Consider the following 57,671-nt stretch of genomic DNA (forward strand, 5'->3'; position numbering starts at 1 on the left):
TCGTTGAAGTAGGAATGAAACATGGAAGTTTATAACTTTTTATAAGTTTTCAGTAACGGTATGGGAAATGGAGAATTTGAAAGTTTGTATTTTTGCTGTATTTCTCATTTTTGGATTTATAATTGCATCTGAGAGCGGAACGTTTTGGTTCGTTTTGTATTTGCTTGCGGCCGGAATTATTTTTGGAGCATACAAGCTGATCAGATGGTTGATTCGATACATGAAAGATCCAATTCACATTTATATATACGATAATTCAAAGAGAAAATAACAAACGAGCGTCTGCCAAAAAAAGGTAGACGCTTCTTTTTATGTGTGGGAGACAGAATATGGCAGGAAAAAATGATATTGTAGCGGGGATCCGGCTGGAAGGTGAGCGGCAGTTTCGAAGCAGCGTAACCAGCATAAATAAAAGTGTCACTTCTTTGAAATCAGAATTGAACCTTATCAAAGCACAATATGATGGCAATCAGAACAGCATGGAGGCTTTGACCAAGAAAGGCGAGGTTTTAAATAAGATCCTGGAGCAGCAGAAACAGAAAGTGGAAGCTACGAAGCAGGGGCTGGAAAACGCCACCAGGGCTTATGAGAGCGGCGGAAAAAAGATTCAGGAAATGGAAAAGGCCTGTAGTGCCCAGGAAGAGAAGCTGGAAGAGTTGAATAAAACCTACCAGCAGGCCAGGCAGAAGCTGGAAGAGCTGGAGAAGGCCAACGGTTCCTCAAGTGATGCCGTAAAAGAGCAGCAGGAAGCGGTCAAAAAGCTGGAAGAAGAACTGAATGACCAAAATACAGCAGTCACAAAAGCTAAAACCGAACTGAGTCGGTGTCAGACAGAATACCAGAAGACGGGAAACAAAGTTGAGGATTGGAAAACAAAACTGAATACCGCAGAGGCTCAGGTCATCAAAGCAAACAATGCGGTAGCCGAAAATGCCCGCTACATGGATGAAGCCGCGGCATCGGCGGACAAGTGTGCAAAAAGCATTGATGAGTACGGGAAAGCTGTAAAAGGACCAGCAATGGCGACGATAGACAAGAAGGATGCGTGGTTCGCCGCCGGAGCAGCGAAAGCAGCGGATGTGGCAGTAAATGCGCTGGGACAAGTTGTGGATAAAGCAGCGCAGGCCATTCAATACGCTGCCAACGTAGGCAGTTCATTCGAAGCAGGAATGAGTGAGGTAGCTGCCATTTCAGGGGCAACCGGGACACAGCTGCAGGCATTGACACAAAAAGCAAAAGAACTCGGAAATTCAACAAAATTCTCCGCGACGGAAGCGGCATCTGCGTTTACAAATATGTCCCTGGCAGGCTGGACGGTGGAACAGTCCATATCTGGAATCGATGGCGTTTTGCAATTGGCAGCAGCTTCCGGAATGGGGCTGGCTGATGCGTCCCAGGCGGTGACAGATAATATTTCTGCGTTCAACCTGCAGGCGTCAGATGCTTCCAAGATCGCCGATATGATGGCATTCGCACAGGCGAACAGTTCCACAACAGCGGCAGAACTGGCACAATCTTATAAGAACTGTGCGGCAAATATGCACTCAGCTGGGCAAGATATCGAAACAACTACTTCCATTTTGGAAATACTTGCGAATAATGGCCTCCGCGGAGCAGAAGCCGGAACTGCTGTGGCTGCTATGATGCGTGATATGACCTCAAAGATGGAGGACGGTTCAATTGCTATCGGCGATGCAAATGTCAAAGTCATGGACAGCAATGGTAACTTCCGTGATATGACGGATGTCCTCAAAGATGTGGAAAAAGCTACAAAAGGCATGGGAGATGCCGAAAAACAGGCGGCATTGCTTTCTACTTTCACGTCTGACAGTATCAAAGGTCTGAACATGATCTTGAATACCGGAGCAGATACAACGGCGGAGTATGAGGAAAAACTCCGAAGTTGTTCCGGGGCTGCAGAGGACATGGCGGATGTCATGCAGGACAATCTGAAAGGTAAAATGACGGAGTTGGAATCCGCAACGGAAGGCCTTGGAATTGCGGCATATGAATACGTCAGTGGTCCCTTGACAAATGCCGTTGAAGGATTGACTACAGTTATATCCGGAATAACAGATTCAATCACACCTCAACAGACGACGCTAAGAAAATTTCTAAACGATGTTGAAAAAACCACAGACGAGGTTTCAAAATTAACGAAAAATTCATCAAAGACCGTTGATACAGCGAAGATAGATGTATCGGGTCTGGAAGATTATAAAAGCAAACTTTTGGAACTGAACGGGGTAGAAAATAAAAATGAATATCAGAAATATCAATTAAAAAGTATTGTAGAAGAACTTTCGGCAAGCATTCCAGAGTTAAAAGAACGTTTTAATGAAGAAAAAAATTCATTAGATTTGACAAATCAGCAAATCGAGGATTTGATAAGCAATCAGGAACGCCTGGTTATGCAAAACGCAGCAATGGAGGCGAGAGAAGAAGCTTATAAAGCCCTGTTTGATGCACAGCTAAATGTGGTCAAAGCTGAGAATGCGGCGACGGCCGCACAGGAAGAATATGACGAAGCACTAAAAAAAGGAAACTATGATGCAACATGGTATGAAAAACTCACTGGTGCTTACGGAAAAAACCTGAGAACCGCAGGAAATAATCTCATGAGTGCCAAAGATACTCAAGAAGCTGCAAATAAAGTGCTGGAAGATGCCAAAGGGAACATCGAAGATTTAATTCCGTCTTTGAATGAACTAACAAAAGAATATGGATTCTATTTTAACGAAAACGGAGAAATCGTAGAAGTCCAGGAAGAAACAAATAAAAAAATATTGACTGGCGCAAAGGGCTTTGACCGTTTAGGAAGCAGCATTGGAGAAAATGCCGATGTGCTGAATAGTTGGATTCCGAAAGCAGTAGAAGTAAAAGAAAACACGGAAGAGCTCGGGGATACAGCAACAGATTCAGCTGAGAAGCAAAAAGAAGCCCAGCAGAAAGCCGCTGATGCCGCAAAGGAAGCCGCCGAAGCCCAGCGGACAGCCGCACAGGAAATCCTTGATGCCTACAATTCTACGAGAGAGAGCATCGAATCAAGCCTGCAGAACAAGATCAGCCTGTTTGATCTCTTCGAGAAGGACGACGGCGGGGCGGATGTCACCACCGAGGCGATGAACAAGAACCTCAACAGCCAGATCGAGGCTATTAAGAAATACAAGGAGAATCTCCAGAAGCTCCGGGAAATGACAGATGAGGAAGGAAAGAGTCTGGTATCGCCGGAATTTATCCAGTACATCGAAAGCATGGGAATGGAAGGAGCAAATGCCCTAGAACACATGGTCTGGACGTGGGAGAATCAGGGGGAGTATGGAGCAGAGCAGGTCAAGGGAATTTCGGATAATTACATGGAAGCAATGGACCTGACTGGTGAAATCGGAAAAACCGCAGCAGCAAACACAATCGCATACAAAGCAGGAATGAAAGAGTTTGCTTCATCCGCAGAAGATTTCTCAGACCTGCGGGATGCGTTCGACTATGCAGTGCAGTACGGCGGAGAAGCCTGGGAAAAGCTGACGGAAGACACAAAAACGGCCTGGAATGAGGTAGTAGATACTGCGGTTGCCTGCGGCGTACAGATTCCGGAAGGCCTGGCGGACAGTATTTCATCTGGAGCCACATCACCGGAACAGGCAATAGCAATGATGAACGAAGCAATCAAAGGTCAGTTCGAGGGCCTGGCGGAAATCGCAGAGAGTTGTGGTATTAAAGGAGTAGACGAATTGCGTAAAGGAATCGAAGCCGGCGGACAGGATGCGGTAGATGCTTATTCGGATCTGATCGAACTCTTAGCGGCAAACAACATAGATCTGGAGATAGCCGGAAAAGAAGGCGGAGCCGCACTCGGAAAAGGAACCGCTTCCGGAATCCAGGGTGAATCCGACAACACGAAATCCACCGCTCAACAGGTCGTGGAAACCGCACAAAAAGCAATCAACGATAATGCCGGAGCGTACAGCACTGCCGGAAAAATGTTGATCACCGCAATGGCAGCCGGCATGACGTTCTTTTCCTACCAGGTCAGCAATGCTGCTGGATCAGCTGCCGGAAACGGAGCCAGTGCGGCTGCAGGATATGAAGAAAATTTCCGGGCGGCCGGTAATCAGCTGGCCATCGGACTGGCTCGTGGAATTGCACAGGGAAAAAGCCAGGCAATCAATGAAGCTGTCAGTATGGCCGTTGAAGCTCTCAATGCGGTAAAAAGGGCTATGGGTATTCACTCGCCATCAAAAGTGTTTGAAAAAGAGGTTGGCGCCCAGGTTGCAAAAGGTATGGCGTGGGGCATCAAATCAAACGCAGTTCTTGCGAAAAACGCTTCCACCAAAATGTCACAGGACGTTTTAAATTCTGCCACGGCTTGGCTGGATAAGTACAAAGAACGCCAGTTCACTTCTCTTGACGATGAAAAATATTTCTGGCAAAAAGTAGCTGCAAACACGAAAAAAGGAACTGCGGCATATAAAAAAGCCCAGCAGGAAATTGCCGGAATCAACAAAAAGATTCTGAATATGCAGACAGCGGCAAACAAAACAGCCGGCAGCGTGTCCAGGACAAAGACACAGGGAAGTGGAAGCAATCAAAAAACTGTCAATAAGACGGATTCAGAGTATTATTCAGAAATTTACAGTGCCGCAAACAAACATCTGTCAAACATGAAAGTCTACTACAATATCAGCATACAGGAAGAAGAAAAATACTGGGCAGCAGTGCTGAAAAAGGTAAAAAAAGGCACACAAGCCTATACGGATGCATATGAGCAGTGGAAAAACGCAAAGAAAAGTGGAAAGAGCGCGAATACTGCGGCAGCAGAAGAGAAGAAAGATTACGCCCTGGGCGGCGGGGCCTTGGATACATATAAACAGTACTTCAAAGTATCTGAGCGAGCCGAGGTAGATTACTGGAACACGGTGCGGAAAAAGTTCAAACGCGGAACAAAAGAACGGGAAGAGGCGGACAAAAAATACTTCCAGGCAAGAAAAACGCTGAACGAATCACTGAAGAATCTGGAAGACGATTACCTGGACAAAGTTACGGATATCAATTCGAAGTTGAAGGATGATATACAGGACGTTACGGATGATCTGAAGGATTCTATTGCTGATGTAACGAAAGAAACGCAGGAAAAAATAGATGAACTGAACAAGACATATGCTGATTCCGTGAAGAGCCGACAGGAAACCATCTACAATTCCATGAGGCTGACCGATAAATTTCAGTCAGAGTCAGAAAGCGGAAAAACACTTCTTTACAATCTGAAAACACAGGTAGTCGGCTATGACGACTGGAAGGAACAGCTGCAGAAACTCCGTGACAAAGGCATAGACAAAGACCTCATCAAAGAGTTAGAAGACATGGGACCGGAAGCTTCCGCAATGCTTCATGTACTGAATAACGATCTTCCAGAAGGCATGGAAGGCAAAGGCATGACGGATGCCGAGCTGAACGAATACGTTGCGCTCTGGCGGAAAAAGCATGAAATTTCCAAGAACGAAGCTGAAAAAGAGAATGAGGATCTGAAAAAGCAGACGGAAAAAGGTATCGCAGATGCCAAAGCCGCCGGTGATGCCCAGATTGCACAGCTGAATAAGAACAGCGAACAGAAAATTGCTGTTCTCAAGGCAAACGCAAAGAAGGAAATTCAAACCGCTACAGAAGAGTATCTGAACGGCGTAAACGAACTGGAAAAGCCAATGAACACATCTCTTGAAAATCTGGCGAACAAAGCCGGAAAAATCGGCGAGAACACGGTCACGAAGTATGTGCAGGGATTATACACGAAGGTTTCCGGTAAGAATGCAAAATCATCCCTTTTGAACACTACAACAACGATCGCTACGAATCTGTCCACATTGTCAAAAGACGGCGAAAAGATTGGCAAAGACACTCTCGACGGAATTTTGAACGCCATGAACGATTCAAAGAAGATCAAGAAATATACGACCGCAATGGTTAAAAAGATCGTTTCTGAAACGAAGAAAGCGGCAAAGATCAAATCCCCGTCACGACTGTTCGAGGATGAAGTCGGGGAATTCATTCCGGCAGGAGTCGGGGTCGGAATCGAGAAGAACACGGAAGCGGCAGTGAAACCGGCACAGGAGATGATCCGTGAACTGGTGGAAAGCACTACTGGAAAGAGCATGGGAAACATCACACTAGAACAGTACCTGCGGCAAATTGATGCCGGGGCGGCAAAAGCAGTCAGCACGGCGGCTGAGGTGCAAGCACAGGTTCCGGGAATAAATGTAAACGTAGACACCGGGAACACATACAATCTTCTGAGTCAGCTGATCAGTGAGATGCAAAAAGTTGTAGCAAACACTTCCGGATCTACGCAGATTGTGCTTGACACCGGCAAACTGGTGGGCGAGGTGGCTAAACCGATATCACAGGAACTGGCCTTACAGTCCCGGGCACAGAATAGGGGAAGATTCTAAGGAGGCAAAAAAATGCAGATCAACGGAATAGACATTTCCAGGTGGCATGCCAGGCAATGGGCTGTGACAATCGGGAATCATGCGATCACAAACAGCAGTGAATGGGACCGGGGTTCTCCGGATCCATTCCTGATCGGCGGCACGGTTGGGTTCAAAACCATCAAAGTAACATTACTGATCAAGGATTCCACCAGGGAGGTTATGACCATGGATCGTTCCAATATCGTGGCTGCCCTGCTGGAACCGGCGGATATCACTTTGGACGGATTCACACACAAATTCAGAGTAGTATTGTCCAAGGATGCCAGTTTTGAAGAGACGGTAAACTACCGTCAGGACCGCTGGCACAAACTGACCTTGGAGCTCCAGGGATATGAGTATGGACCGGAGCTTTCAGCGACCGGGGCAAATGCTCTGTCAATCAATAATCCAGGCAATATCATTACCCCGGCTACTCTGGAAATCAACCCGGTTATCGGTTCAGCATCGATTACCGTGTCGGGCTTCTGCCGGGATCCGGACAGTAAAAATGATTATCCTGTCACAATCAGAAATCTGGTGGCAGGAAAAAAAGTTGTGATCGATGGGGAAAGCGGCCTGGTGACACAGGATGGCACTTTGAAAGCCGGAGATACGGATTTTTGGGAAGCCCCGGTATTATTTCCGGGAGTAAATACGATTACCTGTAATAATTCAAACATGACAATGACCGTGAAATTCAAGCCGCGGTTTATGTAAGAAAGGAGAAAAATTATGACAAACAGAGATATGATTGCAAATTATAACGGTCTGGATTACATTCAGAGTCTGGAAAATGCACATTACAAACGGACGGGGGAGAAACTTTTTAAAGGCCGGGTGAAAATCACCTATGCCATTAAGAAGAATATGAGAGGATTTCTGGAGAAATTGAAACCCTACAACGATGCCAGAGATGAGGTTTTTACAGAATACCGTGACCAGGATGCTGAGGAAAAAGCAGCTGAGAATCTGAAAAAGAAAATGGTTACAAGTCCTGAAGGAACAGCGGAATATGAACAGGAAATGAAGGATTACAACAAGAAAGCCGGAAACCTTTCAATCATCATGAAGCCCGGAAAAAAACAGGCGGAATACGAAGCAAAAATCCAGGAGTTACTGGATATTGATGTGGCAGACGTAAATATCCACACAATTGCCCTGGAGCAGCTGGATGGCATTGAACTGGACAGTAACCAGCTGGGGCTGCTCCTGTTCATGATCGAGGAATAAACGAAGGAGGTTTTCCTTCATGCTGAAAATATTTAACCAGTCCCACGAGGCTGTGGGATATATAAAAAAATGCCGGGATTGCAAGATTGAGAGCGTTCTTTCTACTGCGGAAAAGACGCTCTCTTTTACATATCTGGGAAAAGCCGGAAAGATCGATTATGAGTATTATATCCAGACCTCTGATGATGAATATGTGGTGAAAGCTATTCGGATCACATCAGACGGTTATCCGGAATATACCGCTACACTGAACACGGAGGAGCTGGAGGCCAAGACCTGGGAAACCTTCCTGGCGAAAGATTCCAGCCTGCGGGATACTGCAAATCTGGCACTGGCTGGAACCGGATGGCGTGTGGCAGAGTGTACCGTAGGCAAGAAAAGGAGCATGGGTTTACAGAACGTCACAAGTAAAGTTGTATTGCAGAAAATCTGCACAGTGTTCATGTGCGAGATGCAAGTTGACAGCAAGGCGAAGACGGTTTCTTTTAAAGAGAAATTTGGCGAGGACAAAGGCGTCTATTTCCTTCAGGGATTAAACCTCCGTAAACTGACATTGTCTGGTGATACCTACGATTTTTACACCCGCATTATTCCAGTCGGAAAAGACGGATTAAAGATCACTGCGGTGAATGGCGGAAAGGAATATATCGACAATTTCCAGTATTCGAAGAAGATTATCCCGTACATCTGGCAGGACGCCAGCTACGAGGATGCTACCGCGCTGATGGAAGATGCAACCGAAAAGCTGAAAGACCTGTCAATCCCGAAGAAATCCTATACGGCAGACGTCCGCGATCTGGCGTACCGGAGTGCTGAGTACAGCATTTTAGAGTACAATTTAGGCGACACAATCACGCTGATTGACCGCAAGACCGGAATACGTGACACGCAGCGGATTACAAAAATTGTAGAATATCCGGGCGATCCAGATAAAAACACATGCGATATTGCGAATACACGGGAAACGTTCGATGAGATCCAGTCCCGACTGAAAGAGGCGGCAAGCATTATAGAAGCTGTGAAAAATCTGGATGGAAGCATTAACGGAAATACGGTTGATAAAGTAACGACAGATCAGATTCTGGGATTCAAAGAGGGTGTGGAGTCTGGAATCCAGACAAGCAACACCATTTCCGGGATCAAGACTGATATCAAGGAAGTAACGGCAGACATCGGAACTATTCGGAGTACCTATCTGAAAACGACTGATGCAGATATCAAATTTGCTACTATCGAAAATCTGAACGCCACAACCGCAACAGTTCATGATTTGAACGCCGATTATGCCAAATTCAAAACTGCCACCGCCAACGAGTTTTCCACCCAGACCGCCCAGATCAAAAAACTTTCTGGAGATTTCGCATCCTTCAAAACCGGCGACTTTGAGAGCCTCAAAGCCAAGCAAGCCGATTTCGAAACTGCCACGGCAAAAAACTTCACCGCCACCTCTGCCCGAATTGACGCAGTAACCGGTGATCTGGCAAGCTACAAGAATGTTGTGGCTGAGAACTTTTCAGCAGCAAACGGCAAAATCGAGAACCTGGAAACCACCACTCTCAAAGCCGCAGATGCGAAGCTGACATACGCAACAATCGAATCGCTGAACGCTCTCAAGGGTGATATTACTGATCTCAACGTGGGGAGTCTTACAGCCCGAGTAGCAACAATCGAGGGAGCCTATATCAGCAAGACTGAAACGAAACAGCTTCTTGCCGGATATGCAGACATTAGCCTGGCAAATGTGAAAGCCGGAACAATTGATTCCGCACTGATCAGGGATGGTGCGATCACAGACGCCAAGATTGCGTCGGTATCAGCGAATAAGCTGACCGCCGGAACCATCGATGCAAGTAAGATCAATGTTACAAATATAAACGCGGACAACCTCACTGTCGGAACCATCAACGGGCAGCGGATTGGTGATAAATCTATTGATCTGACAAAGCTGTCAAAAGAAGTTCCAACGAAGGAGTATCTGGACAATATTCAAAATGGATTGCAGAGCCAGATTGATTCAGCCATTCAGACATATACGTCCGATACCATCCCGACACTCAAGAACTCCCCTGCGGTATCATGGACAGATAATTCCATCAGAGCAAAGCACGTCGGTGATATCTGCTACGTGACCAATGCCGGCGGAAATGCAGATGGGTATTGCTACCGGTTCACAAACACTGGGACAAGTGCAGCACCGGTCTATGAGTGGGTTCTCATTAAGGATTCCGATGTGAACAAAGCATTGCAGGAACTGGTTACGGTGAACGGAGACTTGACCGGACTGAAAACATTCCAGAGCGAAACATCATCCTGGAGGACTTCTATGGATTCGGAGTTGAGTTCGGTCAAAACCCGCACAACCACGATTGAGACCACCTACAGCACAAAAGAAGAGACAAAGACAGCGGCTGATTCAGCGAAGAGTAGTGCGATTGCAAGTGCAAAAGGGTATACCGATACTGCGAAAACTGCGGCTATTGCAAGTTCAAAGTCCTATACAGACACCGCCACAAAGGATATGGCTACCAGTACCGCCGTGGCAAATGCGAAGAAAGAAGCAATAGATACTGCGGCGAAGGATGCGACAAACAAAGCAGATGCGGCAAAGAGTTCTGCGATATCGGCGGCGGCTACAGATGCCACTACCAAGGCAAATACCGCAAAGTCCGAAGCGATTTCCACTGCGGCATCTGACGCAACGTCGAAAGCTAACGCAGCGAAAAGTGCGGCTATTTCAGCGGCTTCATCTGACGCCACGAAGAAAGCCAATACTGCTAAATCTGAAGCTATTTCAGCGGCGGCTTCCGATGCTACAACAAAGGCGAATGCGGCATTGAATAGTGCGAAGGGGTATGCGGATGATGCGGTGGATAATATCGCAGTTGGCGGAAGGAATCTTCTTGTAAAAACTAATCAAGGTGCAACATACTGGTCGAATAGCCATGCAAACGGAGAATATTCTTGTGAATCAATCAATTGGCTTGGTGTTAATGCTGTAAAAATGGGTTGCGATAAGAGAGCAACCAGCTGGAAGATGTTCACTTACCGCATTACAGTTGGACAGTTCAATAAATTGAAACCGGGTGGCTCTTATGTTCTATCATACGATACGGATGGAGGTTCATCTGCTAATTTTATGGATCTGATGAACTCAGATACTAGCGGACCTATAGTAAAAACCTTTACTCAGACAGCTATAAAAACAAACTACGGATATCATTACACAATTAAAATTGTTTTGAAAGATACTCTGGTATGGGGCAACCAAGTTGTGTATCTTGAAAACAATTTATATCCTGGCATATCCGTCATTATAGCAAATATTAAACTTGAAGAAGGTAATAAGGCAACTCCATGGACTCCTGCACCCGAAGACATTGACGCCGCCATCAACACCAAAGTCAGTACGACCGTATTCAACGAAGTCAAGCAGACCGTGGATACCAACTCAGCGACCATCACGAAGCTGTCTGAGACTGTCAGCAAAAAAGCGGACGGTTCAAGCGTAACCACCCTGTCGAACACAGTCAACAGCATTAAGCAGACCGCAGATGCGAATACTGCTTCAATCAGTTCGCTTACCACCACGGTCAGCAAAAAGGCAGACGGAAGTACGGTTGATACAATCAGCAAGACACTGAACACCGTGAAGCAGACAGCAGATGCGAACAGTGCGAGCATTTCGGGATTGCAAACCACGGTCAGCAAAAAAGCGGACGGAAGTACAGTAGAGACACTGACAAACCGGGTATCAACCGCCGAACAGAATCTGGACGGGTTCAAAACGACTGTCAGCAAGACATACGTTACCAGTCAGGCCTACAATGAGAAAGTGGGTAGTCTTGAATCCGGCATCAGTGCGGCGAAGTCTACAGCGAATACAGCAAAAAGTACAGCTGATGCAGCGACCAAAACAGCGAATACCGCCAAGTCAACCGCTGACACCGCAAGCAAGACAGCCAGTGCGGCGAAGAGTACCGCTGAGGGAGCAGTCAGCACAGCCGATACTGCGAAAAGTACAGCAGATTCCGCAAGCAAGACGGCAAGCAGTGCAAAGTCCACAGCTGATTCCGCAGTGAACACCGCCAATACCGCGAAGAGTACGGCAGATGCGGCGAAGAGTAGTGTGGATAGTCTGGAGATTGGTGGAAGGAATCTAGCGAGATGGACGTCATCAGAATGGTCTGACTGGATAAGACCGGGTACCGGAGAAAACCAAAATAGAACTTTTACAAGAATAACAGTTCCGGGTGATACACAAGTAGGCGATGTATTCACAACCACAATCGAATTCGAATGGAGCGATTTCGCTTCACAATCGGGTCATACGTTTTCAATGTGGTTCCAAGGGTCACAAGATGGTGGATGGCGCCTCGCAAATCCATTTGCTAATAATCTTGGTATCATAGAAACTTCAAGTGGGAAAAAAGTTTTTCGGGTCACAAATAAGTGGAGAGGGGACGCAACAGTTTATGGGTTTGGTATACGTGCTAATTATTCAGACGGTAATGGTAAATACCGATACAGATTTATAAAAGCTGAACGAGGCAACAAAGCAACTGACTGGACACCTGCACCGGAAGACGCTGTAGATCATCAGTACACACAATATTACCGTTCGACGTCCACCATGACTCCGACCGGCGGCACATGGCAGAACACAGTTCCCGAACTGACGGAAAACACCTGCATCTGGACACGGCAGGCTATTGTCCACGTAGGCGGTGACATTGAATATTCAAACCCTGTGATGGATTCTGTCACGAAAAAAGTCGTCAGCATGGATGCGGAAGTCACCAAGACCGCCGAAGGGCTGACCAGTACTGCGAACAAGGTAACCACCCTTACGAACGACCTTGCAGGTATGACGACCCGACTTGGAACGGCAGAAAGCAAAATCACCCAGAACGCCGATAGCATCAGTGCGAAGGTGTCAACTACGGATTTCAACACGTTCAAGACAAACAATACCACGGCTATCAACGATGCAAAGAGTTCTGCAATATCCACAGCGGCTTCTGATGCAACAAAGAAAGCCGACAATGCCAAATCGGCGGCTATTTCCACTGCGGCATCTGACGCTACCACCAAAGCCAATAATGCTTTGAGTTCCGCCAAGACCTACTCCGATGGTCAAATCAAAACCGTCAATGCGGCAATCACCCAGACCAATACCGAAATTTCAGCAATGAAAGGGCAGATTGCGTTGAAGGTGGAACAGACGGATATCAACAAGGCGATTGATGGAGTGATCGTTGGTGGGAGGAATCTAGCTACAAAAACCAACCGAGGCACTACAAATTGGTGGTGGTCCATGCAAAAAGGTGATTATACTGCAACCGAAGTGGTAGAAAATGGAGTAAGATGCTGTAAATTAACGCGAGGTTCAACTGCTCAATCTGGATGGAGCATTATCTCATATAGTGGTATTGGACGTAACAAATGGGAACCGAACACTACTTATACTGTTTCCGTAGAAGTAAAAGCTTCCAACATTGGTGATATTTTCCCTAAATTTCTTTGTGGTGATGGGACAAATGGTATTATACAATACTGTAAATCTATAAAAAGTAAAACCGTAACAAACGCTTGGACAAAACTTATTTGGATTGTCCAGTCATCTAATGAGTTGCCAACACGAACCGACCAAAACACATACTTTGTTGGTATGCACAGTTCCCCAGGAGCCTGGTACCAATTCAGAAATTTAAAAATCGAAAAAGGCAATAAACCCACCGACTGGACGCCGGCTCCCGAGGATGACGAAGAGCGCTTATCTAGCTTGGAATCCTGGAAATCCGAGGCATCACTGAAGATCACAAAAGACGGCATCATTGGCACGGTAGGTTCCTACTACGCAACCGGAGCGGATGTTATAAATCTGACCGGAAGAGTAACCGCCGCCGAGTCCACAATCAAACAGCAGTCCGACAGCATTGCATTGACGGTAAAAAAAGATGGCGTAATTTCGGCAATCAACCAGACAAGTGAATCTGTGAAGATTTCTGCAAACAAGATTTCTCTCACAGCGGCAGGACTGGTGAATATCATTAACAAAGGAACCACAAAGATTGAAGCGTCGAAGCTGAATCTGAGTGCGACCGATGTGGTGAATATCATCAACAAAGGAACTACAAAGATTGAAGCGTCGAAGCTGAACCTGTCCGGTTATGTGACAATCAGCTCCCTTTCCAGTTCCGGAACCACCACAATTGACGCGTCAAACATCAAAACCGGTAAGATTTCTACGGACCGGCTAGATGTGAATGGTATATTTGCAAAAGAAGTAAGTGCGACAAAGCTTCATGTGACTGGAAATAGCAAGATCGACGGAAACCTTGTAACATCCGGCATCAACGCATCAAACATCACTACCGGAACCATATCGGCAGACCGGTTGGATGTGAATGGGATTTTTGCGAAGGATGTGACGGCAACCGGTACAATTACGGGTGTGACGTTGGCAGGTAGTAGCATTACAACAAAAACCGGTAATAAAGGAAGCGTCAATATAGCCGGAGATACCATATCGGCAAAATACAGCTATGCGAGCAACAAAACGCAAGAAATGGGTCTTTGTGCTGATGGCTTGTCATTCGGCGAAACGGTCAAAAATGGCAATTCAGCATCGACATACAGTTATGTGAGCATTGACCAGAACGGGCTGTACATACAAGACATCGTTCACTTGTCACGTTCCGCCGCACAGGCTACATTTTCGTGCAGTGTCGTAGCACCGGGACTGGGTGTGCATGGTTCTGCGGACATCAGTAATGATCTGAGGGTGTACGGAGCAGCCACGATCGATACAGGACTTACAGTCAAAAATGCGGGGCTGGAATTGTATGCTGCAAAACCGTTTATTGATTTTCATTTCGGCGATTCGAGTGCAGATTACACATCGAGAATTATCGAACTGGAATCCGGAAAGTTGAATATCAATGGCGTTGTTTGCAATAGAGGCGCTATTTGGGGGACAAATATTGCGATTGACGGTCCTGGAACATTTACAAAAGGCATCACTTCAAAATCCGAATCCGTCTTTCATACCGGTTCCTATGCAGACCCATATCCCGGTAAATCCTGCACAATCAAATCCTGGGGGACTGTGGCGTCCTTACGGTTTGCGGCAAAGGGTGTGAGCAACACCTGGCTCGGCGCCGCAAAGCCGGACGGAGCGGCATACGATACAATTAACACAGATGCCGGGGCTTTGGTTCCTGGCTGGCGTGTCCGGACAGCAGACGGTGCCTGGGTGGGTGCTTCTTATGCACAGGATCCTGGATTTAGGATCTATTATTGTAATGCTTCCAGACTTGCAGGTAGTTCAAATGGCACAGACGCCATTTACACGTTCGGTTCATCGGGTACATTCTACGCAAAATCGGTATCCCAGACCTCCGACGAGCGAGAAAAGAATATCATATCTGGCATCACGGAAAAGTATGAGAATCTTTTTATGCGTCTGAAACCGGTATTATTCAACTGGAAAACCGGCACTGACGGCATTCACATGGGATTCGGAGCACAGACTACCTTGGATCTGGCTGAAAAGTGCGGTATCAGTGCGAATGAACTGGCTGCCGTACACCGGAGTGAGACAGAGGAACCGTGGTCGATGAGTTACACGGAGATCGTTCCGCTTGCGGTGCAAATGGTACAGAAAGCTATCACCTCTATTGATTCCACCAGAAAGGAGGTGAGCACCCTTGGACAGAATATGACCGCCCGGATGGAATCCCTGCAGTATCAGCTTGCACAGGCTTTTGACCGGATTGCGGCGTTAGAGAAAGAGAGCAAATCACTCCGGCAGGCACTGAGCTGACAGGAGCCTTGCCGGAACACCACTAATTTGAACAGTCAAAAAATCATGGTCCCGGAACATACCGGGACCACATACAAAAAAAGGAGAATACACTATGTTAAGTGAAATCAAAAAGAACGTAACCCTTACCGCAACTTCCACCATCGACGGCGCGGAAGTCGAAAACTATCAGGCAACTATCAACAGCGACAACCCGGATGACATGAACCTTTCAAGCTGGCAGGCGGATAAGGCCCTGTACAAGGCAAACCGTGTTCAGTGCCGGAAAGATGCCGCTGCGTTTGAGGATGCTGCCTATGCTGTGCAGGATGCCATGATCGCAGAGAAAGAGAAGCAGGCGTGATGCTGAAAGGAGAGCGACGTGGAAGGAATATCTAGAGAAGAACATGAAGAGTTCCGCCGCCGGATGGAAGAAGAGGACAAACGTCAGAACCGGCGGATTGAGCTGGTGGAAAAATCCATTCATCAGATTGGTGACATCGCTATGTCAGTAGAAAAAATGGCTGTGAGCCTGCAGAGCATGGTGAAAGAGCAGGAACAGCAGGGGAAACGGCTGGAAGCACTGGAATCCCGTGATGGGGAGATGTGGCGGAAGGCTGTAGGTTATGCAGTCACGGCACTGGTCGGAGCGGTGCTGGGATTCATGTTGAAACAGGTTGGGCTTTGAAACAACAATACATATCTGGTGGAATAGAATATAGCAATAGCTGTTCCACCAGGACAGAAAGAGAGGTAGAAAAATGGATCTGAGTTTTTTGACTGATTATTACATTCCGGTAGTGCTGGTGGCCTGCCTGATCGTGGGCTACTGCATCAAACATATTACCTGGTTGGAAAAAGTATCAAATGAATACATTCCTGCCATTCTGGCGATTCTGGGAGCCGCTCTGGCGTGCATTTCAACCGCATCTGGTGGAAATTCTATCACGCTGGAAACGATTGTCTACGGGGCGTTCACAGGACTGGCAAGCACCGGTTTGCACCAGGCGTTCAAGCAGATTATCGATAAAAACAATTCATAAAAATGAGGGGGCGAGTGATCGTCCTCTTTGTTTTTTGACGGAACCATTCCGCCGGAAAGGAGAAACAAATGAGATTATCTGACACAATAGATCTGATGAACAGCCCGGATTACCGGGACCGCATGAAAGCAGAGTACCTGCAGACGAAGATCCGTCGTGATGCACTGCATGAGATGTGCGTGAAATACGAGGCCGGCACGCTCAAATTCGAGCCAACCTGTTCCCTAGATTTACTGAAAAAACAGGAAACGATCATGAGTCAGTATCTGTACCTGCTGGAAATCCGGGCATCTCTGGAAGGAATCTGCCTGGAGGAAGGAGACGAAAAATGAGCGAGTTACACATCAAACAGAATTACCTCACGAACAATCGTTGCTATCAGACAGGGGCCATCTGTGAGAAAGTCGGTATCCAGATTCACACAATTGGCACGGGCCAGGGGACTGCACAGAGCGTGGCAGATTACTGGAATCAGGAAAAGGTAGCGGCATGTGTACACTACATCTGTGATGCAGATGTTTCCGGCAATGCGCTGCAGCTCCTCCCGGAAGAACTGCGTTCTTGGGCAGATGCCGGCTGGGGGAACAATAACCTGATTTCGATTGAGATTTGCGAGTCAGATTATATTTCCTACACCAGTGGAGCAAATTATGACGTCAATAATGAAGAAAAATTTAAAGCAGATATCCTGCGCGGCTACAACACTGCAATCCTGCTCTGCGCGAAGATCTGTAAGGAACGCGGATGGGATCCGCTTGCGAAGCTCGGCAACGGAATGCATCTGATCTCTTCTCACAACGAAGGACGCCTGGCTGGCTTGTCCTCCGCGCACGTTGACCCTGATCACGTTTGGAGCCGCTTCAATTTGACGATGGACGGCTTCCGGAAAGCCGTAAAAGCGGCGATGAACTCCGAGGGCGGCCCGTATTACGTCCGGAAGGCATGGGGTAGAGCAGACACCCAGATTGGAAGCTACACATACATCGACAATGCAAAGAAAGCCTGCCGGGCCGGCTACCACGTCTATGACGTCAACGGTAAGCTGATCTACAGCGCACCGGTCTTCCAGAAAGGCATCCGCTACCGCATGCAGACAGACCTTGCCCTGCGGACGGAACCGAAAGCATCTGCACCGCTGGTTCAGTACGACACCATCCCCGCGGCGAAGAGAAAGTACTTCAAGTGCGGCGGCTCCGGCGAAGCACTGATCCGGAAAGGTACCGTGGACAAGTGCCAGGGAGAGAAGCAGATCAGCGGACGGGGCGTGTATATGAAGCTCAATTGGGGCTGGATTCTGGCCCAGTACAAGTGTAGAAACAGGGTCTTAAAGGTATAAAAAATGATAGTTTTGTACAAACATCTAAACCAGAAAAACCCCGGAAAAGCTCCGGGGTGCTACCACAATCCAAATTTTAAAAATGCCAGAAACGGCGAAAATATAAGGAAAAACAGGATTTTTATGTACCATAGGTTACTGCTATCCGGTCCCCCGTACTGACTCATGATGATCTGAGCCAGTTTGGCATTTGGCTCTTTGATGTTGACTGGATGCTGCAGTCGTTTTTCATAATTCCACATAAATTATTTCAACCTCCCTTCCCAGGGCCAGGGGGTATTGACCCATTCCCAGCATTCGCTGGATGCGTCATCGGCGGTGTCGATGGTAATAGGTCCGTAAAGAACAGCATATTCTTTTAAGGCTTTATTTCTCATGGCAATATGGTCTTCACAATAAGCAAGCGCTTCTCTGTCTGTCGGGTGAGTGTCCAGATAAAGGAGCATATCAGAGACAACAAAGCTGACCTGATTGATATAAGCAAGAAGCTGTTCCTGATTCATATTTCTGAGATCCAGAGAATATTTTGGCGGAACTGGCCGGTTTTGCGGAGGCGTGCAATAATTTGGACGGCCGGGGCAGGTCTGCGTTCTGTTTCCGTAAGCATTGCAGCTGGTTCTGTTCACAGGCAGGCACCTCCTTTTCCGCAGAATGGCAGGCAGAGCTCCGGGAATACAGTTCCAAGAGAGAGGGCAGTGGCAGGGTCATAAGCTTTGTGGAACGTCTGCCATGGAACATAAGCCATGGCAAGAGGAAGAGAATCAACCCCGGAATGATCCGGATGATCGGACTTCTGACAGCAATCTATATGATCTGACATAAAAACTCCTTTCGAAAACGGGTTTACTTTTAATATATGAATGCATGGAAATTCTGTGAAAAATCACTTGCATTTTGCAGATGTATAAGATATAATCAAAACTTGTAAGGGGCATTAGCGCAGCTGGGAGCGCGTCTGAATGGCATTCAGGAGGTCACGGGTTCGAATCCCGTATGCTCCATTTTTTTGTGCATAAAATTCTTCTTTTTCAGCTATCAATCTTGCGTACTGCTTCCGGAGGAACCTCTTCCTGACAGACCCATTTGCCATTGATTTTCAGCTTGCTTATGATCGTGGGATTTTTCAAATCTTTCACCTCCTGATTCACCATATGTGATTGATCAATGAACGGTTACCAGTATAAAAATTGCATTTGCTTCCAGTAACAAAGGAGAAAACGAGATGAATTATTCAGGATATGAACTTTTATGGCTGTTTTTTGTGTATTCTTTTCTTGGGTGGCTGATCGAAACGGCAGTGGCATCCGGAAAGCACCGGAAGTTTATCAACCGCGGCGTTTTTACCGGACCGGTCTGTTTTGTCTACGGATTTTCTGCCGTATTTATGACGCTGGCATTTTGGGAACTGAAAGACAATCCGTTGTTTCTGTTCCTTGGCTGTATGATCGTGGCGACAGTTGTGGAATGGTTTACGGGAAAAGCACTGGAACGGATGAATCACCGGAAATGGTGGGATTATTCCGGAAAACGATGGAATTTTGACGGTTACATCTGTCTTCCATATTCCCTGCTCTGGGGAATACTCGGAGTGTTCTGTATTTATTATGGAAATGAGTTTTTCACAATCCTTTATAAACTGCTGCCTAAGCTGATCGCCGGGATTCTGGTATGGACAGCTCTTGGTATTGGAATCCTGGACGCTGTGGTCTCTTATGCGGCTTTTTTTCATAATCAGAAAAAGATGCCAGACAAGGTACAGGATTTTGACCGGGAGCTGAGGCGTTGGACCAGAAGACTGGGAGAGTGGATCTTTGATCATATGGAGATCCGAATCGAGAAGGCTTATCCGGCAGTGGGACAGGAGAATAGCTGCGAAGAAGAGGAAGAGGGCTTTGCGGATGGCTGTGGTTTTTATAAACTTTTCTGGCTCTTTTTCATAAGCGCCTTTCTGGGCGATCTGGTGGAAACGGTCTTTTGCCGTTATTCCATGGGACGCTGGATGAGCCGAAGCAGTCTGGTCTGGGGACCCTTCAGTATTGTGTGGGGGCTTGCGATCGCGGGAGCAACGGCACTTCTTTACCGTGATCAGCAGAGACCGGACCGTCATCTGTTTTTGGCAGGCACTTTTTTGGGCGGAGCGTACGAATATATCTGCAGTGTTTTCACTCAGCTGGTCTTCGGAAAAATATTCTGGGATTACAGCAAGCTTCCTTTTAACCTGGGAGGAAGGATCAATCTGTTGTTCTGCTTCTTCTGGGGGATCGCGGCTGTGGTCTGGATCAAGTTTTTCTATCCGAAGATTTCCGCAGTGATCGGAAAAATACCGCCGACGATCGGAAAGATCCTCACCTGGATCCTGGTGGTCTTTATGGCAGTCAATATGGTGGTTTCCGCTATGGCCCTGGTCCGTTATAACAGCAGAGAGGATGGAAAGCAGGCAAAGTATAAATGGGAAAAAGTCATGGATGAAAACTTTGGTAACGCACGGATGGAAAGGATCTATCCGAGTGCAAAAAAAAGATGAACAGACTTTGACCTTTACAGGGAAATGTGCTATGATACTCGGGATGATGCGGAGATAAGCTCCGCCGGACGGCAATTTCCGAGACGGGAGAGTTTCCCGTTGTGAAAAAAGAGGTAGTTTATGGCTTCAAAAAGAAAGAAAAAGAAACAAAATGTTTTACAACGGTTTTTCAGTGGGATTTTTCCGGACAGGAAAAGCTGGAGTGGAGAACCGTATTATGATTATAATCTGTTGGCCTGTGTGATCCTGCTGGTTTCTTTTGGTCTGGTCATGCTGTACAGTACCAGTGCCTATACGGCGAAAGTGAACTATGGATCCGATATGACGTTCTTTGCAAAGCAGGCAGGGCTCAGTGCAGCCTGTATTCTGGGAATGCTGTTCATTTCCAGAGTGGATTATCATTGGATCGCTAACTGGGGAGCCTGGCTTTATCTCATTTCTAATATTCTTCTGATCCTGACGAGATTTGTAGGGCGAAATGTAAAAGGTGCTACCAGGTGGATCCGGATCGGACCGGTTCAGTTCCAGACCGCAGAGATCGCCAAGCTGGCAATCATTCTTTTTCTTCCGTCCGTTATCGTAAAGCTCGGACGGAATATAAAGGGCTGGAAAGCACCGGCAATGCTGGTTTTCCTTGGGGCGATCACATCCGTGCTCACATGGAAGTTTACCAATAACCTGAGTTCTGCCATGATCATTGCCGGAATGACATTGGTCCTGGTCATTGTCGCACATCCCTGGGGGACAAAAATTGCTCTTTTTGGCGGTATCGCGGCAGTGCCGGCTGTTTTGATCATCCGTAGTGTGGCAGTTCAGATCGCTCAGAGCAGTGACAGCTTCCGGTGGCAGCGTATCCGAGCCTGGCTGAATCCGGAAAGTGAGAGCTCGGGCACGGGTTATCAGATCATGCAGGGACTCTATGCTCTGGGCTCCGGCGGTCTCTTCGGAAAAGGACTTGGAAACAGTGCCCAGAAGCTGGGAGCCGTACCAGAGGCTCAGAATGATATGATCTTTACAATCGTCTGTGAAGAACTGGGGGTCTTTGGAGCCGCTCTTTTGACGATGCTTTTTGTCTTCTTGCTTTATCGTTTGTTTTTCATTGCCCAGAATGCACCGGATCTGTTAGGCTCACTGATCGTGACAGGGATCTTTGCCCAGGTTGCGTTACAGGTGATCTTAAATATTGCCGTTGTGCTTAATGTGATCCCGGCTACGGGAATCACGCTTCCGTTTATCAGTTATGGAGGAACATCCATCGTATTCCTGATGATGGAGATGGGGATTGCCTTGAGTGTGGCGGATAAGATACGGTTAAAAGACGAATATACCATATGATGATGATACTAGGGTCAAAAGGTCATGCGTTTCATGCTTGCATGAAAAAGCATGACTTCTTGACCCGCAAAACACCGAAAAGTAGCCATTTTTCGTAGAAAAATGAGCGGATTTGAGGTGTTTCAGGATTGCGAGAGCATGAAATGCGGAGCAATCTGTGTATCATTGGGGTCAAAATACCTTTTGACCTCAACATCACCATATAAAAGAAAAGTCTGTGAGGAAAAAGCCTTCACAGACTTTTTCTGTGCAGACATTGAAAAAATGGTTCTATACAAAACGGGAAAATCGTTATATAATTAAACGATGTCAGTATGACATAACTTTATGTAAGTTAAAAACAAAGCCTTCACAGGCTTTTTCAGAAAAGATAAAGGAGATTGAAAAATGAGTAAAGTCAGAACACGTTTCGCACCAAGCCCCACAGGAAGAATGCATGTGGGAAATTTAAGAACCGCATTATATGCGTATCTGATTGCAAAGCATGAAGGAGGCGATTTCCTTCTTCGTATTGAGGATACGGATCAGGAGCGTTATGTGGAAGGTGCTGTAGATATCATTTACCATACGCTTGCAGAGACCGGGCTGATCCATGACGAGGGACCGGATAAAGATGGCGGCTGTGGCCCCTATGTACAGAGCGAGCGCCAGGCAGCCGGCATTTATATGAAATATGCCAAAGAGCTGGTAAAGAAAGGCAAGGCATACTACTGCTTTTGTGACAAGGAACGTCTGGAGTCTTTAAAACAGGAGGTTGCCGGAAAAGAGATCATTGTTTACGATAAACACTGTCTGCATCTTTCCAAAGAAGAGGTAGAGGCAAATCTGGCAGCAGGAAAGCCCTTCGTGATCCGTCAGAATACACCGACAGAGGGAACCACCCGTTTTGAGGATGAGATCTATGGTGTTATTGAAGTACCGAACGCTGAGCTGGATGATATGATCCTGATCAAATCGGACGGTTATCCCACCTATAACTTTGCAAATGTTGTGGATGACCATCTCATGGGGATCACTCATGTAGTACGCGGAAACGAGTATCTTTCCTCCGCACCGAAGTATAACCTTCTTTATGAGGCCTTCGGCTGGGACATTCCGGTATACGTACATTGTCCGCTGATCACCAACGAGGAGCACAAGAAGCTTTCCAAGAGAAGCGGTCATTCTTCTTATGAAGACCTCATCGATCAGGGCTTTCTGACAGAGGCTGTAGTAAACTATGTGGCTCTGCTTGGCTGGTGTCCCACAGATAACCGCGAGATCTTCTCTCTTCCGGAGCTGGTAGAGGCGTTTGATTATCATCATATGAGCAAATCTCCGGCAGTTTTTGATATCAATAAACTGAAATGGATGAATGGTGAGTATATCAAAGCCATGGATTTCGATAAATTTTATGAGAGAGCGCTTCCATATCTGAAAGAGGTCATTAGCCGTGAGCTGGATCTGAAGAAGATCGCTGAAATGGTGAAGACCCGTATTGAAGTATTCCCGGATATCAGAGATCTGGTGGATTTCTTCCAGGAAGTTCCGGAGTATGACAGCGCTATGTATGTACATAAAAAAATGAAGACTACAGAAGAGTCTTCTCTTACCGTTCTGCAGGAGATCCTGCCGGTTCTGGAAAAACAGGACGAATACACCAACGATGCTCTTTATGAGACACTCGTAACGTTTGCAAAAGAAAAAGGATATAAGAATGGCTATGTACTCTGGCCGATCCGTACAGCTCTTTCCGGTAAACAGATGACTCCGGCCGGAGCTACAGAGATCCTCGAGGTACTTGGAAAAGAGGAATCCGTTAAGAGGATACAGGCAGCCATTGAGAAACTTGGTGGAAAATAAATATGGCATTAAGTGAAAGCCAGAAGAGGGCTGTCTCTCATGTAAAAGGGCCGCTTCTGTGTCTGGCAGGTCCGGGTTCGGGAAAAACAACGGTGATCACCGCCCGGACCCGCTTCCTTATCGAAGAGAAAAAGATTTCTCCAATGGCGATCCTTGTCATTACCTTTACAAAAGCAGCCGCTCTGGAAATGAAAGAGCGGTTTCAGGTCCTGATGGGCGGACATTCCTGTCCGGTGACCTTCGGGACTTTTCATTCTGTTTTTTTCTGGATCCTCCGTCAGGCATACGGGCTCAGCGCAGCCAATATCATACGGGAAGAGCAGAAATATCAGTTCTTGCGGGAGCTTCTCTCCCAACATCACCTGGAGATCGAAGATGAAAATGAATTTCTCGCCGGCATCATCGGGGAGATCAGTCTGGTAAAAAATGACCGGATCCCTCTGGAGAATTATTACTCTAAGAATTGTTCCGAGGAGCTGTTCCGTAAATTTTTTAACGGATATCAGGAAAAACTTCAGAATGAACGCCTGCTGGATTTCGATGATATGCTGGTGATGTGTTATGAGCTTCTTTCCCAGCGGCCGGATATCCTGGCCGGCTGGCAGAGACGTTTTCGTTATATTCTTATCGATGAGTTTCAGGATATCAATCAGATCCAGTACGATACGATCCGTCTGCTGGCAGCTCCGGAGAACAATCTTTTTATTGTCGGAGATGATGATCAGTCCATTTACCGGTTTCGGGGAGCACGGCCGGAGATCATGCTGAATTTTCAGAAGGACTATCCGGAAGCGGAGACGGTACTTTTGTCGGAAAATTACCGGTCTGTGGAAAATATCATACGGGCAGCGGGGAAAGTGATCCAGAATAACCATGCCCGCTATCCAAAGGATATCCATGGTGTCCGGGAAAAGGGCGAACCCATCGAGCTCCACGGGTTTGTGAACCAGGGGCAGGAGAATGCATTTGTACTGGAAAAGGTGCGGGAATATCAGAAAAAAGGTGTGTCATTCAAAGATATGGCTGTTCTTTTCCGGACCAATACGGCGGCACGTCCTCTGGTGGAAAAATTTATGGAATACAATATTCCGTTTCAGATGCGTGACAGTCTGCCGAATATCTATGAACATTGGATCGCGGAGGATATCATCACTTATATCCATATGGCTCAGGGCAGCCGGAAAAGACAGGATTTTCTGAAGATCGCCAACAGACCCAAACGTTACCTGAGCCGGGACGTGCTACAGGACAGTGAAATTTCTTTCCTTGCCCTTCGGAGGGCCTATGAGGATAAGGACTGGATGTTGGACCGTCTAGATAAACTGGAAAGTGATCTGACCGTGATCAGCCGGTTGAAACCTTACGCAGCAGTAAACTACATTCGAAACGGCGTAGGATATGAAGAATATCTTACGGAATATGCAGAATACCGTCATATCCGGGTGGATGAGCTTCTGGAGGTTTTGAATGAGCTTCAGGAGGCGGCGAAGGGGTTTGATTCTTTTGAAGACTGGTTTCATCATATGGAAGAGTACAAGGAAACTCTGAAGGCTCAGAACCGGGAGAAAAACAGAGAAGAGGATGCAGTGACGCTGACAACACTTCACAGCTCGAAGGGACTGGAATTTCCCGTTGTGTTTATCGTAGATATCAATGAAGGAACCATTCCACACAGGAAAGCGACTCTGGAAGCAGACCTGGAGGAAGAACGGCGGATGTTCTATGTGGGGATGACCCGTGCCAGGGAACGGCTTCATCTCTATTACGCCAAAGAACGGTACGGGAAAAAACAGGATATTTCCAGGTTCTTGGATGAGCTGCGGGCAAAACCGCCCGTTAAAAGTTCCTGCTGACAGTCGCGAAGCGGATGCGAATGTCCGCTTTCCCTTTCCAAGACGTAAAAAAACTGGCAGATGAAAGAAATCTCACATCTGCCAGTTTTTTCTTTGTGATTTAGTTTTCGTCGTCTGCGTCAACCAGCTCGTCATACTCAGAATCATCAAGAAGCTCATCGAAAGCATCTGCAACTCTTTCGTACTCGTCATCGTCCATAATGTTGTCCAGACTGGGCTCGCCGTTGATCTCCTGGAAACGGTAGATATAAACTTCTCCGTCATCGTTCTCGCCGTTCTCATCAAGCGGAAGAAGAGCAATGTACTGTTTGTCATCAACCGGGAAAATGGTAAGTACAGCACACTCCTGAACGGTTCCATCGTCCAGAGTCAGGGTAACGGTAGCTTCTCCGTCAGTTCCGCAGCCGTCGCAGCCGCTGCAGTCTTCGCCAGTGCAGGCAGTTAAATCCTTATTTTCAAAATCGCTCATATTTGGATACCTCATTTTCTTTAGATTCACGTTTGTGTGTAGATTCACTTTAGCAGATGCCCATGAAAAAAGCAAGCCCTATTCTATATAAATATACAACTATTCGGAAAACCGGTCTGAAGATAAAAAACTGTACAAACGTCAGCGGGTCAGCTATAATGAAGGATAATGAAAAGAAGATAAAGGAGTCTGTATAAATGAAGTTGATATCCTGGAATGTAAACGGTCTGCGTGCCTGTCTGACCAAAGGATTTATGGATGCGTTTGACCATCTGGATGCGGATATTTTCTGCCTGCAGGAGACGAAGCTTTCCGAAGGACAGCTGGAGCTTGAACTGCCGGGCTACTATCAGTTCTGGAATTATGCGGAGAAAAAAGGATATTCCGGAACTGCTGTTTTTACGAAAGAGGAGCCCGTCTGTGTATCTTATGGGATCGGGATACCGGAGCACGATCATGAGGGCCGTGTCATCACACTGGAATATGAGAAGTTTTATTTTGTCACAGTTTATACGCCCAATTCCCAGGACGGGCTGAAGCGTCTGGATTACCGGATGGAATGGGAAAAAGCATTTCTGGCTTATCTTAAAAAACTGGAGGAGAAAAAGCCGGTGATCTTTTGCGGAGATCTGAATGTGGCGCATCAGGAGATCGATCTGAAGAACCCGAAGACTAACCGGAAAAATGCCGGCTTCACAGATGAAGAGAGAGCCAGGTTTTCTGAGCTTCTCAAAGAGGGCTTTGTGGATACTTTCCGGTACTTTTATCCGGAAGAAATGGGTGTTTATTCCTGGTGGTCCTATCGTTTCCATGCCAGGGAGAAGAACGCCGGCTGGCGTATCGACTATTTTCTCGTGTCTGAAGCACTGAAAACCGAGTTGAAAGACGCAAAAATCCACACGGAGATCTTTGGTTCCGATCATTGCCCGGTGGAACTTGAGATTTTTTAAATGCAAAGAAAGCATTGCCCTGCTTTCATTGGGAAGAGCACGGAGCAGCTGCGTTTCAGGAGTAAGCAGTGAAAGCGGACCGGAAAGGTCTGTACGACAGATAGGAGCCAAAACAGAATGAATTTACTTACAATAGAAAATCTTTCCAAAGTATTTACCGAGAGACAGATTTTTGATCATGCAGATTTTTCTGTCAACGAAGGAGAAAAGATTGGTGTCATCGGTGTCAACGGAACCGGGAAAAGTACCCTTCTTAAGATCATTGCAGGTCTGGAGGAGCCGGATGAAGGAAAAGTGACGCTTGGAAACAACCTGGTTCTTGGATATCTTCCGCAGAAACCGGAGTTTGAGGAAGGTATGACGGTCCTTCAGGCAGCTTTGGCAGGAAACAGAAATAAGATCAACGAGTGGAGTATTGAAAGTGAAGCGAAGACGATGCTCCAGTCTCTTGGCATTGATGAATTTGAAAAACTGGTGTGTCATCTTTCCGGAGGCCAGAAGAAGAGAGTGGCACTGGCCAATGTTCTTTTAAAGGAGCCTGATATCCTGATCCTTGATGAGCCAACCAACCATCTGGATGGTCAGATGGCTCAGTGGCTGGAGGATTTTCTCATCCGTTTCCGCGGTGCTCTGGTGATGGTGACGCATGACCGTTATTTTCTGGACCGTGTAGCGACCAGGATCGTGGAAGTGGATCAGGGAAAAATCTACAGTTATCCAGGCAGCTATTCGGAGTTTGTCCGTTTGAAGGAAGAACGTCAGAACATGGAGATCGCTACGGAGCGGAAACGTCGGAGCATCCTTCGAAAAGAACTGGAATGGCTGATGCGGGGGGCAAGAGCCCGTTCTACCAAGCAGAAAGCTCATATCCAGCGGATCGAAGCCATGCAGGAAAAGGAGGGGCCGCAGGAAGAAGGTCAGGTACAGATGAGCTCTTTAAGCTCACGGCTTGGCAGAAAGACCGTGGAGGTCGAAGGACTTTCAAAAGCCTATGGAGACCATCTTCTGATCCGGGATTTCTCCTATATTTTTCTGAAAGGAGACAGAGTCGGGATCACAGGCTGCAATGGCTGCGGGAAGAGTACGCTGTTAAAAATGATCGTGGGAGAGGTGGAGCCGGATGCCGGAAGCATCGAGATCGGTCAGACCGTAAAAATCGGTTATTTTTCACAGGAGAGTGAATCTCTGGATGATTCCATGCGTGTCATTGATTATATCAAAGAAGCCGGAGAATATGTTCAGACTACGGATGGAACCATTACAGCAGCTCAGATGCTGGAACGTTTTCTCTTTGACGGAACCATGCAGTGGAGTCTCATTGGAAAGCTTTCCGGCGGAGAAAAGCGGAGGCTGTACCTGCTTCGTATCCTTATGACAGCACCCAATGTACTGATCCTGGATGAGCCCACCAATGATCTGGATATCCGGACGCTGACGATCCTGGAGGACTATCTTGACGGTTTTGACGGGATCGTGATCACGGTATCTCATGACCGGTATTTTCTGGACCGTGTGGTACGGCGGATGTTTGCTTTTGAAGACAATGGAAAGGTGCGTCAGTATGAGGGTGGTTTTTCTGATTACCAGGCAGCTTCAGCAGCAAGAATGGAAGAAAGCGGAAGTCAGCAGAAGGCAGAGGAAACAGAGGTCTTCAAAGAAAAGACAGAAAAGCCAAGAACCAGAAAACTGAAATTCACCTATAATGAAGAGAAGGAATATGCAGTCATTGACGAGGAGATCGAGAATCTGGAGAATAAGATCAAAGAGCTGGATCAGGAGATTGTCCGGAATGCCACAGATTATCCGAAACTGAACGCTCTTACCAAAGAAAAGGAAGAGACAGAAGAAAAACTGATGGAGAAGATGGAACGCTGGGAGTATCTGACCGAGCTTGCGGAACGGATCGAACAGGAACGGGGGAAATGACGATGGAAAAACAATGGATAACAGAACCGGGCGACTGGACAAAAGCCGGAGTGACGAAAAACGGCCAGGGCGTCAATTTTACTCTGGAACTTCCGGAAGGAGAGACGGCGGAGCTTCTTCTCTTCCGAAAAGGAGCTCCGGAACCGGAGGCAGTGATCCCAATGGGGGAAAAAGTGATGGGAGATCTTTGTTCTGTCTTTCTGAAAGGTTTCCATCCGGAACGCTACGAGTATGCTTATCGGGTAAAAGAGGAGGTATTTGTTGATCCAAGGGCAGAAAGGGTTCTCGGGCGAAAGCATTTCGGAGAATGGGATCCGGAAACCGGCAGTCCTGTGCTTCGCGGCGGTTTTTCTTTTGATCGTTATGACTGGGGAAATGACAGAAATCCCGGACTGCCCTATGAGGAAGGAATCCTGTATCATCTTCATGTCCGCGGTTTTACAAAAAATCCGGACTCCAAAGTGCGCCACAAGGGAACCTTTATGGGAGTGGTAGAAAAGATCCCATACCTGAAAGAGCTGGGGGTCAATCAGCTTCTTCTGATGCCCATTTATGATTTTGATGAGCGGATCCTGCCGGAAAAAGAAAAAAATCTTCCCTATCAGAAGAACGGACAGGAAGCGAAGCGGAATTACTGGGGCTATGGAAAGTCCCGTTACTTTGCACCGAAGAGTACGTATGCGGTAAAGGACCCGGTAAAGGAATGCAAGGATCTGGTGAAAGCACTTCATGCGGAAGGGATTGAAATGCTTATGGAGGTTTATTTCCCGGAAGGAACGCAGGAACGTCTGATCTTTGACTGCCTCAAGCATTGGGTGCGGGAGTACCATGTGGATGGCTTCTATCTTATGGGGGATGCCTCCATGAACCGCTTCCTTGCAAGAGATCCCATGTTTGCCGGAACCAAGCTTCTCTCTTCCTGGTTTGATACGGAGAACATTTACGGAAGAAAAAAAACACCTGCTTTCCGGAATCTGGCTGAGCATAACGATGGTTTTCTTGTGAATGCCCGCCGTTTCCTTAAGGGTGACGAGGATCAGCTTCCGTCTTTTATCCGCAGAGTACGGAAAAATTCTGACAGATGTGCCGTCATCAACTATATCACGCATCATGACGGTTTTACGCTGATGGATCTGGTTTCTTACGAGGAGCGTCATAATGAGGCAAACGGTGAAGGCGGTCAGGACGGACCAGCCTATAATTTCAGCTGGAACTGCGGCGTAGAAGGACCCAGCCGGAAGAAGAAGGTTCAGGAGCTTCGTCTTCAGCAGATGAAAAATGCATTTCTGCTCCTGCTTTTCTCACAGGGAACACCCATGATCCTGGCGGGAGATGAGTTCGGTAACAGCCAGAGGGGAAATAACAATCCTTACTGTCAGGATAATGAGATCTCCTGGCTGGAATGGAACGGTCTGAAAAAACAGGCAGAATTGTTTGCTTTTGTCAAAACAGCCATTGCTTTTCGGAAATCACATCCGCTCCTTCATCAGGCCAGAGAACTTCAGGGAACAAGCGGTTCCAGTCTCGGATATCCGGATGTCTCCTGCCATGGCAGGCAGGCCTGGTACGAAAATTTTGAAGCTGCCAGCCGTCATTTTGGAATGATGTACTGCGGACAGGAAGCAAAAGAAGGAAAATATCTTTATGTAGCGTATAATCTTCATTGGAATGAGCAGGATTTTGCCCTGCCCAGGCTTCCGGATAGTTTATCCTGGCAGCTTGTTTTTGACACGGAAGACGGTATTCCATCACCGGAAAAAGAGATCAGGTGGATCGATCAGAAATCCTTTGAGGTACCGCCAAGAAGCATTCTGGTTCTTGAAGGAAGGAAGTAAAAAGAAATGGAATTTCATGCGATCAGACATTTTAAAACCATTACTTATCATAAGCTCCTTGTGGCGGAGGGTTGCTTTCGGGTGGGGCTGTACCGTCAGGGGCTTCTCCATGATATGAGTAAGTATTCTCCGACCGAATTCCTGGTTGGCTGTAAGTATTATCAGGGGTTTCAGAGCCCCAACAATGCAGAACGGCTGAACAGAGGGTATTCTTCTGCATGGCTTCATCACAAGGGGAGGAACAAGCATCACTTTGAATACTGGACCGATTACAGCATCCGTAAACCGGGGCATCCGATCGAAGGAATGCGGATGCCGCGGCGCTATGTGGCTGAGATGCTGATGGACCGGATCGCCGCCTCCAAGGTTTACAACGGAGAAAACTATACGGATCATGATCCTCTGGAATATTTCCTGAAAGGGAAAGCTCACTACATGCTTCATCCGAAGACGGAGCGGGAGATCGAAGGACTTCTCAGAATGCTGGATCAGCGGGGAGAGGAATATCTTTACGGTTATGTGAAGAATGTTTATCTGGCCCCGCTCCATCGGGATTTCAGGAAGCCGCTTCCGAAGAAAAAACGAAAACAGGCATAAAAGTACCCCGGTTCCGGAAGTGACAGACGGAGCCGGGGTGTTTTTTCACTGGAAATAGCTTATTCCGGATAAACGAGACGATCCGGGGTGATCGGATAGAGGACCTGATCCAAAAAGCGTTTGGCAAGATAATTTGCCATGCCAAGGTTCATATCCAGATAGTTGCCGCAGTCTTTGGCAGAGGCACCTGGAACCTCACCCTGGTAATCGCGGATAAATTCGAACATTTCTTTCATCAGGGGAAGGATCTCTTCCGAAGAGTGATCTCCGATGAGAAGAAGATAGAAACCGGTGCGGCAGCCCATGGGACCGAAGTAAAGGACGTTTGATTTCCAGGTCTCATGGTTTCTTAAGAAGGTGGCGCCCAGATGCTCAATGGTATGTACTTCCGCAGTGTTCATGACGGGCTCTTCGTTAGGGCTGGTCATACGGATGTCAAAGGTGGTGACGGGAGTTTCTCCTGCCAGATCTTTTCTTGATACGTAGACTCCGGGCTGGAGCAGGATATGGTTTATGGTGAAACTTGTGATTTTTTCCATGAAAAATCTCCTTTCCTCAATTGGACGGTTTATGATTCTATTTTAGTAACTGTTCAGGACGTTCAAAACAACAGGCCACAGACCCATCCTATTGCAAACAAGTTTGCATAGTCTGATTTTTCATTTCGCTGATGTTCTGAACTGTTACCTATTTTATCAGAAAACGGAGCAGCAGACAACCTTGACTTTGCTCATGGGCAGTGTTAATATGAGGATACCAGAGTCAAAAGGTCAAAAAGCCGTTCATGCCTGCATGATAAGGCTTTTGAACTTGGGACCCGCCAAACATGAGAAAGTGGCGATTTACGCAGTAAATCAGAGACTTTCGAATGTTTGCAGAATTGCTCTAAGTAGCAAAGATAAGCAGGAGGTTTTACAGACATGAGTTACGATAAGCTGAATGAGAAAATCATGGAGATGCAGGAGGAGATCATCAAAGCCGTACAGGGCTGCGTACAGATCGACAGTGTAAAGACTGCTCCGGAAGAGGGCGCTCCTTATGGAAAAGGCTGCCGTGAAGCTCTGGATTATGCATTGAAGCTTGGTGAAAGCTTGGGCTTTAAGACCGGAAACGTGGGAGACCGCGTAGGTTATGTAGAGTTTGGCGAGGGAGAGGAAATGGTTGGCGTTCTGGGTCATCTGGATGTAGTTCCGGTGGGAGAAGGCTGGACATATCCTCCGTTTGGAGCAGAGATCCATGATGGAAAGCTTTATGGCCGTGGAGTACAGGACGATAAGGGACCGACCATTGGAGCTATTTACGGACTGAAAGCCATCCGTGAGCTGGGACTGCCGGTCAGCCGCCGGATCCGTGTCCTTTTCGGTACCGATGAGGAAAATGGTTCTTCCTGTGTTCGTTATTATATTGAGAATGGTGGAGAGCTTCCGACCTTAGGCTTTACACCGGACGGTGATTATCCGCTGATCTTCTGTGAGAAAGGTGCCCATAACATGCTGGTCGGCAAAAAGATCACAGACCAGGGCAAGATCAAAGTAAAATCCTTCCATGGAGGTATTGCTGCCAATGTGGTGACTCCTTACTGCAAACTTGTGGTAGAGGGTGATATTCCGGTAGCGGAAGTAGAAGGTGTCCGCGTACATAAAGAGGGAAATGATACGATTGTAGAGGCAGATGGTTTCGGTGCTCACGGAAGTACACCGGAAAAAGGAATCAATGCGGCAGAGCGTCTCTTTGAGGCGGTGAAAGACGTTGATTTCGGCGGTGATTTCCAGCATATGATCAATTTTGTGAGAAATGAGCTCAACGGTGAGACCAACGGTAAGACACTTGGTATTTACTATCAGGATGATGAGACCGGTGAGACAACCGTAAACCTTGGTGTGGTAAATTACGATGGCGAGGAGATGAGCCTGACTCTGGATATCCGTTACCCGAAGAATGCAGTGGTAGAAGAGGTCAGTGCCAACGTGGAGGCAGCTCTTAAGAAAGAAGACATGGGCGTTTTCCGCTGCACGATCACTCCCATCCTTTATATTTCCAAAGAGACTCCGCTGATCAAGAAGCTTTGCAAGGTATATGCAGAGGAGACCGGTGAGTACCTGGAGCCGCTGGCGATCGGCGGCGGTACTTACGCAAAAGCCTTCAAGAACATGGTAGCCTTCGGACCGGAGTTCCCGGGACAGGGCAGTGCCATCCATCAGCCCAATGAATTTGTGGAGATCGATAAGATGATGAAATCCTGTCAGATTGTGGCAGCGGCTATGTATGAGCTGGCTCAGAAGGACTGATAATAAATAAAAAATACAAATCTGACAGACAGACCGTAAGGGATAACGATACGCCGTGGCATTCTGATATTCAGTGTGCCGCGGCGGATCTGTTTTATTCCTGGAAAAATTCATAAACAAAAGAAAGGAATTGGAATGATCAGACGGATATTTTCCTATATTGGCCCTTATAAAAAATATGGGGTTCTGGCAGCTGTCTGCATTGTGGCAGAGACCTTTTTTGAACTCATTGTTCCTTTCATCATGGCGGACATGGTGGATATGGGCGTGGCAAATGGTGACAAAGCCTATATCTTTCAGCGTGGAGCTCTTATGGCATTCTGTGCTCTTGCAGCTCTTGCCATCGGTATCGCCAGCGCCAGGTTTTCTGCTCTCTGCGGTCAGGGGCTTGGAGCGGAGCTGAGAAAGGCAGAATATCAGAAACTTCAGGAATTTTCTTTTGGAAATATGGATCATTTCCGGGTTTCTTCCCTCATTACGAGACTGACCGGGGATGTGACGACGATACAGAATTCTGTCTCTACAGGTATGCGGCCTGCCTGCCGGGCCCCTTTTATGATGGTGCTGGCTCTGGGACTGTCTTTTTTTATCAACCGTTCTCTGGCAGTTGTTTTCTTTGTGGCCCTGCCGATACTGGCGGTGCTGCTTTTTCAGATCATCCGTCATGTGCGCCCTTTATATGAGAAAATGCAGGGGGCCATGGATCTGGTAAACCGGATCGTGCAGGAGAATCTGACAGCTGTGCGTGTTGTGAAATCTTATGTCCGGGGAGATTATGAGATTGAAAAATTTGAGGAAGTTAATGGCAATTTAGAGACAGTTTCTGAGAAGGCTTTCCGGCTGGCTGTTTTAAACATGCCTGCCATGCAGTTAGTCATGTATTCCACGATCCTGGCGATCCTCTGGTTTGGAGGAAAGCAGATCCGTATTGGAAATATGAAAGTGGGAGAACTCACAGGTTTTTTGAGCTATGTGCTTCAGGTACTGAACTCTCTTATGATGATTTCCAATGTATTCATGATGCTTACCCGTTCTCTGGCTTCCGGACGCCGTATCCTTGAGGTTATCGATGAAGAGCCGGAGATCAAAGACCGGGGGGCGGAGGGGAAAAAAGTAACGGATGGAAGCATTGTCTTTGATCATGTCTGGTTTAAATACCGGAAGGAAGCAAAAGAATACGTGCTTTCCGATGTGAGCTTTGAGATCCCAGCCGGGAAAACCGTGGGGATCGTAGGTCAGACCGGAGCAGCAAAAACCACTCTGGTTCAGCTGATTCCCAGGCTTTATGAGGCGACAAAGGGAACGGTGAAAGTGGATGGTTTTCCGGTAGAAGCATACCGTCTTTCCCATCTTCGGGATGCTGTTGCCATGGTACTCCAGAAAAACACTCTGTTTTCCGGCAGTTTAAGGGAGAATCTTCTTTGGGGAGATCCGGAAGCATCGGATGAAGAGCTGCTAAAAGCCTGCCGTATCGCACGGGTAGACGAGTTTTTGAACCGGCTTGAAAAAGGTCTGGATACGGAGATGGGGCAGGGCGGAAGCAATGTTTCCGGCGGACAGAAACAGAGGATCTGCATTGCCAGAGCTATCTTAAAGAAGCCCAGGATCCTGATCCTGGATGATTCTACCAGTGCTGTGGATACGGCCACAGAGGCGGAAATCCAGAAAAGACTTCGGGAGGAACTTCCATATATGACAAGGATCATCATTGCTCAACGGATTTCTTCTGTGGAGCAGGCAGATCTCATTCTGGTGCTGGATGACGGGAAACTGGCGGCTTCCGGCACGCATGAAGAGCTGATGGACTCCTGTGAGATCTACCGGGAGATTGCGGAATCTCAGAGAAAGGGGGCGCTCTGATGGCAAAGTATGTAGGATACAAGCGACCGAAGGATACGAAAAAAACGCTGAAACGGATGCTTCATTATATCGGGATACACAAATGGTCTATGGCCCTGGTAGCAGTGCTGATCTGCATCAGCAGTTTTGCCAATATTTTTGGTACATATCTGGTGAAACCGGTGGTCAACCGATACATTTTGTCCGGAGATGTGCCCGGGCTGATCCGAATGCTGTTTCTTATGGGAATCATGTATGCGGCGGGGGTGGCGGCTAACTTTGGTTATGGTCAGCTGATGTCCAGGACTGCTCAGAAGGTGGTGGCAGAAATCCGGTCTGATCTTTTCCGCCATGTACAGAAGCTCCCGCTCACCTATTTTGATGCCCACACGCATGGGGAGATGATGAGCCGTTTTACCAATGATGTAGATACGATCCAGGAAGCTTTAAACAACAGCTTCTCCATGATGATCCAGAGCTTTCTGGTGCTGACAGGAACCGTCACCATGCTGATGATTTTAAATGTGCCGTTATCTCTTATCGTGTTGTTTTTCTTAAGCTGCATGTTTGCTTTTATCAAATATAACAGCAAACGGAGCAAACGTTATTTTAACGAGCAGCAGGCAGCCATGGGAGAACTGAACGGTTTTGTGGAAGAGATGGTGAGCGGACAGAAAGTGGAGAAGGTTTTCAATCATGAAGCTGTTAATTTTGAAACCTTTTGTGAGAAAAATGAAAAGCTTCGGAAGGCATCCACAGCGGCACTCTCTTATTCCGGTATGACAGTTCCTGTCATTGTGGCACTTTCTTACTTTAACTATGCGGTCTCTGCATGCATGGGCGGTCTGTTTGCCATTGCCGGCCAGATGGATATGGGCAGCCTGGCATCCTATCTGGTCTATGTGCGTCAGAGTGCCATGCCCATCAACCAGTTTACCCAGCAGCTGAACTTTATTCTTTCTGCCCTTTCCGGTGCAGAACGGATCTTTGAGGTTATGGACGAAAAACCGGAAATCGATGAAGGAAAAGTGACACTCTGCGAGGTAATAAAGGCTCCGGACGGAAGGCTTACGGAAACCGCTTCCTATAGCGGTTTTTATGCCTGGAAAAAGGAAGATGGAGAACTGGTGCCTTTGAAGGGGGATGTGCGTTTTCAGGATGTGGTCTTTGGATACACGGTGAAGCAACGGATTCTGGACGACATCAGTCTCTTTGCAAAGCCAGGGCAGAAGATTGCATTTGTGGGTTCTACAGGAGCCGGCAAAACCACGATCATCAATCTGGTGAATCGTTTTTATGAGATCCAGTCTGGAGAGATCACCTACGATGGCATTGATATCAGGAAGATCCGCAAAGATGATCTTCGCCGCTCACTCTCCATGGTCATTCAGGATACGCATCTGTTTACAGGGACCATCATGGAAAACATCCGTTATGGCCGGCTGGATGCCACAGATGAGGAAGTACATGAGGCGGCGAAGCTGGCCAGCGCAGATTCTTTTATCCGCCGTCTGCCTATGGGGTATGATACCATGCTCTATGCGGACGGAAGCAATCTTTCCCAGGGACAGCGTCAGCTGCTGGCCATTGCCCGGGCAGCCATTTCCCGCCCACCGGTACTGATCCTGGACGAGGCCACCAGTTCCATTGATACCCGTACGGAATATCTCATTGAAAAGGGTATGGATGCCCTTATGGAAAACAGGACCGTCTTTGTCATCGCCCATCGCCTTTCCACTGTGAAAAATGCGCAGGCGATCCTGGTTCTTGAAAAAGGAAAGATCATTGAAAGAGGCGATCACAGAGAACTTTTGGAAGAAAAAGGGCGTTATTATCAGTTATATACAGGAAAAACAGAACTGGATTAAAACGAAGGCAAAGGGTTCACTTATGTAAATATGGCTCTGAATAGTGCCAGAACAGAAGATTCAGGCTTGTATATTCAGAAGAAAAAGTGTACACTGGAAATGACAGAAAAAGCCGGTATCGGCGAGCAGGTAACTGGGAGGAATGGATATGACAGTAGAAGAATTGATCGCAATGCTCGAAATGCAGGAAGAAATCCTGCAGTTTAATCATTTTACCAATGAAGATGCCTGGGAACTTGGAAATATCATGGTGGCAGAAGCCAGACGGAGAAAAATGCCTGTGGCCATCAGCATCCGTCTGAATAACGGATATACGGTATTCCAGTATGCAGGAGACGGAACCAATCTTCACAATGAAAACTGGCTTCGCAGAAAATACAATACGGTGAAAACACTGGAGAGGAGCAGCCTTTACACTTACATGCTGCTTCGGAAGAATGAGGAGACCATGGAAAATCTTTTCCTGGATGAGAAAGACTATGCCTGCTGCGGCGGCGGTTTCCCGGTCCGGGTAGAGGAAGTGGGAGTGGTCGGAGCCATTCTGGTATCCGGTCTGGATCATGTCTCCGACCATGATTTTATTGTGAAATGTGTAAGCAGATATCTGCATATTGATGAAGTGCCCAGGATCAGAGGAGATATCCTCTCCTGAAGCAGGTCAGGATCGAAAGGCCCTTTCCATATCCTCCGGAAGCGGAGCGGTAAAGGAAAGGGCTTTTCCTGTTATGGGATGAAGAAAAGAAAGCCGATAGGAGTGGAGTGCCTGGCGGTTGATCCTGGTATGGTCAGGGTAGTAAAGGTAGTCTCCGATGAGGGGACAGCCGATGTAAGCCATATGCACCCGGATCTGGTGGGTTCTGCCGGTTTCCAGTTTCAGGGAGACCAGAGAAAGCCCGTTTCGCGTCTCCAGGCGGGTGAAATGGGTCCGTGCGGGCTCACCGGTTTCAAAGTTGACCTCTCTTAGAATGGCAGAGCCTTCTTTTCGCCCGATGGGAGCGGAAATGGTGCCTTTTTCAGGAGGGATTCCCTCTACGATGGCCAGGTATTCCCGATGGATCTCTCTTTTTCGGACCATATCTGAAAGGATCGAAGCGGAGAGTTGGTGTCTGGCGACAATGAGAAGTCCGGTGGTGTCACGGTCCAGCCGGTTGATGCAGCGGTAGACAAACTCTTTTCCCTGCTGCTGATAATGCCAGGTGAGAGCATCCGCCAGCGTGTTGCCGTGATTTTGAAAAGAAGGGTGAATGGGCATATCAGCTGGTTTGTTGATCACCAGCAGGTCTTCATCTTCATAAACGATCTCAAAAGGAAGAGGAGCGGGCATGATCGCCTCGCTCCCTTCTGCTTTTTCCAGAAGACGGACCCGGATCCGGTCGCCGTTTTTTAATGCAATGGTCATAAAGGTCGGCTGACCGTTTCTTAAGAGGCCGTTTTCCGTTTCTTTCAGCTGTCGCAGCAGCTGTCTGGAATATCCCTTCTCCCGGAGAAAATCTCCAAGCTTTCTGCCTTCTTCGCCAGAACTTATCTGATATTCAAAAATTCGTTCCATGTCAGTATGCTTTTACCTCATTCCAGAGCTCATTGTATTCAAAGTCCATATCGGAACCAAGATACGTGTAGGTTTCGCAGTTTTTCAGCATTTCACCGGTTGGGAAAGCAATGGTGCTGTTACGGATGTCATCATCTTCGATGAGGGCTCTGGCTGCTTTGTTCGGTGTGGAATAGGTGATGTATTCAAAGTTTTTCAATGCGATGTCCGGTCGGCAGAGAAAATCAAGGAATTTCAGGGCATTTTCCTTGTGGTGCGCATTTTTGGGGATGACCCAGCCATCGATCCAGACATTGGAGCCCTCCTTGGGGATCACATATTCCAGATCGGGATTTTCTCTCTGTGTGTAAATGGCTTCCCCGGAATAGATAACACCGAGAGCGGCCTCGTTGCCGATCATTTTGTCACGGACCTGATCGACCACATAAGCCTGAACCAGGGGCTTCTGCTCCTTCAGAGAATCAGCAGCCTCCTGAAGCTCCGTGCTGTCCGTGGAATTCAGAGAGTAGCCAAGCCGTTTCAAGGCTACGGCAAAGGCGTCACGGACACTGTCCTGCATGAGGATCTCATCTTTATATTTCTCATCCCAGAGAATATCCCAGCTGTCTACCGTTTCATGCACCATGGTCTTATTGTAGAGGATACCTACAGTACCCCAGCAATAGGGGACACAATAGCGGTTTCCGGGGTCAAACTGTTCTGCAGACTTCAGATAATCCGGGTCAATGTTGGAGAAATTCGAGATCTTGTCATAGTCCAGAGGTTCCAGAAGATCGTTTTCGATCATTTTCTGGATCATATAATCGGAGGGACAGATGACGTCATAGACAACGGCTCCGGTCTCTACCTTCGGGTACATGATCTCGTTGGTCTCAAATTCATCGTAAATAATGGAGATGCCGGTTTCTTCCTCAAACTGATCCAGAATATCCGGATCAATGTATTCTCCCCAGTTGTAGACTACCAGGGAGTTGGAGTTGGCGGCAGCTGCCGGGTCTTCTTTTTTACAGCCGGAAACCGTAAGAACGGCGAGAAGGAGTGTGGCTCCCAGTACAATTGAACGTTTCATGACGATGGCTCCTTTTTCGTTAGTCAGCTTTTTTTCTGCGTTTCGGACGGTAATTGGAAAGCAGAAGGAGAATCAGTACGGCAAGAAAAAGCAGAGTGGAAAGAGCGTACATTTCCGGCTTGATGCCTTTTTTGACTTCCGTGTAGATCTTGGTGGAAAGTGTGTCAAAACCGGCTCCCTTTACAAAGTGAGTGATCACGAAATCATCCAGGGACATGGTAAATGCCAGGAGAAAACCAGACAGGATCCCAGGCATCAGATCCGGAAGAGTGGTCTTGTAAAAAGCATAAAAGGGAGTGGCACCCAGATCCAGCGCTGCCTCATAGGTATAGCGGCTGGTCTGTCGAAGCTTCGGCATGATACTCAGGATCGTATAGGGAATATTAAAGGTGATGTGTCCGATGAGTACGGTCCAGAAGCCAAAGGGCAGTTCCCGGTCGAAACGGGAAAGAAAATTTCCGATGACCAGAAAGACCAGCATCAGAGAGATACCGGTAACGATCTCTGCATTCAGCATGGGGATGTTGGCAATTCCCATGAAAATGGAACGCCAGCGCTTTTTCATGTTGTTCATGGCCATGCAGGCACACAGCCCGATGAGCGTGGCAATGAGGGCAGACAGAAAAGCAATGATCATTGTATTCCGAAAGGCCAGAAGAATCTCTTCATTCTGGAAAAGCTCTGTATACCATTGTGTGGTAAAGCCGCCCCAGCGGGCACGGCTCTTGGACTGGTTAAAGGAAAGGACCATCAGGGTCAGGATGGGTGCATACAGAAGCACAAAAATAAAAACCAGATAGATGTTGGAACAAACCTTTTTCAGTGCTTTCATTTAAAAAGACGCCCCCTTTCCTTCCTTGTCGTATTTGTTCATGATCGCCATACTGATCGCGATAAAAATCATAAGGACCAGGGAAAGACCGCTTCCCATATGCCAGTTATTGACCTGTTTAAACTGCTGCTCGATGACATTTCCGATAAGAAGGATCTTGCTTCCGCCGAGCAGGTCCGAGAGTACGAACGTGGTCATGGCAGGTACGAATACCATGGTGATGCCGCTGATGACGCCTGGCAGAGTCAGCGGGAAAATGACTTTGGTGAAGGTCTGGAACTTATTGGCTCCCAGATCCTCTGCCGCCTGGATCACATCGATGTCTACCTTGATGAGGCTGTTATAAATAGGCAGCAGCATAAATGGCAGGAAGTTATAGATCATACCCAGGACAATGGCGTAGGGTGTATTGATGATCTTCAGGGAAGGCAAATGGAGAACATGCAGGACGGTGTTGATGACACCGTTTTTCTCCAGTAACGTCTGCCAGGCCATGGTCCGGAGCAAAAAGTTCATCCACATGGGGATGATGAAGATCAGGACGATGAGCTGACTCTGGTTTCCTTTTAATTTGCTTAAGATCATGGCCAGCGGATAGGACATGATCAGACAGGCAACCGTACTCACAAGAGAGAGGAGAAGTGCCAGCCATAAGGACTTCAGGTAATGGGGAGCCAGGATCCTTTTGACATTTTCCAGGGTGAAGCTGCCGTCCTCTCCGGTGAAGCCGTAATAGATCACCATGAAAAGAGGGATCACGATAAAGGCTGCGGTCCATACCAGGAAAGGACCGGAGAGGAGTGCTTTGTTTTTAGTTTTCAATATTCACAGCCTCCTCATCTTCCGATTCCGGTTTGTTCATGATCTGGATGTCGAAGGGATCTACGGAAAGCCCGACTTCTGTTCCGACAGGAAAGCAGTCGGTGCTGTGAACCAGCCATTCATAACCGTTGGCCAGAACTTCCATTTCATAATGGACACCCTTGAAGATCAGATGGGTGACAACCCCATTGATGATGCCCTGACCCGGTTTGACAAGATCGACGTCTTCCGGACGGATCACCACATCCACAGGCCGGTTCTGACCAAATCCCGTATCCACGCAACGGAACTTTGCACCAAGGATCTCCACCAGTTTATCCTCCAGCATGATGCCGTCAATGATGTTGCTGTCTCCGATGAAGTCTGCAACGAAGGCGTTTTCCGGCTCATTGTAGATGTCTACGGGTGTACCGATCTGCTGGATGTAACCCTGGTTCATGACAACGATGGTATCAGACATGGTAAGGGCTTCTTCCTGATCATGTGTGACATAAATGAAAGTGATGCCAAGTTCGTTTTTCAGGCGGATCAGCTCATACTGCATGTCCTGACGGAGCTTGAGGTCCAGAGCACCAAGCGGCTCGTCCAGAAGCAGAAGCTTCGGTTCGTTTACAATAGCGCGGGCAATAGCGATACGCTGCTGCTGACCGCCGCTTAAGGAATCTGAGGTGCGGTTTTCAAATCCATCCAGGTTTACGAGCTTTAAAGCATATTTAATCTTGTCCTGGATGTAGGCATTGCTTTTTTTCTTGATCTTCAGACCGAAAGCGATGTTTTCTGCGATGGTCATGTGAGGGAAAAGTGCGTATTTCTGGAAAACGGTATTCAGCTGCCGTTTGTTGGGCGGGAGAGAAGTGATGTCTTTTCCGTCAAAGATGACCTTTCCCTGATCCGGCGTTTCAAAACCGCCGATCAGACGGAGCGTGGTGGTCTTTCCACAGCCGCTGGGACCAAGAAGTGTGAGAAATTCATTCTCACGGATATAGAGGTTCAGATCGTCCAGGATCATCTGGCCGTCATAAGATTTGGAAATATGCTGTAAATCAATGAGATGTTTGCTCATGGTCTTTGTTTTCTCCTTCGTATTTAAAAGCTTGGGGGTGAACTGATCCAGAGAACCTGGGCCGGTGTCTTTCCGGTGTTCTCAAGAGAATGGCTTTTGTTTGGGATCAGATAGAAGGTTTCCCCTTTTTTTACTTTGTAACTTTTATTTCCGATATGGATCGTGACAACGCCTGTCAGGATATAACCGAACTCTTCTCCCTCATGAGGAAGGTCCATATAAGTGGTACCACCGGGACCCAAAGTCAGCCGGATAGGTTCCATGATGTTTTTCTGGGCATTCGGAACGATCCATTCAATGGTATTGTTCAGTTCCGGATCAGATTTGACGAAATAGTCTTCTGCTTTGAAAACAATCTGTTCCTCCGGTGCCTCATAAAAAAATTCATTGAGGCTGCTGCCCAGAACCTGCAGGATATCTGCCAGAGTTGCAATGGAAGGGGAGGTCAGATCGCGTTCCAGCTGTGAGATAAATCCCTTGGAAAGTTCGGAACGGTCGGCCAGTTCTTCCTGTGTCAGCCCCTTGGCAATCCGGAGATCCTTGATCTTCCTTCCTATCTCCATATAGTCACCTTCTTTTGTGATTATTAAACTGTAACTGTTCAGGACGTTCAAAACAACAGGCCACAGGTCTACGCGCTGCTTCGGTCGGTGCTAAACGAGTCCCACCGGGACTCAGCACCCCGCGCATTGCATGCGCTCTCGCTGCATTCGCAGCTTCTGTCTGAGGCTAATGGGCGTTCCGCCCATTACGAAATAAAAAATTCATCCTATTGCAAACAAGTTTGCATAGTCTGATTTTTCATTTCGCTGATGTTCTGAACTGTTGCGTTAAACTTCAAGTTTAGTCGCACTAAACAATGATTATACAGAATCTCCATGGAATGTCAACTGTATTTTTGTAAAAAATATACGCAGTTTCTATTAACAAAAAGAGGGCTTTATGGTAAAATAAATAAAAGTACGGAAAAAACGGAATTTCTCTGTCCGTTTTTCACAGAACCCAGAAGCAGGAGGACAACAATATGTATAACAGTAATGATAAATATGTGGCGTATGTGGGTACCTATACCCACGGAAGCAGCATTGGTATTCATGTGTATGACCTGGATGTGGAGAATGGTTATATGACTGAGCGGAATGTAGTACCGGTAAACAATGCTTCACATGTAGCCAAATCGAATAATGGAAAGTATCTTTACTCTATTGCGGATGAAGGCGTAGCCGTAATGAAGATCGAAGAGGACGGCGGACTGACTCCGATCAATAAAGTGGGTATTGACGGAATGAGAGGCTGCTTTCTTTCTACCGATAAAAAAGGAAAGTTCCTTTTTGTGGGTGGTTATCATGATGGAAAAGTTACTGTGGTACACACACACAGCGATGGAAGACTGGGAAGAGTCATGGATGGTATCTTCCACAAAGGTCTGGGAAGTGTGGCAGAGAGAAATTTCCGGCCTCACATCAGCTGCGTGATGCCGACTCCGGATAATAAATTCCTCTGTGTCGTAGACAGCGGCGTGGATCATATCAATATATATACGGTAAATCCTGCCACCGGCCGCCTGAAGCTGGTGGACATTCTTCGCTGCAAGCTGGAATCCGCTCCCCGTTGGATCCGTTTCAGCCGTGACGGCAAATTTGCATATGTGATCTGTGAACACAGCAATGAGATCCTGGTGTATACTTATGACGGTTCCGGAAAAATGCCGGAATTTGAACTGGTCCAGAAGGTTCCCACCTATATGGACAACGATGAGAATGCGAAAGCAGCCTCAGCACTGAAGATTTCCCCGAGCGGTGATTACCTTTACTGTTCCACAGCCGGAGAGGAAACTGTAGGTATCTTCAGGATCGATCATGAGACAGGAATGCTCACAAAGATCTGCATTCTTCCGATCAGCGGAAAATATCCCAAAGATCTGGCAGTCTTCCCGGATGAAAAAACACTGGTAGTTTTAAATCATGAGTCCAATGAGATCCGTTTCTTCCATATAGATTATGAAAAAGGACTGATGGTTCTGAAAGGGAAACCGATCCATATCGAAACACCGAACTGTATTCTGATCTCTAAAGTCGGAGAGTTTACAGAGTAAGAGTAATAGAAAAATGCCGTAACTGTGAAAGTACTGGACAGTTACGGCATTTTTGAATCCCTGGGATATACGAGACGAAACAGATCAGTTCTGGAAGAAACGGATCAGATTATCCATGCGGGACGGGATGCTGGCAAAGAGCATATCCAGAAGCGTGATGGCAGCCATGGCTTCTACGACTACAACCGCTCTGGGAACGATCACCGGATCATGGCGTCCTTTGATCCGGACACGGATATTTTCATTCTCTTTGTTTACGGTATCCTGTTCCATAGAGATGGAAGGAGTGGGCTTGATGGCAGCGCGGAAAATGATATCGCTGCCGTCGCTGATGCCGCCAAGGATTCCGCCGGAATGATTGGAAAGCTTCTGAAGAGAACCGTCAGGAGCATAGGCATAAGGGTCATTATTCTGACTTCCGCGGGCTCCGGCTGCTGCAAAACCGTCACCGATCTCAAAACCTTTGATGGCGCCGATGGAAAGGATCGCTTTTCCGAGATTGGCATTCAGTTTTTCAAAAGCAGGATCACCAACGCCGGGTTTCATGCCGCGGATGACACATTCGATGACACCTCCGGCAGAATCTCCTTCCTTCATGAGACCATCCAGATAGGCTTCCGCTTCCATGGCAGCTTCCTTATCCGGCATACAGAGAGGATTCTCTGTGATCTCCTCGATCCGGAAGCGTTTCGGATGGATCTTTACCGGGCCGATGGAGCGTGTATACGTAAACAGCTGGATCCCGAGAGACTCCAGAATTTTGACAGCGATGGCTCCGGCTGCGACACGGCCGATGGTTTCCCTTCCGGAGGAACGGCCGCCTCCACGATAATCGCGGAAACCGTATTTCATATCATAAGTCATATCTGCATGGCCGGGGCGATAGTACCCGGCAATCTCACTGTAATCGGAAGACCGCTGGGAAGTGTTCCGGACGAGAAGGGAGATCGGAGTTCCTGTGGTTTTTCCTTCAAAGACACCGGAGAGGATCTCTATCTGATCGCCTTCCTTCCGCGGGGTAGAGTAGCGGCTGGCCCCCGGTTTCCTTCGATCCAGAAAGCGCTGAATATCAGCCTCTGTAAGAGGCAGACCTGCCGGACAGCCATCCACGACTACGCCGACACCCGCACCGTGGGATTCGCCCCAGGTCGTAATGCGAAAAATATTGCCGTAAGTTGAACCTGACATAATCATCATCCTTATATTTTTAGTATGGAACGCAGAAAATAAAACAACTGCGTTCGTGAGCAAGAAGCAAAAGCGGATTGTGAATGTTCGCTTTACACGATTATAAAGGAAAGAAAAAGAGATTTCAAGTTTTGTTAAATCTTTTGAAAAAAATACGGGCTGCGATTGACAAAAAAGTTTGAAAAACATATAATGTCGATAGTAATGCCATGGAGAAAAGTTCGATGGATTGTCTGTTTTGTGGATGATCGAAAGGAGCTATGGAATCATGATAAAGATTTTCCGGACTATAGACGGGCATATTCATCAGTTGAATGAAGCGTCTGAGGGCTGCTGGGTGGTACTTGCCAATCCTACAGCTACAGAGATACTGGAAACAGCCAATAAATATCATATTGATCAGGATGACCTCCGGGCTCCTCTGGATGAAGAAGAGAGATCGCGTATCGAGGTGGAGGATGATTATACACTGATCCTGGTGGACATTCCCGTGATCGAGGAACGAAATGAGAAGGACTGGTTTGGTACGGTGCCTCTTGGCATTATCATTTCTGAAGATATGATCTTTACGGTCTGTCTGGAAGAAACACCGGTATTGGATGCCTTTATGGATGGAAGAGTACGGAATTTCTTTACCTATAAAAAGACACGCTTTATCCTGCAGATCCTTTACCGGAATGCCAGTATGTATCTGCATTACCTTCGTATCCTGGATAAGAAAAGTGAACTTATGGAGCAAAAACTTCACGGTTCACCGAAAAACCAGGAGATCATTGAGCTTCTTGAGATGCAGAAATCTCTGGTTTACTTTACAACATCCCTTCGTGTGAACGAGGTGGTGCTGGAGAAGCTTCTGAAGGTGGACAGCATTAAGAAATATCCGGAGGATACCGATCTTCTGGAGGATGTTATTACCGAGAATAAACAGGCGATCGAGATGGCGCATGTGTACACGGGTATTCTTAACAGTATGATGGATACCTTTTCGTCGGTGATCTCCAATAATGTAAATGGCGTTATGAAATTTCTGACAACGATAACCATCGTCATGGCGATCCCTACCATGGTATTCAGTGCTTACGGAATGAACCTTAATCTGAACGGGATTCCGTTTTCCGGCAGTCATGACGGTTTTCTGATCGTTATCCTGATCTCTCTTGCTTTAAGTCTCGTGGTAGCTTTGATCTGTTCCAAGAAAGATCTTTTCTGACCCTGAGACAAAACAGTTTTACAGAAAGGAACCGATATGAATTTTTTGAATAAAATGGAAAGAAAGTTCGGCAGATATGCGATCCATAATCTTTCTGCCTACATCATTGCCCTTTATGTGGCAGGCTATCTTTTATACTTCTTTGCCCCGGCCAGTATTTTCAGCTATCTGACGCTCGAGCCCTATTATATTCTGCACGGTCAGATCTGGAGACTAGTGACCTGGATTCTGATCCCGCCGGAGTCACCGGGTATCTTTACCATCATTATGCTGTTTTTCTATTATTCCCTGGGAACCAGCCTGGAACAGACCTGGGGAGCTTTCCGTTACAATGTCTACATTTTCATGGGAATGATCTCCACAGTTCTGGGAGCTTTCCTCCTGTATGTTATTCTGCATATGGTTTACGGCGGTAATGTGGTATTCGGCAGTGCGCTGTTCAGTACCTACTATATTAATATGTCGATTTTCCTTGCATTTGCCCTGAGTTATCCGAATATGCAAGTCATGCTGTACTTTTTCATCCCGATCAAGATGAAATGGATGGGTATTCTGTACGGCTTTTTCATCGTATATTCCTTCGTGAAGAGCAGCTGGGTCGGTAAAGTGGCGATCATTGCGTCTCTGCTGAATTTCATCGTTTTCTTCCTGATGACTCGCGATTACCGCAGAGTTTCTCCGAAGGAGATCAGGAGAAAGCAGAATTTCAAACGGCAGATGAACACCGCAAAGCCGGGGAACGGCAGACAGCCCATGCATAAATGTGCTGTGTGCGGGCGTACCGAACTGGACGGAGATGATCTGGAGTTCCGTTACTGTTCCAAATGCGATGGAAATTACGAGTATTGTCAGGATCATCTCTTTACCCATCAGCATGTCCATAAAAAACAGTGAGGTGAAAGGATTATGAAAAAAACGAAAATTGTGTGCACCATGGGACCTAACACCAGTGACAGAAATCTTCTTCGTGACATGATGCTGGCCGGAATGGATGTGGCGAGATTCAATTTTTCCCACGGTGACCACGAGGAGCACGAAAAAAGAATAGAAACGTTAAAGGAGCTCCGGGATGAACTGGATCTGCCGATCGCCATGCTTCTGGATACCAAAGGACCGGAGATCCGCACCGGACTTTTAAAGGACGGGAAAAAAGTCAATCTGGAGACAGGAAACGAATTTTCACTTTATCTGACGGAACAGGAGGGGGACGAGCATGGAACCTCCATTACATATCAGGAGCTTTCAAAAGATGTAAAACCGGGAGATATCATCCTGATCGACGACGGACTGATCGGTCTGACCGTAAAAGAGATTACAGAAACTGCTATTGTCTGTCAGGTGGCCAATGGCGGCGAGCTGGGACAGAGAAAGGGCGTTAATGTACCCAATGTCAGCGTTGGCCTGCCTGACGTGACAGAGAAAGACAAAGAAGATATCCTTTTCGGGATCACGCAGGGATTTGATTTTATCGCAGCTTCCTTTGTGCGGAGTGCAGAGTGTATCCGTACCATCCGTAATCTGTTAAAGGAAAACAATGGAACTCATATTCAGATCATTGCCAAGATCGAAAATGCAGAGGGTGTGGAAAATATCGATGAGATCCTGAAGGAAGCAGATGGCATCATGGTGGCTAGAGGTGATCTGGGTGTGGAGATTCCTGCAGATGAGGTTCCCTATATTCAGAAACAGATCATTACCAAATGCAACGAACACCTGAAACCGGTCATCACGGCGACCCAGATGCTGGATTCCATGATCCGTAATCCCAGACCTACCAGAGCGGAGGCCGGTGATGTGGCAAATGCCATTTATGACGGAACGGATGCGATCATGCTTTCCGGCGAGACCGCTATGGGTAAATATCCTCTGGAAGCGGTAAGAATGATGGCAAAGATTGCAGAAACGACAGAAGAGCATCTGGATTACGAGACTCATTTCATGAAGGCGAAAAACAAGATCAGCAACGGTATTTCAGAGGCCGTTGGTTATGCGGCAGTTTCTACAGCCATCGCTTTGAATGCAGATTGTATCATCACACCGACCTTCTATGGACAGACCGCCCGGCTGATCGCTCATTTCCGTCCGAAAATGCCGATCTACGGTGTTTCTCCGCACGACAGAGCGATGAGACGGATGCAGCTTTACTGGGGAGTCTACCCATATAAGGGCATGATGGAAGAGTCTTCATCCAAGATCATGAAGAATTCCCTGAAGGTTCTGAAAGAAAAAGGAAAAGTCCAGAAGGATGATCTGGTTGTCTTTACTGCAGGTGATGCAGCCACAAATGATGTGAGTGGCAAGAGCATGACCAATATGATGAATGTAGTTGTAGTAAAATAAGGTAACTGTCCAGAATATTCTGAAGCGTTACCAAACACGAAAAAACAAAGGCTTGAAAAATGAATAGAATATTTGATTACTCAAAGAAGAGGATTGCGGCAGCAGGGGTTGTTGCTGCAATCCTCATGATTTTGACCGGAATGGCAGTGAAAGCCGACGGTCTTACTGCCTGGAAGCTGGCTCTTGGCATTTTCATCAGTCTGCTCCTCGGAGGCAGTCTTCTGATCCGGAAGGAGCTTCGTTTTCCGAAATGGGTAAGTGCCCTTCTTATCCCACTTCTTCCGATCCTGACACTTTGTCTGACAGAATGCTTTACCCATGTTCCCCAGGATCTGACTCCGTCGATCTTTTTCCTGAATTATCTGGCGTATCTGATCCTTTGTCTGCTGGGCTGTGCAGTTTTTGGCAGCACACGGAGCGGTCTGACATTCGGAACGCTGGTACCGATGATCTTTGGTCTGGTGAATTATTATGTGGTAAGCTTCCGGTCTTCACCGATTGTCCCCTGGGATCTTTACTCGATGGGAACGGCAGCCAGTGTGGCGGCCAATTACAATCTGGATGTTCCTTTCCACCTTCTCTTTGTGATCTTCGGTTTTCTTGCCGTGATCTTTGTCGGAAGAAGGACCAGTCTGGATTTCCGGAAAAAGAAATGGAAGCTCCGTCTGGTATCAGCGGTGGCTTCGGTTGGACTTCTCTTTGGCTATGTACAGGCAGTAAAAACGGAAGAGGTAGGAGAACTTGCAGGACTGGATACCACCCTGTTTACGCCCAATGTTCTTTACCGGAATAACGGTCTTATTGCTGCTTTTGTTTCCAACCTGAAATTTATGGATGTGGAAAAACCGGATGGGTATTCCGTTTCTGCCGCAGAAAAACTGGCAGAGACCGTGGAAACAGAAACGGAAAACCAGACAGTTACAAAAGCCACAAAAGAAAGCCCGAACATTTTTGTTATCATGAATGAAGCGTTTTCAGACCTGGCTGTTTATGGTGATTTTGAGACCAGTGAAGATTATATGCCCTTTATCCATTCACTGAAAGAATCGGAGGGTGCGGAAATCGGCGAGCTTTATGTTTCTGTAAAAGGAGGTAATACCGCCAATACGGAATTTGAATTTCTTACAGGAAATTCCATGGGCTTTCTCCCGGCGGGAAGCGTGCCTTATCAGCAGTATATCAAACAGGAACAGCCTTCTCTGGCCCGTCATCTCGGAGCGCTTGGCTATGTGACCAGCGCTTTGCATCCCTATCGTGCGGCCGGCTGGTGCCGTGATAAGGTTTATCCTTGGCTCGGATTTGAAAACACGTATTTTCAGAGTGATTTTGAAAATCCGACAAAGCTTCGCGGTTATGTGGATGACGAATCCGCTTTTCGGAAGCTTACGGAGCTCTATGAGGAGCGAAAAGGTGAAAATCCGCTTTTTGCTTTTGAAGTCACCATGCAGAATCATGGAGGATACAGCAAAGAATATGCCGATCTTTTCCCGGACATCCGTCTGAACGGTTATGAAGGAAAAGAAACCACGAATACTGAAGCAACGGAGAAATACCTGACACTGATCCAGAAGACAGATGTCGCTTTCAAGGAGCTGACGGAGTATTTTGCCAGCCAGGAGGAACCCACGGTGATCTTGATGTTTGGTGATCATCAGCCCAGTGATTATATCTGCAATCCGATCTTAAGACTCATGGGACAGGATTCTTCCATCCGGGAAAGTTCTGTAGATGAACTCAGAAAAGGCTATGTGGTTCCCTATATCCTCTGGTCTAATTACGATCTGGAAAAGGAAGAAGACAATGCCATCAGTGCTAACTATCTCGGGGGCTATCTTCTGGATAAGATCGGACTTCCTCTTTCCGGCTATCAGGGCTGGCTTTCCGGACTCCGGGAAGAATATCCGGTAATAACGGCAAACTTCTATGCAGAAGGAGCAGACGATGAACTGACCTTTCATAAATGGGAGGAGCTTCCTTCTGGATCAGGAGTGCGTGATTACAATATCCTGCAATACAATAATTTAAGTGACTGGAAACACAGACTGACAAATTTTTTTGAGTGAGGAGAACGAGCGATTATGAAAAAATTACCCTTTGTGACCAACGAGCAGTTAAAAAACATTCTGGAGCAGTTTCCGACCCCCTTTCACCTCTATGACGAAAAAGGCATCCGTGAAAATGCAAAAGCCATGTATGAAGCATTTTCCTGGAATAAAGGTTTCCGTGAGTATTTTGCAGTGAAGGCAGAGCCCAATCCCTTTGTGATCGGGATCATGCAGCAGGAAGGCTGCGGGTTTGACTGTTCCTCTCTTACAGAGCTGATGCTGGCCAAGGCCATGGGCGGAAGAGGAGATGATATTATGTTTTCTTCCAATGACACGCCGGCTGAAGATTTCAAACTGGCAGACGAACTGGGCGCCATCATCAATCTGGATGACATTACGCACATCGACTTTCTGGAAAAGACCCTTGGTCACCTTCCGAAAAAAATCTGCTGCCGTTACAATCCCGGCGGGATTTTCCGTATGAGCAACGGTATCATGGACAATCCCGGGGATTCCAAATATGGAATGACCACTCCTCAGATCTTTGAGGCATATAAGATCCTGAAAGAGAAAGGTGTGGAAGAATTTGGTATCCATGCTTTCCTGGCCAGCAATACGGTCACCAATGAGTATTATCCCATGCTGGCAAAACAGCTCTTTGAACTGGCAGCGCAACTGAAAGAGAAGACAGGAGCCCACATCACCTTCATCAATCTTTCCGGTGGTGTCGGAATTCCCTACAAACCAGATCAGGAGCCGAATGATATCCGTGTTATCGGAGCCGGTGTGAAAAAAGTATATGAGGAGGTTCTGGTTCCGGCAGGTATGGATGATGTTTCCATCTTTACAGAACTGGGCCGCTTTATGACAGGACCTTATGGCGGACTGGTAACGAAAGCCATCCATGAGAAACATATCCATAAAGAGTATATCGGTGTGGATGCCTGCGCGGTAAATCTCATGCGTCCGGCCATGTACGGTGCTTATCATCACATTACGGTCATGGGAAAAGAAGATGCTCCCTGCGATCATGTGTATGATGTGGTAGGCAGCCTTTGTGAAAATAACGATAAATTTGCGGTAGACCGTTCTCTTCCGAAGATTGAGATGGGAGATATTCTCTTTATTCATGATACCGGAGCACATGGTTTTGCTATGGGATATAATTATAACGGCCGTCTGAAATCAGCAGAGATCCTTTTGAAAGAAGATGGAACTGCAAAACTGATCCGCAGGGCAGAAACACCGAAGGATTATTTTGCAACGTTTGACTGCTTCCCGATCTATGATAAGCTTTTTGAGTAATCAGGGGAGAAGATGAATAAGAAACTGGTAGTGGCCTTACTGGCCGGAGGACTGATCCTGGGATTTCCCGCTGCACCCAAGGCGGCGGGAAATGTCAGTGTGCCCGGTAGTCTCCATGAAGTGGAAAAACGCGGTGTGCAGAAGGTTGGAACAAAATATTATTATTTTGATCCCAAAACCGGTGTACGCAAAAAGGGACTTCTTTCTGTTTCAGGAAAAATGTATTACTTTACCAGTCGTTGGTATGCGGTAAAAGGGTTCCATCGTGTAAATGGGAGGCTTTTATTTACCAACGAAAGAGGATTGGTATGCCGTCCGTCAGGCCTGGTGGTCCAGGCAGGGCGGCGGTATTATTTTGACCCGAAAACAGGAAAGAAAAAGACTGGCTGGATCAGGATCGGTTCTCAGGAATATTATTTTAACCGCATAAACGGGAGAGCTCTGACCGGCTGGCGGACGGTAAAAGGAAAAAAATACTATTTTAATGCCAGGGGTATTCTTCTGTCCAACCGCTGGATCGGTCCCAATTACTATGTGGATGATGATGGTTCCATGCATAAGGGCTGGCTGCAGCTGGGAGATGAGACTTATTATCTGGATGAGAAGACGGGGCGGATGAAAAAAGGTTTTGTGACGATAAAAAACAAAACCTATTATTTTGATGAAGAAGGTCTTCTGACCAGGGGAAGTTGGGTAGAAAACTGTTATCTGGACGAGAATGGTCAGATGCAGAAAAACAGCTGGATCGGCGCCTGGTATGTGGGAGAGGACGGAAAGAAGACCGGAAAGAAGAGAACACCGGGATTCTTTACAGAAAATAATAAAACATTTTATTTAGACGGCAGTTATCAGAAACGGACCGGCTGGATCTACGTAGGAGAGAAGGCTTATTATTTTGATGAAGCATCCGGGGAACTCCAGGAGAATACCTGGATCGGAGACTATTATACAGACGAATATGGAAGCCGGGTGACGGAACGGATCTGTACGGTGGATGGAAAGACCTATTATTTTGATGCGGACGGACTTCCGGCAAAAGGCATGGTCCATGTGGATCAGGACAGCTATTTCTTTGACAATTACGGTGTGATGACTACCGGCTTTCTTGAAGTGGCCGGGACAAAGTATTATTTTATGCCGGGAACGGGAAAAATGGCAAGGAGCACAGAACTTTCCCTGAAAGGCATCCGTTATCTTTTTGATGAAAACGGAAGGGTGATCAAGGAAACAAAAGTTTCTGCCGGTGCGGAAAAAGGACAGGCCATCGCGGATTATGCCCGGCTTTTTGAAGGGAAACCGTATAAAAACGGCGGCACCAGTCTGACCGAAGGCGCGGATTCTTCCGGTTTTACCCAGGCAGTACTGGCTCACTTCAATATTTCGGTTCCCAGGCTCTCAGCAGGACAGCTTACCGGTACTTCTTCTTATGGCGGCTCTTATGACAGACCGAAAAAGATCACGGTCAAGGAGCTTCAGCCAGGAGATCTTGTATTTTATGGAAATCCGGTGAACCATGCAGCCATTTATCTTGGGAATGGTACGATCATTCATGCTTTTAATGAAGAACGGGGGATTATCCGTACCGTTTATAATTATCGGACGATCACGGGCTGCGCCCGGTACTGGTAAAAGAAAAGATTTTCTTAAAACGGCTATTCAAACATACAGCGGCATGTTATAATAGCTTCGGCTATGCGTCAAAACGTATGGTACATTTCTAATTTTTTATTTTTAGGAGAAGGTATGTACATTATTATTATCGGGTGCGGAAAGGTCGGTCTCAGTCTGGCAGAACAGCTGAGCGATGAAAACCATGACATTACCCTCGTGGATTCTTCTGCTGACAAATTACAGAATCTTTCGGATGATCTGGATGCCATGAAAGTTCTGGGAAACGGAGCCAGCGTCAGTACCCTTCAGGATGCGGGTATTGAGAGAGCGGACATTCTGATCGCTGTTACCGGTTCAGATGAACTGAATCTTTTGTGTTGCCTGATTGCGAAAAAGGCCGGTCATGCAAGTACCATTGCGAGAGTCAGAAATCCTATTTACAACAACGAAATTGATTTTATCAGGGAAAGCATTGGGCTTTCCATGATTATCAATCCGGAACTGGCAGCAGCCACTGAGATTTCCCGGATCCTTCGTTTTCCTTCGGCGATTAAGATCGATACGTTTGCAAAAGGCCGGGCGGAACTTCTGAAATTCAAGCTGAAACCGGAATTCCGTCTGGGCGGCAACCGGATCATGGATATCATGGAGCGTTATCGCTGCGATATCCTGTTTTGCAGTGCAGAGCGTGATAATACCGTTTATATTCCCGATGGTAATTTTATTTTGCATGATGGAGATGTCATTTCCATCATTGCCACACCTAAGAATGCGGCCGAGTTTTTCCGCAAGGTAGGTCTGAAGACCAATCAGGTAAAAAATACCATGATCGTAGGCGGCGGCACCATTGCTTATTATCTGGCAAAGCAGCTTCAGGATATGAAGATCCGGGTACGGATCATCGAACTGAACAGGGAACACTGCGAACATTTAAGCAAGATCCTGCCCGGAGTGACGGTTATCAATGGTGACGGAACCAACAGGGATCTTCTGATGCAGGAAGGACTTCCGCATGCAGAGTCTCTTGTAAGTCTGACAAATATGGATGAGGAGAATATTTTCCTGTCTCTTTTTGCACAGCAGCAGAACAGCAGTCTGAAAACGGTGACGAAGGTAAACCGCGTGGCTTATACGGAGATCATCGACAGGCTGGATATTGGCAGCGTGATCTATCCCAAATATATCACGGCAGATTATATCCTTCAGTATGTTCGTGCCATGCAGAACTCCATTGGCAGTAATGTGGAAACGCTTTACCAGATCCTGGACAACAAGGCAGAGGCACTGGAGTTTGCAGTTCATGAGACTTCCGGTGTTACCAATATTCCTCTTTCCGAACTGAACCTGAAGAAAAATCTTCTCATCGGCTGTATCAGTCGTGGTGGAGACACCTGGATTCCCCGAGGCGGTGACAGCATCCAGGTAGGAGACCGTGTTATTGTAGTCACCACACAGTTGGGACTGAATGATCTGAAGGATGTTCTGCGGAAATAGAGGGTGATGGTTTATGAATTACACAATGATAAAATACATCCTCGGATGGATTTTTAATTTTGAAGCAGCTTTCATGGCACCTTCCTTTGTTGTAGGTCTGATTTATCAGGAAAAAGCTGCCTTTGCACTGTTTGCCACCATGCTTCTCTGCCTGGCTATTGGTACGCCTATGGTATGCCTGCGCCGTCCGAAAAAAGCGGTTCTCTATGCAAAAGACGGTTTTGTGAGTGTAGGACTGAGCTGGGTGGTACTCAGCGTTATGGGAGCGCTGCCCTTTATTTTTTCCGGTTCTATCCCGCATCCGGTGGATGCGCTTTTTGAAACGGTATCCGGTTTTACAACTACAGGATCCAGTATCCTTTCCGATGTGGAGGTTCTGCCAAAATGTATTCTTTTCTGGAGAAGCTTCACGCATTGGATCGGCGGAATGGGAGTGCTTGTTTTTATGCTGACCATTCTTCCCATGTCCGGCGGCTATCATATGAATCTTATGAGAGCCGAGAGCCCGGGCCCTTCAGTAGAACGATTTGTACCGACGGTAAAATCCACTGCAAAAATCCTTTACGGGATCTATATTTTCCTGACGCTGGTGGAAATAGTGCTTCTTCTGATCGGAAAGATGCCGCTTTTTGATGCGCTGACGCTGACCTTTGGTACGGCAGGCACCGGTGGTTTTGGTATTAAAAATGACAGTATTGGAAGTTATACAGCTTACCAGCAGATTGTGATCACGATTTTTATGATCCTTTTCGGTGTAAACTTTAACGTTTATTTCCTGCTTCTTCTGAAAAAGTTCCGTCAGGGACTGAAAAATGAGGAACTGCGGGCGTACCTTGGGATCATTCTGGCAGCCATTCTTCTGATTACCATCAATATAGCCGGAAAATACAGCAGTATTTTTACTGCTCTCCGCCATGCAGCCTTTCAGGTTGGATCGATCATTACCACTACGGGATATTCAACCGTGGACTTTAATGCTTGGCCTACTTTTTCCAAGACGATCCTGGTGGCTCTGATGTTTGTGGGAGCCTCGGCAGGAAGTACCGGAGGCGGAATCAAAGTCTCCCGTATTCTGATCCTGGCCAGAAGCGTGAAGAAGGAACTGAAACAATACCTTCATCCACACATCATTTCCAAGATAAAAATGGATGGAAAGCCGGTGGAACATGAGGTCGTACGATCCATCAATGTATTTCTGGTGGCGTATCTTTTTATCTATGCGGTATCCATTCTGGTCGTTTCGCTGGATAATTTTGATTTTACTACCACCTTTACTTCTGTGGCAGCGACAATCAATAATATTGGTCCCGGTCTGGATCTGGTTGGGCCGGCAGCCAATTTTGGCCTTTTATCGGTACCTTCCAAGCTGGTATTGATCTTTGATATGCTGGCAGGAAGACTGGAAATATTCCCGTTACTCCTGCTTTTTGTTCCGGATACCTGGAAAAAATTCTGACAGACAGGGCAGACTGACACAGCAATCGCAGTGTGGTCTGCCTTTTTCTTTTTTTACTGTTGTAGAAAAAATGCTTGCATTTTTTTGGAAATCATGGTATTCTAGCATAGTTGACAGGCCGGCGTGTCGGAATGGCAGACGATGCAGACTCAAAATCTGTTGCGGGCAACCGCGTGCGGGTTCAAGTCCCGCTGCCGGCATTAGATAATGATAATCCGAACCCGGTTCCAATCGGGGACGGCTTCGGATTTTTAGTATATCTTTAGTGCGAAAAGCAAAAGCGGCGGTATCGTGAGTGATACCGCCGCTTTTGTCATACGCTCCTTTTCTTTTCTGTTTCTTTTGCCCTCTGCGCTTTCCATTCTTCAAATTCTTTTTTACCCTCCGGG

The 57,671-nt window shown here is 47.0% G+C and carries 40 protein-coding genes, 2 tRNA genes and 2 pseudogenes (1 of these 44 running past the window's edge); 32 read left to right on the forward strand and 12 right to left on the reverse strand.

From position 1 onward, the window contains the following. The first annotated feature begins 329 nt into the window (after positions 1 to 329). The 9 genes from DXA57_RS02815 to DXA57_RS02855 all read left to right on the forward strand — a co-directional run bounded on the left by DXA57_RS02815 (position 330) and on the right by DXA57_RS02855 (position 17,877). On the forward strand, positions 330 to 6,443 hold the full coding sequence (locus DXA57_RS02815; RefSeq protein WP_158571222.1) for a phage tail tape measure protein: 6,114 nt from the start codon (positions 330 to 332) through the stop codon (positions 6,441 to 6,443). 12 nt (positions 6,444 to 6,455) lie between these two features. Then, positions 6,456 to 7,181: a phage distal tail protein gene (locus DXA57_RS02820; protein WP_117764424.1), complete on the forward strand. Its 726-nt coding sequence runs from the start codon at positions 6,456 to 6,458 to the stop codon at positions 7,179 to 7,181. Positions 7,182 to 7,196: 15 nt separating this feature from the next. Then, on the forward strand, positions 7,197 to 7,694 hold the full coding sequence (locus DXA57_RS02825) for a hypothetical protein (RefSeq protein ID WP_117764426.1): 498 nt from the start codon (positions 7,197 to 7,199) through the stop codon (positions 7,692 to 7,694). 19 nt (positions 7,695 to 7,713) lie between these two features. After that, complete coding sequence (locus DXA57_RS02830; protein WP_117764428.1) at positions 7,714 to 15,519, forward strand: phage tail spike protein; 7,806 nt, start codon at positions 7,714 to 7,716, stop codon at positions 15,517 to 15,519. Between the two features lie 94 nt (positions 15,520 to 15,613). Next, entirely contained in the window at positions 15,614 to 15,862 is a 249-nt protein-coding gene (locus DXA57_RS02835) for a hypothetical protein (protein WP_117764430.1), read from the forward strand. An 18-nt stretch (positions 15,863 to 15,880) separates the two neighbouring features. Continuing rightward, a complete protein-coding gene (locus tag DXA57_RS02840; RefSeq protein WP_243005700.1) occupies positions 15,881 to 16,186 on the forward strand; it encodes a hypothetical protein in 306 nt (101 codons plus the stop codon). Between the two features lie 73 nt (positions 16,187 to 16,259). Then, entirely contained in the window at positions 16,260 to 16,541 is a 282-nt protein-coding gene (locus DXA57_RS02845; RefSeq protein WP_117764432.1) for a phage holin family protein, read from the forward strand. Between the two features lie 68 nt (positions 16,542 to 16,609). Next, positions 16,610 to 16,873, forward strand: coding sequence for a crAss001_48 related protein (locus DXA57_RS02850; RefSeq protein ID WP_117764433.1), 264 nt, complete (start codon positions 16,610 to 16,612; stop codon positions 16,871 to 16,873). Further along, positions 16,870 to 17,877: an N-acetylmuramoyl-L-alanine amidase gene (locus DXA57_RS02855; RefSeq protein ID WP_117764435.1), complete on the forward strand. Its 1,008-nt coding sequence runs from the start codon at positions 16,870 to 16,872 to the stop codon at positions 17,875 to 17,877. Before DXA57_RS02850 ends, DXA57_RS02855 begins: the two co-directional genes overlap by 4 nt. A 143-nt stretch (positions 17,878 to 18,020) precedes the next feature. Here DXA57_RS02855 and DXA57_RS17780 read toward each other — a convergent pair. The 3 genes and pseudogenes from DXA57_RS17780 to DXA57_RS02870 form a co-directional block, all read right to left on the reverse strand. Next, positions 18,021 to 18,119 (reverse strand): annotated as a pseudogene (locus DXA57_RS17780) (manganese catalase family protein); the annotation flags it as partial. Positions 18,120 to 18,122: 3 nt separating this feature from the next. Further along, a complete protein-coding gene (locus DXA57_RS02865) occupies positions 18,123 to 18,503 on the reverse strand; it encodes a spore coat protein CotJB (protein WP_330423180.1) in 381 nt (126 codons plus the stop codon). Further along, positions 18,500 to 18,697, reverse strand: a complete 198-nt coding sequence (locus tag DXA57_RS02870) for a spore coat associated protein CotJA (RefSeq protein WP_117764439.1) — start codon at positions 18,695 to 18,697, stop codon at positions 18,500 to 18,502. Before DXA57_RS02870 ends, DXA57_RS02865 begins: the two co-directional genes overlap by 4 nt. 108 nt (positions 18,698 to 18,805) lie before the next feature. Here DXA57_RS02870 and DXA57_RS02875 point away from each other — a divergent pair. From DXA57_RS02875 to DXA57_RS02895, 5 genes are all read left to right on the forward strand, one after another. Continuing rightward, positions 18,806 to 18,878: transfer RNA gene (locus tag DXA57_RS02875), tRNA-Ala, on the forward strand. Between the two features lie 221 nt (positions 18,879 to 19,099). Next, positions 19,100 to 20,401, forward strand: a complete 1,302-nt coding sequence (locus DXA57_RS02880) for a putative ABC transporter permease (protein WP_117764441.1) — start codon at positions 19,100 to 19,102, stop codon at positions 20,399 to 20,401. A gap of 120 nt (positions 20,402 to 20,521) precedes the next feature. Then, positions 20,522 to 21,736: an FtsW/RodA/SpoVE family cell cycle protein gene (locus DXA57_RS02885; RefSeq protein WP_117764443.1), complete on the forward strand. Its 1,215-nt coding sequence runs from the start codon at positions 20,522 to 20,524 to the stop codon at positions 21,734 to 21,736. A gap of 387 nt (positions 21,737 to 22,123) precedes the next feature. Then, positions 22,124 to 23,578: a glutamate--tRNA ligase gene (gene gltX, locus DXA57_RS02890; protein WP_117764445.1), complete on the forward strand. Its 1,455-nt coding sequence runs from the start codon at positions 22,124 to 22,126 to the stop codon at positions 23,576 to 23,578. A 2-nt stretch (positions 23,579 to 23,580) separates the two neighbouring features. Next, on the forward strand, positions 23,581 to 25,431 hold the full coding sequence (locus tag DXA57_RS02895) for an ATP-dependent helicase (RefSeq protein WP_117764447.1): 1,851 nt from the start codon (positions 23,581 to 23,583) through the stop codon (positions 25,429 to 25,431). Positions 25,432 to 25,531: 100 nt separating this feature from the next. Here the strand turns inward: DXA57_RS02895 and DXA57_RS02900 are convergent, their stop codons facing one another. Continuing rightward, entirely contained in the window at positions 25,532 to 25,900 is a 369-nt protein-coding gene (locus DXA57_RS02900; RefSeq protein ID WP_117764449.1) for a DUF1292 domain-containing protein, read from the reverse strand. A 197-nt stretch (positions 25,901 to 26,097) separates the two neighbouring features. Here DXA57_RS02900 and DXA57_RS02905 point away from each other — a divergent pair, with 197 nt between their 5' ends. The 4 genes from DXA57_RS02905 (at position 26,098) to DXA57_RS02920 (ending at position 31,208) form a co-directional block, all read left to right on the forward strand. Beyond that, a complete protein-coding gene (locus DXA57_RS02905) occupies positions 26,098 to 26,850 on the forward strand; it encodes an exodeoxyribonuclease III (RefSeq protein ID WP_117764451.1) in 753 nt (250 codons plus the stop codon). A gap of 117 nt (positions 26,851 to 26,967) precedes the next feature. Continuing rightward, a complete protein-coding gene (locus tag DXA57_RS02910) occupies positions 26,968 to 28,776 on the forward strand; it encodes an ABC-F family ATP-binding cassette domain-containing protein (RefSeq protein WP_117764453.1) in 1,809 nt (602 codons plus the stop codon). Between the two features lie 2 nt (positions 28,777 to 28,778). Continuing rightward, positions 28,779 to 30,611: an alpha-amylase family glycosyl hydrolase gene (locus tag DXA57_RS02915; protein WP_117764942.1), complete on the forward strand. Its 1,833-nt coding sequence runs from the start codon at positions 28,779 to 28,781 to the stop codon at positions 30,609 to 30,611. Between the two features lie 6 nt (positions 30,612 to 30,617). Continuing rightward, positions 30,618 to 31,208: a DUF5662 family protein gene (locus tag DXA57_RS02920; RefSeq protein WP_117764455.1), complete on the forward strand. Its 591-nt coding sequence runs from the start codon at positions 30,618 to 30,620 to the stop codon at positions 31,206 to 31,208. A gap of 59 nt (positions 31,209 to 31,267) precedes the next feature. Here DXA57_RS02920 and DXA57_RS02925 read toward each other — a convergent pair whose 3' ends face one another. Next, a complete protein-coding gene (locus tag DXA57_RS02925) occupies positions 31,268 to 31,747 on the reverse strand; it encodes an S-ribosylhomocysteine lyase (RefSeq protein ID WP_117764457.1) in 480 nt (159 codons plus the stop codon). Positions 31,748 to 32,128: 381 nt separating this feature from the next. Between DXA57_RS02925 and pepV the strand changes: the two genes are divergently transcribed. The 4 genes from pepV (at position 32,129) to DXA57_RS02950 (ending at position 37,855) form a co-directional block, all read left to right on the forward strand. Then, on the forward strand, positions 32,129 to 33,496 hold the full coding sequence (gene pepV / locus DXA57_RS02935; protein WP_117764461.1) for a dipeptidase PepV: 1,368 nt from the start codon (positions 32,129 to 32,131) through the stop codon (positions 33,494 to 33,496). Between the two features lie 138 nt (positions 33,497 to 33,634). Next, positions 33,635 to 35,356: an ABC transporter ATP-binding protein gene (locus DXA57_RS02940; protein ID WP_117764944.1), complete on the forward strand. Its 1,722-nt coding sequence runs from the start codon at positions 33,635 to 33,637 to the stop codon at positions 35,354 to 35,356. Then, positions 35,356 to 37,203: an ABC transporter ATP-binding protein gene (locus DXA57_RS02945; RefSeq protein ID WP_117764463.1), complete on the forward strand. Its 1,848-nt coding sequence runs from the start codon at positions 35,356 to 35,358 to the stop codon at positions 37,201 to 37,203. Before DXA57_RS02940 ends, DXA57_RS02945 begins: the two co-directional genes overlap by 1 nt. Before the next feature lie 148 nt (positions 37,204 to 37,351). Next, positions 37,352 to 37,855, forward strand: a complete 504-nt coding sequence (locus tag DXA57_RS02950; RefSeq protein WP_117764465.1) for a heme-degrading domain-containing protein — start codon at positions 37,352 to 37,354, stop codon at positions 37,853 to 37,855. Positions 37,856 to 37,861: 6 nt separating this feature from the next. Here DXA57_RS02950 and DXA57_RS02955 read toward each other — a convergent pair whose 3' ends face one another. The 5 genes and pseudogenes from DXA57_RS02955 to DXA57_RS02975 form a co-directional block, all read right to left on the reverse strand. Beyond that, positions 37,862 to 38,752, reverse strand: coding sequence for an RluA family pseudouridine synthase (locus tag DXA57_RS02955; RefSeq protein ID WP_117764467.1), 891 nt, complete (start codon positions 38,750 to 38,752; stop codon positions 37,862 to 37,864). A 1-nt stretch (position 38,753) separates the two neighbouring features. Further along, positions 38,754 to 40,653, reverse strand: a pseudogene (locus DXA57_RS17890) (extracellular solute-binding protein). Then, positions 40,654 to 41,475, reverse strand: a complete 822-nt coding sequence (locus tag DXA57_RS02965; protein WP_243005701.1) for an ABC transporter permease — start codon at positions 41,473 to 41,475, stop codon at positions 40,654 to 40,656. It lies immediately after the preceding pseudogene. Further along, positions 41,465 to 42,538, reverse strand: a complete 1,074-nt coding sequence (gene potA, locus DXA57_RS02970) for a spermidine/putrescine ABC transporter ATP-binding protein (protein WP_117764469.1) — start codon at positions 42,536 to 42,538, stop codon at positions 41,465 to 41,467. The genes DXA57_RS02965 and potA overlap by 11 nt, the downstream gene beginning before the upstream one ends. A gap of 23 nt (positions 42,539 to 42,561) precedes the next feature. Continuing rightward, positions 42,562 to 43,101: a helix-turn-helix domain-containing protein gene (locus DXA57_RS02975; protein WP_117764471.1), complete on the reverse strand. Its 540-nt coding sequence runs from the start codon at positions 43,099 to 43,101 to the stop codon at positions 42,562 to 42,564. 461 nt (positions 43,102 to 43,562) lie between these two features. On the opposite strand from DXA57_RS02975, the gene DXA57_RS02980 reads away from it, so the two are divergent. Further along, the gene (locus DXA57_RS02980; RefSeq protein WP_117764473.1) at positions 43,563 to 44,633 is read left to right on the forward strand and encodes a lactonase family protein; all 1,071 of its coding nucleotides are present in this window, start codon (positions 43,563 to 43,565) and stop codon (positions 44,631 to 44,633) included. Between the two features lie 84 nt (positions 44,634 to 44,717). Here DXA57_RS02980 and aroC read toward each other — a convergent pair whose 3' ends face one another. Further along, entirely contained in the window at positions 44,718 to 45,821 is a 1,104-nt protein-coding gene (gene aroC, locus DXA57_RS02985; RefSeq protein WP_117764475.1) for a chorismate synthase, read from the reverse strand. Between the two features lie 268 nt (positions 45,822 to 46,089). Here aroC and DXA57_RS02990 point away from each other — a divergent pair, with 268 nt between their 5' ends. From DXA57_RS02990 to DXA57_RS03030, 9 genes are all read left to right on the forward strand, one after another. After that, positions 46,090 to 47,031, forward strand: a complete 942-nt coding sequence (locus DXA57_RS02990) for a magnesium transporter CorA family protein (protein WP_117764948.1) — start codon at positions 46,090 to 46,092, stop codon at positions 47,029 to 47,031. A 36-nt stretch (positions 47,032 to 47,067) separates the two neighbouring features. Continuing rightward, positions 47,068 to 47,925 carry a rhomboid family intramembrane serine protease gene (locus DXA57_RS02995; RefSeq protein ID WP_117764477.1) on the forward strand — a complete coding sequence of 286 codons (858 nt, stop codon included), beginning with the start codon at positions 47,068 to 47,070 and terminating at the stop codon, positions 47,923 to 47,925. A gap of 12 nt (positions 47,926 to 47,937) precedes the next feature. Next, positions 47,938 to 49,371, forward strand: coding sequence for a pyruvate kinase (gene pyk / locus DXA57_RS03000; protein ID WP_117764479.1), 1,434 nt, complete (start codon positions 47,938 to 47,940; stop codon positions 49,369 to 49,371). Between the two features lie 59 nt (positions 49,372 to 49,430). Next, positions 49,431 to 51,434, forward strand: a complete 2,004-nt coding sequence (locus DXA57_RS03005; protein ID WP_117764481.1) for an LTA synthase family protein — start codon at positions 49,431 to 49,433, stop codon at positions 51,432 to 51,434. A 15-nt stretch (positions 51,435 to 51,449) separates the two neighbouring features. Further along, positions 51,450 to 52,721, forward strand: a complete 1,272-nt coding sequence (locus tag DXA57_RS03010; RefSeq protein ID WP_117764483.1) for a diaminopimelate decarboxylase — start codon at positions 51,450 to 51,452, stop codon at positions 52,719 to 52,721. A 12-nt stretch (positions 52,722 to 52,733) separates the two neighbouring features. Continuing rightward, positions 52,734 to 54,350, forward strand: a complete 1,617-nt coding sequence (locus tag DXA57_RS03015; RefSeq protein WP_117764485.1) for a C40 family peptidase — start codon at positions 52,734 to 52,736, stop codon at positions 54,348 to 54,350. Positions 54,351 to 54,464: 114 nt separating this feature from the next. Continuing rightward, the gene (gene trkA / locus DXA57_RS03020; RefSeq protein ID WP_117764487.1) at positions 54,465 to 55,826 is read left to right on the forward strand and encodes a Trk system potassium transporter TrkA; all 1,362 of its coding nucleotides are present in this window, start codon (positions 54,465 to 54,467) and stop codon (positions 55,824 to 55,826) included. Between the two features lie 13 nt (positions 55,827 to 55,839). Beyond that, on the forward strand, positions 55,840 to 57,282 hold the full coding sequence (locus DXA57_RS03025) for a TrkH family potassium uptake protein (RefSeq protein WP_117764489.1): 1,443 nt from the start codon (positions 55,840 to 55,842) through the stop codon (positions 57,280 to 57,282). Between the two features lie 117 nt (positions 57,283 to 57,399). Further along, positions 57,400 to 57,482, forward strand: a tRNA-Leu gene (locus DXA57_RS03030). A 113-nt stretch (positions 57,483 to 57,595) separates the two neighbouring features. Here DXA57_RS03030 and DXA57_RS17105 read toward each other — a convergent pair. Next, on the reverse strand, positions 57,596 to 57,671 hold the final stretch of the coding sequence (locus DXA57_RS17105) for a hypothetical protein (protein WP_147345649.1). It continues 125 nt past the right edge of the window; only the last 76 of its 201 coding nucleotides appear in the window; its start codon lies beyond the right edge, outside the window; its stop codon occupies positions 57,596 to 57,598.

This window comes from Blautia sp. OF03-15BH (genome assembly GCF_003463065.1).
Lineage (GTDB): Bacteria > Bacillota > Clostridia > Lachnospirales > Lachnospiraceae > Limivivens.

Excerpts from the sequence above, each read along its gene's own strand:
- DXA57_RS02815 (WP_158571222.1), top strand. The coding sequence starts at position 330 with ATGGCAGGAAAAAATGATATTGTAGCGGGGATCCGGCTGGAAGGTGAG.
- DXA57_RS02820 (WP_117764424.1), top strand. The coding sequence starts at position 6,456 with ATGCAGATCAACGGAATAGACATTTCCAGGTGGCATGCCAGGCAATGG.
- DXA57_RS02825 (WP_117764426.1), top strand. The coding sequence starts at position 7,197 with ATGACAAACAGAGATATGATTGCAAATTATAACGGTCTGGATTACATT.
- DXA57_RS02830 (WP_117764428.1), top strand. The coding sequence starts at position 7,714 with ATGCTGAAAATATTTAACCAGTCCCACGAGGCTGTGGGATATATAAAA.
- DXA57_RS02835 (WP_117764430.1), top strand. The coding sequence starts at position 15,614 with ATGTTAAGTGAAATCAAAAAGAACGTAACCCTTACCGCAACTTCCACC.
- DXA57_RS02845 (WP_117764432.1), top strand. The coding sequence starts at position 16,260 with ATGGATCTGAGTTTTTTGACTGATTATTACATTCCGGTAGTGCTGGTG.
- DXA57_RS02850 (WP_117764433.1), top strand. The coding sequence starts at position 16,610 with ATGAGATTATCTGACACAATAGATCTGATGAACAGCCCGGATTACCGG.
- DXA57_RS02855 (WP_117764435.1), top strand. The coding sequence starts at position 16,870 with ATGAGCGAGTTACACATCAAACAGAATTACCTCACGAACAATCGTTGC.
- DXA57_RS02870 (WP_117764439.1), bottom strand. The coding sequence starts at position 18,697 with ATGTCAGATCATATAGATTGCTGTCAGAAGTCCGATCATCCGGATCAT.
- DXA57_RS02880 (WP_117764441.1), top strand. The coding sequence starts at position 19,100 with ATGAATTATTCAGGATATGAACTTTTATGGCTGTTTTTTGTGTATTCT.
- DXA57_RS02885 (WP_117764443.1), top strand. The coding sequence starts at position 20,522 with ATGGCTTCAAAAAGAAAGAAAAAGAAACAAAATGTTTTACAACGGTTT.
- gltX (WP_117764445.1), top strand. The coding sequence starts at position 22,124 with ATGAGTAAAGTCAGAACACGTTTCGCACCAAGCCCCACAGGAAGAATG.
- DXA57_RS02895 (WP_117764447.1), top strand. The coding sequence starts at position 23,581 with ATGGCATTAAGTGAAAGCCAGAAGAGGGCTGTCTCTCATGTAAAAGGG.
- DXA57_RS02900 (WP_117764449.1), bottom strand. The coding sequence starts at position 25,900 with ATGAGCGATTTTGAAAATAAGGATTTAACTGCCTGCACTGGCGAAGAC.
- DXA57_RS02905 (WP_117764451.1), top strand. The coding sequence starts at position 26,098 with ATGAAGTTGATATCCTGGAATGTAAACGGTCTGCGTGCCTGTCTGACC.
- DXA57_RS02910 (WP_117764453.1), top strand. The coding sequence starts at position 26,968 with ATGAATTTACTTACAATAGAAAATCTTTCCAAAGTATTTACCGAGAGA.
- DXA57_RS02915 (WP_117764942.1), top strand. The coding sequence starts at position 28,779 with ATGGAAAAACAATGGATAACAGAACCGGGCGACTGGACAAAAGCCGGA.
- DXA57_RS02920 (WP_117764455.1), top strand. The coding sequence starts at position 30,618 with ATGGAATTTCATGCGATCAGACATTTTAAAACCATTACTTATCATAAG.
- DXA57_RS02925 (WP_117764457.1), bottom strand. The coding sequence starts at position 31,747 with ATGGAAAAAATCACAAGTTTCACCATAAACCATATCCTGCTCCAGCCC.
- pepV (WP_117764461.1), top strand. The coding sequence starts at position 32,129 with ATGAGTTACGATAAGCTGAATGAGAAAATCATGGAGATGCAGGAGGAG.
- DXA57_RS02945 (WP_117764463.1), top strand. The coding sequence starts at position 35,356 with ATGGCAAAGTATGTAGGATACAAGCGACCGAAGGATACGAAAAAAACG.
- DXA57_RS02950 (WP_117764465.1), top strand. The coding sequence starts at position 37,352 with ATGACAGTAGAAGAATTGATCGCAATGCTCGAAATGCAGGAAGAAATC.
- DXA57_RS02955 (WP_117764467.1), bottom strand. The coding sequence starts at position 38,752 with ATGGAACGAATTTTTGAATATCAGATAAGTTCTGGCGAAGAAGGCAGA.
- potA (WP_117764469.1), bottom strand. The coding sequence starts at position 42,538 with ATGAGCAAACATCTCATTGATTTACAGCATATTTCCAAATCTTATGAC.
- DXA57_RS02975 (WP_117764471.1), bottom strand. The coding sequence starts at position 43,101 with ATGGAGATAGGAAGGAAGATCAAGGATCTCCGGATTGCCAAGGGGCTG.
- DXA57_RS02980 (WP_117764473.1), top strand. The coding sequence starts at position 43,563 with ATGTATAACAGTAATGATAAATATGTGGCGTATGTGGGTACCTATACC.
- aroC (WP_117764475.1), bottom strand. The coding sequence starts at position 45,821 with ATGTCAGGTTCAACTTACGGCAATATTTTTCGCATTACGACCTGGGGC.
- DXA57_RS02990 (WP_117764948.1), top strand. The coding sequence starts at position 46,090 with ATGATAAAGATTTTCCGGACTATAGACGGGCATATTCATCAGTTGAAT.
- DXA57_RS02995 (WP_117764477.1), top strand. The coding sequence starts at position 47,068 with ATGAATTTTTTGAATAAAATGGAAAGAAAGTTCGGCAGATATGCGATC.
- pyk (WP_117764479.1), top strand. The coding sequence starts at position 47,938 with ATGAAAAAAACGAAAATTGTGTGCACCATGGGACCTAACACCAGTGAC.
- DXA57_RS03005 (WP_117764481.1), top strand. The coding sequence starts at position 49,431 with ATGAATAGAATATTTGATTACTCAAAGAAGAGGATTGCGGCAGCAGGG.
- DXA57_RS03010 (WP_117764483.1), top strand. The coding sequence starts at position 51,450 with ATGAAAAAATTACCCTTTGTGACCAACGAGCAGTTAAAAAACATTCTG.
- DXA57_RS03015 (WP_117764485.1), top strand. The coding sequence starts at position 52,734 with ATGAATAAGAAACTGGTAGTGGCCTTACTGGCCGGAGGACTGATCCTG.
- trkA (WP_117764487.1), top strand. The coding sequence starts at position 54,465 with ATGTACATTATTATTATCGGGTGCGGAAAGGTCGGTCTCAGTCTGGCA.
- DXA57_RS03025 (WP_117764489.1), top strand. The coding sequence starts at position 55,840 with ATGAATTACACAATGATAAAATACATCCTCGGATGGATTTTTAATTTT.